Genomic DNA, 53,702 nt, shown 5'->3' with positions numbered 1-53,702 from the left:
CCACGCGTTGTTCATTTGTCAACGATACCTATCTGGGGTTAGGAAGAGCCAACACGCGTGCTTGCGCGCCTGGAATGAAAGTCCTGCTGTGACCGTTCAGATTGTAATTCTTGCCCTCATCGCAGCCTTCCTTGGCCTGCGCCTCTATTCGGTGCTCGGCCGCCGCGCAGAGCACGAGGAAGAAACGATTTCGGGCCGCGTCGATGCCGGGGCCGATTCCAAGGTCGTGCAATTGCCCCTGCCCAAGCCGGGCGACCGGGTGCAGGGTCCGAATGGCCAGTTGCGCGAAATTCCGGGGGTTCTTGCTCCCGCTGAACGCGCGCTGCGCGAAATCGCCGCTGCCGATCGCCGGTTCGACCTGATGACCTTCCTTGCCGGCGCTGAAGGTGCCTATCGCATGGCGCTCGAAGCATTCTGGCGCGGTGACAAGGAAGACCTGTCGCACCTGTGCGATTCCGACGTTTACGAAGGGTTTAGCGGCGCGATTGATGCGCGCCTTGCCGCTGGCGAAGTCCTCGACAACCGCCTCGTCCGGATCGAGGAAGCCGTGGTGGTCGATGCGAGCTATAATGCGCCGATGGCCCGCGTGACCGTGCGCTTCACCTCGGACATTGCCGCCGTCACCCGCGATGCCCAGGGCAATGTCGTTGCCGGTTCGTTGACCGACGCGGTTGAGGCGATCGACATCTGGACCTTCAGCCGCAACCTGAAGTCCACCAGCCCGGACTGGCTGATCGACGAAACCGACGAAGGCTGAGGCCGGTCAAGTGGGGGGCTGGTTCGGGCGCTTTGCCGCCATCGCTGCGATCACCTCGCTCTCTGCCTGCAAGATCATCCCGGACGCGGCCGGGCCGGCGAATTATCCGCCGCCGCCGGTCGTCAATGTCCCCGTAGTTCCGCCGCCAGCCGCCACGGCAGCCCAGCTTGGCGTGCGCGCCGGCCCGGCCATCGACACGCTGAACCTGTCCGGCGGGCGCGCTACGAGCGCGCTGCGGTCGTTCTTCGAAAGCTGCCCGCGCCTCCTGACCCGCACAGACACCAGCGGGCTGACGCGAAGTTCAGATTGGAAAGCGGCTTGCGACGCCGCGAAGACATGGCCCGCGACTGACGCGCCCGGCTTTTTCGCAACCCATTTCGAAGCGGCGAAGATCGGCGAGGGCAGGGCCTTCACCACCGGCTATTACGAGCCCGAGATCGCCGGCACCCGCACGCCGCAGCCGGGCTTTGCCGTTCCGGTCTATCGCCTGCCGCCCGACCTGATCCGCGCATGGCCGGCAGAAACGCCGCCCGAGCAGCGCACCGGCACCCCGCCGCTGGGCCGCTATGACGAGACCGGCAGGTTCGTGCTCTACCACGACCGCGCAGCGATCGAGGACGGGGCCTTGGCGAACAAGGGCCTTGAGATCGCTTACGCCGCCGATCCCATCGAGTTCTTCTTTCTCCAGATACAAGGTTCCGGACGCCTGCTCGCCCCTGACGGCACGGTGATGCGGATCGGCTATGCTGGGCAGAACGGGCGCGATTACGTCGGCATTGGCTCGCTGATGCGCCAGCGCGGGCTGGTCGGCGGGACGGGACAATATCCCACTTCGATGCAAGGGCTGATGGCCTGGCTGCGGGAGAACCCCGAAGGCGGTAAGGCGATCATGCGGGAGAACCTGTCGTACATCTTCTTCCGCGAGATTACCGGCGACGGCCCGCTGGGCGCACTTGGCGTGCCGGTACGCGGGCAATCGAGCGTTGCCGCCGATCCGGCCTTCACCCCGCTGGGCGCACCAGTCTGGCTGTCGGTCGACCGGCCAGAGGCCAGCGGCCTGTGGGTGGCGCAAGATACTGGCGGCGCGATCAAGGGCGCGAACCGCTTCGACACGTTCTGGGGCGCTGGCCCGACCGCGCGGCAGATCGCCGGCGGCATGACCGGGCGGGGCGAAGCGCTGCTGTTCCTCCCAAAGGGCACACTGGCGCGTCTGGGCGCGCAGTAGGATGAAACCTCCGCGCGGCCTGACTGCGGACGAGGCCGCGTTGTGGTCGCGCTTGGCGGCGACGGTGAAACCATTCGCGGGCCGAATTCCTCCCCGGCACGGGGAGGTGGCAGCGCGTAGTGCTGACGGAGGGGGTTCTCCGGCAAGCGCAACCAAGAAGGTGAGCGCCAAGCCGCGCCCCCCCTCCACCAGCTCCGCTGGTCCCCCTCCCCGGAGCGGGGAGGATTTTCGACGACCGACCGGCAACACGCTCGACGCCAGCTGGGATCGCAAGCTGGCGCAAGGCACTGTTGCGCCCGATTTCACTATCGACCTGCACGGCCATACGCTCGACACGGCGTGGAACCGGCTTGAGCATGGGCTCATGCTGGCGGAAAGTCAGGGCGCGCGGGTGATCCTCGTGGTGACGGGCAGACCGCGCCCGGTGGATCGCGGCGCGGCGCATTCGGGCGGCCAGCGCGGCGTGATCCGCGCCAAGCTGCTCGATTGGCTGGCGGCTGGCAGCCATTCCTCGCGGATCGCGGCAGTGCGCGCGGCCCATCCCCGGCATGGCGGGGCGGGCGCGCTTTATCTGGTGCTTAGGCGGACTAGTCGGTCAGCATGAACTGCTCCCAGCGGCCTTTGTCGCCGGGTTCGGCATAAGTGCTCAGGTACATGGTCCGCGATGGCCAGGTAACCTTGTAGACCCGGTTGACGAAACCGCCGCGCAGGCGAGGCGAACGGGTCGGCTCGATCGAAGTCGGTTTGCCCAGCTTCACCAGCGAATCACGGTAATCGGCCAGCGCGGTCGGGGTGAAATAATAGCGCGCGCTTTCGGTGAAGCGCAGCGGATCGAACTTGCCTTCCGCCAGCGCGGCAAGATCGGCGCGGGCATCATCGGTGCGCGCGGCTTCGGGTACGCTGGCCTGGGCATTGGCTGGCAGGATGATCTCGGCCACCGCGTCGTTGATCTTGGTTTGCGCCCCGCCAAAATCGGCATTGGTCAGCACGGTCACCGCCGCCCGCGTGTCAGGCCAGACGCGGTTGAGTGAGAGGAACCCCACCGATGCGCCGCCATGATCGACGAGCGTGCGCCCGTTAGCTGTCACGCGGAACACGCCAAGCCCGTAGTTGCTGTTGATGCCATTCGTCAGGATTTGCGGGCGCTCCATTTCCTCCCAGTCTTCGCGTGGCAGCAGGGTGCGGTTGATCCGGGCAATGTTCCACTTGGACAGCTCCTCGGCCGACATGGCCAACTCGCCCGCCGCCCACAGCCAGCCGGGTGCGGCCGGTTTTACGACGCGCACCGGGCCCAGGGCGAAGCGCTCGTGCCCTTGCGGGTAGGCCGGACCATTGGTGGAATCGAGCGGTACAGGACTGATGCCGAGCGGTTTGAACAGCTTCTGTTCGAACTGCTGCCACAACGGCGCTCCGCCTGCTTTTTCGGCGATCATCCCTGCCACGACATAGCCGGTGTTCGAGTACTGCCAGCGCGTGCCGGGTTCGTAATCGAGTGGCTTCTTCGCCCAACGATCGACGATGCCGCCGGGCGCAGTTGGCTTTTCCATCGCCGCGAAGGAATAGTCTTGCGGCCAGAAGTCCTGCAGTCCCGACGTGTGGCTGAGCAACTGGCGCAGGGTGATCCGGTCCGCCCCGGTCACCTCGGGCATGTATTTGGCGACTTTGTCATCAAGGCTCAGCTTGCCCTCATCCTCAAGCAGCAGCATCAGCGCGCCGAGGAACTGCTTGGAGATCGAGGCGATCTGGAAGCGCATGTCGGCGCGGGCCACCGGCTGGCTGGCCGATGCCTTGCCCCAGGCCTTTGACAAGACGACCTTGCCGTCCCGCACCACGGCAACCTGCGTCGCCGGAACGCCGGTTTCGGCCAGTATGCGGGTGACAGCAATGTCAATCTTCGCCGATTCTTCGGGCGTCAGCGCCTGACCGAGTGCGGGGAGTGGGGCGAGCAGGGCGGCGATGGCCGCGAGCGATGCAATCTTCATGGGGGCGGAGCGTAACCGGGCCAGCGGATTAGTCCACATCGCAGTTTGTCGCGCCTTCCCGCCCGGCGGCTTGCAACGCTTCGCTGCCAATGACGCAGGCAGCGCAATCGTTTCAGGCCGCTGAACCAAAAAAAGGGCCCGGTCCTTGCGGGCCGGGCCTTTGAAAAGTCTTTTTGGGAGAGGATGCCTGAAAGGCCCGTCCCTTATGAGTAGCGAATCGAAATGCTGCAAGTGCGAAAAGAGCGGCAGTAATTGCGTTCTTTGCAACTGAGTGTTCAGTTTCCTGCAATCACGCCGTAAAGGTCGTGCGCATCCGAATCCTCGATCAGCGCCTGAACCACGTCACCGGGGGCGAGAGTCGGCGGCACTTCGCGCAGGTACACCGCGCCGTCGATCTCGGGCGCGTCGGCTTGGCTGCGGCCGGTTGCGCCGATGTCACCGTCTTCGTCAGGCTCGCCCACTTCGTCGATGATCACCGGAATCGTCCGGCCGACCTTGGCGGCCAGCTTGGCGGTGGATATGCGCTCGGTCACTTCCATGATCCGGGCATAGCGCTCTTCCTTGACCACTTCGGGCACGGGATCGGGCAGGTTGTTCGCTGCTGCGCCTTCGACAGGTTCGAAACGGAACGCGCCAACGCGGTCCAGCTGGGCTTCCTCCAGCCATTGCAGCAGATATTCGAAGTCCGCCTCGGTCTCGCCGGGGAAACCCACAACAAAGCTGGAGCGGATCGCGATGTCGGGGCAGATCGCCCGCCAAGCAGCGATACGTTCCAGCACCTTGGCTTCGTTCGCCGGACGCTTCATCGCGCGCAGCACGCTGGGGCTGGCGTGCTGGAACGGAATGTCGAGGTACGGCGTCACCAGCCCCTCGGCCATCAGCGGGATCACTGCATCGACGTGGGGATATGGATAGACATAGTGCAGCCGCACCCACGGCGGGGTGCCATCGGGGCAGCGCAGGTTGCCCAGCTCGCGGGCAAGGTCGGTCATGTGAGTGCGGACCGGGCGGCCCTTCCACTGGCGTTCTTCATGCCGCACGTCGACGCCATAGGCCGAGGTATCCTGACTGATCACCAGCAGTTCGCGCGTTCCCGCCGCGACCAGCTTTTCCGCCTCACGCAGCACGGCATCGATGCGGCGGCTGGCGAGTTTACCGCGTAAGGAAGGGATGATGCAAAACGCGCAGGCGTGATTGCAGCCCTCTGAAATCTTCAGGTAGCTGTAGTGGCGCGGGGTCAGCTTGACGTCGGTTTGCGGGACCAGATCAATGAAGGGTCCCTGCGTCGGCGGCGCAGCTTCGTGGACCGCTTCGACCACGGCTTCGTACTGGTGGGCGCCGGTGACTGCCAGCACGGCAGGGAACTTGGCGCGGATGACGTCCGCTTCGTTGCCCATGCAGCCAGTCACGATCACGCGGCCATTCTCGGCAATCGCCTCGCCAATCGCGGCGAGGCTCTCTTCCTTGGCGCTGTCAAGGAAGCCGCAGGTGTTGACCAGCACGACATCGGCCCCGGCATAGTCGGGGCTCATCGCATAGCCATCAGCGCGCAATTTGGTGAGGATCCGCTCGGAATCGACGAGCGCCTTCGGGCAGCCGAGGCTGACCATGCCGATCTTCTTCTGATCGGGAATCGTGGAGGGGATTAATGAGGACATGGGCGCGGCCCCTACACCCGAATGGCGCGATTGGCCATTGCCAAGCGCGGGCGATGCGGCAAGATCGGCCAATGGAACCCATCAACTGGCTCGCGGTGATCCTTTCGGCCAATCTGGCAGTGGCGATCGGCTTTGTTTGGTACGGCCCGCTGTTTGGCGGTGCGGCGATGTTCGGGCGAATGGCCGGACAGCAGGTGGAGACCCGCGGCAAGGGGCCGGTCAGCGGCATTCTTGGCGCGATCCTGCTTCAGGCGCTCTCGGCCTTGATGCTCGCTCACGCCTTCGCGCGGATCGGCGCGGAAACGCTCGCGGTGAAGCCGTGGCTTTACTGGATGCAGGCAGGCGGCATTGCCCTGGCCTTCATCGGGCCGGCGCTGTTCATTTCCTATGCTCGCCACCGCCTGCCGATGCGCGAGGCGCTGGTCGATGCGGGCTTCTGGCTGGTGGTCTATCTGGCAACCGGCACGGTGTTCTGGGCCTTGACGTAATCCCGTCGTCCCGGACCTGATCCGAGATGACGAACAATCCCTGCTCCCCCGTGCAAGCGGGGGCCACAGGAGGCCACACGGAACCTAGCGTCCAGAGGCCTGAGGCCCCCGCCTTCGCGGGGGAGCGTATTGAGTACGACGTCAATCGCGCTCAGGCAGGAGCAGTTCCGGATCGACCGGCAGGTTATATCGCCGCACTTCGAAATGCAGCTCGATGCGTTTGGTTTCGCCCGTATCGCCCAGCAGGCCTACGCGTTCGCCGGCCTTGGCGCGGTCGCCCTTCGTAACGGTGACCTTCTGCAGCTTGGCATAGGCGGTGTGCCAGCCATTGCCGTGGTCGATCACCACGAGGTTGCCGAACTTCTTGGGTTCATAACCGGCATAGACCACGCGGCCGGCGGCGACGGCGCGCACGGCGCTGCCCATATCACCGGCAAGGTCGATGCCCGTGTGCGGATTGCGCGATCCGGACGGAGTAAAGCCGCGGATCACCGCGCCCGGCGCGGGCCAGCTGAACTTAAGCCCATTCGGCGCGGTTGCCAGCGAGGGTGCTGCCGGGACGCTTCCCGGCCGAGCGACGGGGCCGGGCGGGGGAGGTGGGACATTTGCGATGGTCGGAATGGCCAGCTTTGTGCCGGCCGTGACCCGCTTCCTCGGATCGATAGCATTGGCCGTGGCGATGGCGTCCCACGGCACGCCGTATTGCAGGGCAATGGCAAAGCCGGTTTCGCCCGCCTTCACGGTATGGCTGCGGCGGCGCGGGATGACCAGCTTCTGGCCCGCCTTGAGTGCATAGGGTGCCTTGAGGCCGTTCGCTTCAATGATCAGCACGCGCGGCACCACGGCGCGCTGCGCCACGCCGCCCAGCGTCTCACCGGGCTTGACGACATGGACTGTCTCGTTCGCCGGATCACTGTCCTGCGCCAGCGCGGTCCCACATGGAACCGCGAACATCAGGGCGAGGACAGCAAAGCGTTTCATGCAAAGCGTTCCTTGAGCATGGCGAGCGAGGCATCGTGCGTGAGGTCGAGCTGCAATGGCGTGACCGAAACGTAGCCGTCGGCAATCGCCTCAAGGTCGCTGTCGTGGCCGGGGGTATGCTCGATCCCGTCCAGACCGAACCAGAAATAGCGATAGCCACGCGGGTCCGTGCCCTCGACCACCGATCCGCGCGCATAGTCATGGAAGCCCTGCCGCACTGCGCGAATACCCTTCACCTCGTTCGCGGCCAGCGCCGGGAAGTTGACATTGACCAGAGTACGCGGGGCGAATGGCGCGTCAATAAGGGATTTCAACAGTTTGGGGCCCCATTCCTCGGCGGCAGCGAAGGAAACGTCATCGCCCATGCCTTCCTTGGAATAGACCTGGCTGAAGGCGATCGAGCGCACGCCGGCCAGCGCGCCCTCGATGGCGGCGGATACCGTGCCTGAATAGGTCACATCATCGCCCAGATTGGCGCCGCGATTGACGCCGGACAGGATCAGGTCGGGTGGAGCGGGGAGGACTTTCTTGATGCCCATGGTGAGCGCGTCAGTCGGCGTGCCGCTCACCGAAAAGCGTCGTTCGGCGTGCTTGTACAGCCGCACCGGGCGGGTGAGGGTAAGGCTGTGCCCCGCGCCGGACTGTTCCTCGCTCGGCGCGCAAATCCATACGTCGTCGGAGAACTGCCGCGCAATCCGCTCCAGCACGTTGAGCCCGGGGGCGTTGATGCCGTCGTCGTTGGTCAGCAGAATGCGCATTACGGAACCAGCCGCGTCACGCCGCCCATGTAGGGGATAAGCGCAGCCGGCACGTCGACCGAGCCGTCTTCCTGCTGGTAATTTTCAAGTACGGCCACCAGCGTGCGGCCTACAGCAAGGCCCGAGCCATTGAGCGTATGAACGAACTCGGGCTTGGCCTTGTCGCCGGCAGGGCGGAAGCGCGCATCCATGCGCCGCGCCTGGAAATCGCCGCAGTTGGAGATCGAGCTGATCTCGCGGTAGGCATCCTGTCCCGGCAGCCAGACTTCGAGATCGAAGGTCTTGCGTGCGGTAAAGCCCATGTCACCGGCGCAGAGCAGGACCTTGCGGTAGGGCAGTTCAAGCGATTCGAGGATCGATTCCGCCGCCTTGACCATCCGCTCATGCTCGGCCTCGCTGTCCTCGGGCCGGCAGATCGTGACCAGCTCGACCTTCTCGAACTGGTGCTGACGGATATAGCCGCGCGTATCGCGACCGGCGGCGCCCGCTTCGGACCGGAAGCACGGGGTCAGCGCGGTCATCCGCAGCGGCAAGGAGGCCTCGGGCAGGATCTGCTCGCGCACGGAATTGGTGAGCGACACTTCGGCGGTCGGGATCAGCCAGCGACCATCTGTGGTCTGGAACAGGTCCTCGGAGAACTTGGGCAGCTGGCCGGTGCCGAAAGCGGCCTCGTCTCGCACGAGCAACGGCGTCGCACACTCGATGTAACCGCCTTGCACCGTCTGCTTGTCAAGCATGAACTGCCCCAGCGCGCGCTGGAGCCGCGCCATCTGGCCGCGCAGGAACGTGAACCGCGCGCCGGAAAGCAGCGCCCCGGTCTCGAAATCGAGGCCCAGCGCCGGGCCAAGATCGGCGTGTTCCTTTGGCGTAAAATCAAAGGATCGCGGCGTTCCCCACCGCGAAACCTCAACATTCTGGCTCTCATCCGCGCCATCGGGGACATCGGCGACGGGGATATTGGGATGGCGGGCGAGCGCGTCCTGCAGCTCGGCGGTCAGTTCGCGGTCTTCCTGTTCCCAAGCCGGGAGCGTGTTCTTGAGCTCGGCAACCTCGGCTTTCAGCGCTTCCGCCGTGCCCTTGTCGCCCTTGCCCATGGCCGCGCCGATGGCCTTTGACGCCTCGTTGCGGCGGTTCTGCGCCTCCTGCATCTTGGTCGCCACGGCGCGCCGCGCGGTGTCGAGCGCCAGGATCGGCCCGGACTGCGGCACTACGCCGCGGCGCGCCAGACCGGCGTCAAAAGCTTCGGGATTCTCGCGGATCAGTCGGATATCGTGCATGGCGCTGCGCTATGCCGCGCAGGGCCATGCAGTGCAAGCATGCTCGCTTACTGGCGCGGGCAGGTGCTCATCCCGACGATCGAATAGAGCGGGCAGGTGCTGAGGAACCCGGTGGCGAGCGGGATCAGCCCCAGCCAGCCCCAGTTGCCGATTGGCAGTCCGACGCGGTCTCCGACGAACACGAGCGCGATTAGCACGGCCCCGATCACGATACGCAGGGCGCGGTCGATACCGCCGACATTGGTCTTGAACATGGCAAGTCCTCCTTCCAGGATGCAGCCTGTCTCGGCGCTGACGCCCTGCGGCGCATTGATGCGTATCAATTGCTGGAAGTAGGCGGAAATGGTGGGCGCGGCAGGGATTGAACCTGCGACCCCACCCGTGTGAAGGGTGAAATAGCAGCAAGATCGTTGGATTGCCGCCACTCAAATTGAGAACAGAAGAGGTTTAGGTCAGGAACAAAGCGAAATCTGCTGTCCATATGCTGACCATTCCCGCTGTGGCCTGAGTTAGTTAGCGACCTAAGAAGTGCGATGCGACAGTTGCTTCCGGAAGGCGCAGAAGAGACGGACAGCTTTCCACACGAAATAGCCCTGGCGCATCAGGTCGGGAGCGAAGTCGCCCGTGCCTATCGGCGCGGGGACACCCTTGATCAGCGCCGCGACATGATGGCGGCCTGGGCTATCTACTTGTCAGCTCCGAGCTGAATTCTCCAGAACCTGCAGAACTTTGGAATACCCGGAGAGTGCCTCATTGAGAGCCGAGCGCTTAGACGCTTCGACGCAGGGAAGTGATAGCGCACAAGAAGGGTACCACGCCCTTTCCCCAGTCAACCTGCCGCCTAGACGGGGATCATGGAAATCCACAAATTCTGAATTTCTGCAAATCGGTAACTCGACCGGTGGCGTGGAAATCGAGGGCCTTTCTGATTTCTCAGCACTTCCAGTCCAGGCCAGCCCCAACACCGACCCTACTGCGAGATGCGGATCCGGGCGGTTCAGTGCGACCATTGATGAACACCGCTGAAAGAAGGAACGGCGCTTTTTCAATCGAAACGCACGAGGGCGATCATCTATGAAAAGGGATCTGGCGGTGCTGTCAGTGGTGCTGTCAGTCTAATCGCAACTCGTCTCCGCTTTTTTGCAGCTTGAGCTTTGAGTGCGAGACCTTAGCCCATGAGCGACTGCCACTCGGCCAGTGCGGTCGAGCGGCGAAGCTTGTATCGCCGACAAATATCGGACCGAACCTGTTCCACCATTGTCGCATCGTCTCGTGACAGAGATCGATCCCGCGTTCGAAGAGCAGGTCCTCGACATTGCGCAGGGACAGCGGAAAGCGCACGTACATCATCACCACGGGCCGGATCACATCGGGTGAGGAGTTGAAATATCGAAACAGACTAGCGGGTTTGTGAGGGCGGAGCATGCAGCGCTCCTAGACGTCAACCGCGCCCATCGCCAATTGGTGCATTTGCTCTGACAGTGCCCAATAAATTGATTGTACTCAATTCGCTCCTTTGCGATCATACCCTCACACGGAATGACGACCTACGGAGCCGGCGTACACAAACGCGGATTATAGGGAGATGCGGGAGATGCGAACTTTTCGAGCATTGCACGTTATAGCAGTCACAATCTTTCTATGCGGCGCTCCACTTTTTGCAAAGAGTGCATCCATTTCGCAAATTTCCGGCCCGATCGCGGTGACCGCTGAAAGTGGCGAATCTTATCGCGGATCGAACGAGCAGCCTGTTCCCGGCCCGGGCCTGCCGATGCCGGACCTTGAGCGGGTAGGCTATGTGCAGGAAGAATTCGTCATCTCCGGCACGGTTGCGGGCAAGCCGTACCGCACGTCGCTACTGCTGCGCCGGCCGACGGATCTCAAGCGCTTTTCCGGGCTGGTCGGAGTGGAAACGATCCATGCCGGCGGTGCGATCCCTTTCTGGGGTGTGGGGCGCGAGGTCTGGGCGGTGGGCGGACATGGCTGGGTTGCCGTGGCCTCGCAGCGTGCGGCGCTGGAAAACCGGGTAAAGAAGTTCAATCCCGCGCGCTACGCATCGCTCTACATTCCGGAGGCCCCAGCAGGTCCAAACGGCATGGCGGCCAGCCCGCAGGATGCCATATCGCAGGCGATCATGACGCAGGTCGGCATGCTGCTGAAGAGCAACCGCAAGGCGGGACCTTTTGCGGGAACCAAGGTTCGCTATCTGCTGATGGGCGGATCGTCGCAGACTGGCGGCACGACCTTGCGCTATATCCAGCAATCGCACGCGGCAGCGCGGTTGCCGAATGGCAAGCCGATCTATGATGGCTATATGCCGATGGAGGCTTTTTCCGCCACGCGGATCGATGGCGGCGACGCGGCCGTGATCCATGCGGTTGGCGAAGGGGATTTTGCCCTGTTCCGGGCGGGCAACCCGCAGATCAGGTTCGCCGCCCGCGAAGATGCCGACGCACCAAAGGACCGGTTTCGCGAATATCAGTTCGCCGCAGCCTCGCACGTACCGACGCGTGGCCGGACCTCAACGGATCGGCAGGGGGAATATCCCAGCCAGTTTCCGACCCAGCCGTTCTACAAGATGGCGCTGCTTCACCTGATCGACTGGGTAACGCAGGGCACGATGCCGCCGCGCGGACTCCGGCTTGAACAGTCGGCTGACGGTGTGATGCATCGTGATGAGCACGGCAACGTCAAAGGCGGCATCCGTTCGCCCTGGGTTGATGTGCCGAGCGCCCGCATCATTGCGGCAGCGCCGATTGCGCCCGGAGACCCCAATACGCGCGCGCAGCAGGGTCTGCAGGAGAACTTTTCTCCCGCAAAACTGACTGCGCTTTACGGCACGCGAGATGCTTACCTCGCGCGGTTCTATGCCGGGCTGGACGCGCTTGTCGCCGCGCGCTGGATCACCGCTGCCGATGGCGCACGCTACAAGGCGGAAGAGGCAGCCAAGCCGCCGTTCTGAGGCGGGTTTCGGGAGCGGATAAATGAATGAAGTGATACCTTCGCTGGATCGCCGGACTCTGCTTCGTGGCAGTGCGGCTCTGGGCCTCACTGGCGCCTTGGCATTGCCTGCCTCCGCCGCAGCAACGCTTCCTGGTGCAGTCGAGATCAAGGCCTTGATAGACGAACGCGTGGCAGCGCGGCAGCTTCCCGGGGCGGTCGTCGCACTGGGCGGAAACAATCGGCCGGCCGTATTCATCTCCGGCGGCACGGTCGATTTTGACAGCACGAGCCGGGTCAATGAACACACGCTGTTCCGCATGGCATCGATGACCAAACCGATCGCCGGCATGGCCACCATGTTGCTGATCAGCGAGGGCAAGCTGAAGCTGGACCAGCCGGTGGCAGACTTCATCCCCGCTTTCTCCAACATGCGTGTGGTGACCGACCCGAAGACGACAGAGAGCCGCCCCGCAGAACGGCTGATCACCATCCGCCACCTGATTACCCATACAAGCGGGATCGTGAACGAGCCTCCCGGCACGATCGCGGAAAGCTATCGCCGTCTCGGCCTGACTGGCGGAGCGCCCGCGTTGACCGCGTCCGCGGATGCCCTGCCGCCGCCCCGCAGCCTTGACGATTATGTTGTCCGGCTGGCGCAAGTGCCGCTGACCTGCGATCCCGGAACGAAGTGGCTCTATTCCCCTAACCTCGACATTGCCGCGCGGGTGATCGAGGTGATCTCGGGTATGCCGTTCGACACGTTCCTTGAAAAGCGCATGTTCGCCCCGCTGGGTATGGCGAGCTCCGGTTTCTGGGTCAGGCCCAAGGACAAGGGCCGGCTGATGACGATGTATGCCCGGCAGGGAGGTGCTCTTGTGCCGACCGATGCTGCGGCAACATCGCGCCTACTGGTCAAGCCCGACATTCCCCGCGCTTCGGGCGGGCTCGTCTCGACTCCGCGCGACTATGATCGCTTCCTGTGGATGGTGGTGAACCGGGGTCTGCTGGACGGCAGGCGCGTGTTCCCCGCCGATGCAGTGCAACTCGGTACCTCAAACCTGCTGCCGCCGGGTACGGACATGAGCCAGTACACGTCACGCACCGGTTATGATGGCTTTGGCGCGGGCGGCATGGTCACGGTCGGTGGTCCAAGGCCGGGCACCTATGGCTGGGGCGGATCGAGCGGGACGACCGGATTTGCCAATCCCGCCATGAAGTCGCGCTGGGGAAGCTATACCAATATCGGTGCGAGTGACTTCGGTCGGCGCGCCATGGCGGCTGCTGGCATGTCTTTCAGTCAGGCCATCATGCCCGGCGGTGCCGAGCGGATGGTTCCGGCAAGGAACTGAGCTTCAAGAGCCGGGCCGCACTGCGGCAATCAGTCCGCCATCGACAAGGATATCGGTGCCTGTGATGTACGATGCCTGGTCCGAGGCGAGGAACGCAACGACCCCGGCAATCTCGAGCATAGAGCACTCGCGGCCCAGCGGCGCAGCTTCAAGCAAGGCCATCTTGCCCGCCGAATGCTTGTAGGATTCGGCTCCCTGCGGCGAGGCGATGAGCCCCGGCGACAGTGAAACGATGCGCAGACCGCGCTTCCCCCAGGCAGGGGCAAGTCGGCGGCACATGCGGTTGAGCGCTGCCTTGGACAACGCATAGGCCTGATTTGCATTGGCCTCTGCGCCCAGTTCCGCTGCGAGCGCCGCGATGAAATCCGGCCGCAGAGGATCGTCGAGCAATGGCTGCAGGACGGCGGGAACATCCTGCATGTGCGCTGCCGAGGACGAGATAAAGATGCCCGCGCCGCCGGGTTCCAGTAAATCTAGGAAAGCCTCTGCCACGCTCGCCGCACCAACAAGGTTAACCGCCATGATCGCGGTGAAATCTTTTGCCGCGGGTGACAGGCCGACGACATGGGCGAGTGTCCGCACCTTGCCCCGCGTCGAAGCGGCATCAGCCAATGCGGCAATATCCGGAGGACTGGTGACATCGCAGGCGATGGCGGTGGCATCGTAGCCCTGGCTGCGCAGATCGGCGCAGTGCTGTTCGACAAGCACGGCATCGCGATCCGCAATCAGCAGCCGGTGCGACAGGCCAAGCCGCCGGGCGACAACCATGCCCAATCCGCCTGCGCCAACTACTACGGCCATCGGCCAATCGGGTCGCTCGCTGCTTCCTGCTTTCACCATGTTCCATCCCAAGCCTGTTCGATTGCCGCAATGCAGCCGGAACATAGATGCAAGCAAGTCCTAAATTGAGTATGTTCATTATGCGATCGGACGTCCCTATTACAGCCATACGCGGCAAAAATTGTCGCATATTGTATGTTCTGGCCTAAATGAGGTTGCTCAATGTTGACGGTCAGCCAGCGTTGGCATAGATTCAAGCATAACAGGCAAGCCAGTGTCCGGAGTCGTCGCTGCCCGAAAAGGGCAGGACGCGCTGGATCGCCGGAGAGGAAGCAAAAGGACCACAATGAGATTGCCAGCCATCCTGCCTCCCAGTCGGAAGACGCGGCCCCCCTTCGCTGCGGTTACGGCATTCGGCGCGCTCACTGCGGTGGTTGTCTCGTCCGGCGGCGCGGCGCAAAACCCTGGCTTTGCTGAGCCGCGATCGCCCGGCGGTCCAACCACCTTTCGCCGTCTGGACGAGGCGCAGTACAAGCGCTCGATCGCGCAGATCTTCGGCGCCGACATCAAGGTGCCGGGCCGGTTCGAGCCGCCCGTCCGTGATGAGGGCCTGCTGGCCATCGGCAGTTCGAAGGTCATCGTCACCCCGTCGGGGATCGAGCAGAGCGCAGTTCGCGCGCGCGAAATTTCGGCAGAAGTGCTCAGCGAGGCCAAGCGCAACCGCTATGTCTCGTGCCAGTTGACCGCTTCGTTCGACAGCCCCTGTGCCTCGCAGTTTCTGGACAAGTATGGCCGCCTGCTGTTCCGCCGCCCGCTCTCGGCGCAGGAGCGCTCCGCGGCATTGGCTCTCAGCCGAAATATCACCCAGACCTCAGGCAGCTTTGCCAAGGGGCTGGCGGCGGGCCTGTCGTCGCTGCTGGTTTCTCCCGCCTTCATCTTCCGCGTCGAGCAAGCCGAACCGGACCCTGTGGACAAGGGGCGGGAGCGGCTCGATTCATGGTCGCTCGCCAGCCGGATCAGCTTCCTGTTGTGGAACGCCCCGCCCGATGCGGAACTGCTCGATGCAGCCGCCAATGGCTCACTTCACTCGCAGGCCGGTCTGGAAAAGCAGGTCGACCGCCTCCTTGCCTCGCCGAAGCTTGAAGACGGCGTACGGGCATTTTTCAGCGACATGCTGGGTTTCGATCAGTTCGACGGACTGTCCAAGGATTCGGCGATCTTTCCGATCTTCAATCCGCGACTGCGCGACGATGCCAAGGAGCAGTCGCTGCGGACGATTACTCACCATCTTCTGACGAACAATGCCGATTACCGGGAGCTGTTCACGACGCGCGAGACTTTCCTCAGCCGCTCGCTCGGCGCACTTTATGGTGTTCCAGTGAAGGCCAGGGCGATCAATGGCTGGATGCCCTACACCTTCCCGGAGGGCAGTCCGCACGCCGGTCTGCTGACTTTCCCTGGCTTCCTGCTGCTCGACCCTTCACATGAAGGCCGCTCTTCACCGACCATCCGCGGTAAGACCGTGCGCGAGAAATTCCTCTGCCAGACGGTTCCCAATCCGCCGGCCAACGTCAACTTCCGCATCGTGCAGGATACGGCCAACCCGCAGTTCAAGACTGCGCGTGAACGGCTGAGCGCGCACAATGAAAGCCCGGCCTGCGCGGGTTGTCACCGCATCACCGATCCCATCGGTCTTGCGCTTGAAAACTACGACGCCGTCGGGACGTACCGTACCCATGAAAACGGTGCGTTGATTGACCCGAGCGGCAAGTTCGACGGCAAGCCTTACAGCAATGCAATGGAACTGACGCGCCTGCTGCATGACAGTCCCAGCGTGCCGTCCTGCGTGGTCCAGCGCACGTTTGAATATGGCACCGGCCGTCAGTCCGTTCCGGGCGAAGGGCCTTGGCTCGAGGCGCTGAGCCAGCGGTTCACCGCCGATGGCTATCGCTACAAGGCCCTGCTGCGCCGCGTCGCCACCAGTCCGGCTTTCCAGGCCGTTGCCCTGCCTGCACCGATTGCGCCCAAGCGCGTCGCCTTGCTCAACCGCCAGCCTTGAGGAGAATGTCGATGTCCCTATCCAAGTGGAACCGGCGCAGCGTGATGAGCGGAATGCTGCGCGGCGCATCCGTCGCGGTCGCTCTGCCCTGTCTCGACCTGTTTCTGGATGGCAATGGCGAAGCCATGGCGGCAACCGGATCGCCAATCCCCACCCGGTTCGGAACGTGGTTCTGGGGCTGCGGCGTAAATGAAAAGCGCTTTTTTCCCGATGCGGTTGGCCGAGACTTCGCCTTCAAGGAAGAGTCCATTGCGCTCGCCCCGCTGAAGGACAAGATCACCATGTTTTCGGGCTTCAACGCCTATCTTGATGGCCAGCCGAACCTGACCCACTGGTCTGGCATCATGACGACGCTTGGCGGTACTGTGCCGACCAAGGGTGGCAACGGTCAGGGCGCCGCGCCCGCCACGACGCTCGATTGCCTTGTCGCCGATCACCTTGGTAACGGAACGCGTTTCAAACAGCTCGGTATTGCCTGCACCGGGCAATCGAATGTCAGCTTCTCAATGCGGGCTGGCACCACCGTGAACCCGGCCGAAGTTGATCCGCTGGCGCTTTATACCCGGCTGTTCGGCACCGGCTTTCAGGATCCCAATTCGGGCACCTTCAAACCCGATCCGAACGTGATGATCGAACAGAGCGTGCTATCCTCAGTCAAGGGCCAGCGGGAGGCGCTTAACCGGGCTGTCGGCAGCGCTGACCGCCACCGGCTCGACCAGTATTACACCTCGGTTCGCGAGCTTGAGAACCAGCTTGCCGTGCAGCTCCAGCCACCGCCGCGCGCCGACGCCTGCGTGGTGCCAAAGGCGCCCGCCGGGATGGAACCGGGCACGACCTGGGAAGATGCCACCGCAATGCATGATCGGCTGACCGACCTGCTGGTAATGGCACTGGCGTGCAACCAGACTCATGTCTTCCACGTTGCGCTGTCTCAGGCGACGTCGAACCTGCGCAAGGCGGGGCAATCGATCGCGCTGCATGAACTGACGCACGAAGAGCCTATCGATCCCAAGCTGGGCTATCAGATTGAGGCGACCTTCTTCCTCGAACGGGTCATGGGCCTCTACGCCAACCTGTTGACCAAGCTCGACAAGGTGAAGGAGGGCAACGGCACGCTGCTCGATCACTCGCTGATCCTGGCAACTTCGGAAGCAAATCTGGCCAAGTTGCACACGCTGGAATCGCTGCCGATTGTTGTTGGCGGGAGCGCTGGCGGACGCTGGAAGGCGGGGCAGCATATCGCCGGGAAGGGCGACTCCGTTACCCGAGTGGGCCTCACCATCCAGCAAGCGCTCGGCATGCCGGTGGGAACCTGGGGGACTGGCGGCAACGAAACTTCGAAAACTATAGGCGAGGTCATGGCGTGATCGAGCTCACCAATACCCATCGCCTGCGGACAAGGACGAGCATAATGAAATCCATCGTAATCCTCGCGGCAGCTTCGCTTGTGGCCGCCAGCATCGGCACGCCCGCGCTGGCCGCAGACGCGGCTCCAGCCGCTACTGCGGCGAAGTACAGCTCCAAAACCACACCGATGTCCGTACTGCTCGGTGATCCGGCAGCAAAAGCGGTGCTGGTCAAGCATGTGCCACAACTGGTCGGTAACCCTGACATTGCGGAACGTGCGGGCGGCATGACGCTCAGCGAGATCGGCGATGCCATCAAGGCCTATTCGCCTGACGTGCTTTCCGAAGCGGTTCTTGTGAAGATCGATGCCGACCTGGCAGCTTTGCCGGCGCGCTGAAACGTCGCGGATCGATTGAAGACAAAAAATGAGAGGACAGGATCGCGTGCGGAACGAAGGAAAGCTTGGTCTGATTGCACTCAGTGCGATGGCGCTTGGCTGGAGCGAAACGGCCTCGGCATACATCGGCGACAGCTTCCTTTCGATCCCCGATCAAAAGGGCCACTGGCAGGGTACCGAACACAAGGACTGGATCCGCGCGGAGGCGAGTGAGTGGCAGGGCCGCCTGACCAAGCTCAATAGCGGTGCCACCGATCCGCTGGCGGGCAACAAGCTGTTCTTCGGTGGTCCCAACGTGCCCAAGCCCGGCAATGGCGGTGGCAAGATCGCGCTGTCGTTCAGCAAGACCAATGCCGATCTTCCGGCACTCATGGCGCTTTGTGCCAAGAAGACGCCGATCGCGCAGCTGACCTATGCCGAAAGTTCCGACCGCGCTCGTCCCGTGCTTGAACTGGGGGCACGCCCGGCTGAGTTCCCGGCGTTCTGGGAATACCGTTTGAAGGACGTGGTGGTAGATGACTGCCCGGTGTTGAAGGGCGCCGCTGACCAGATCATCATGATCTCGTTCCGCGACATTCAATGGCTGAACTATGATCCGGCGCGGCCCAACGCCAATCCCATTCCGGTCGCACCTGAGAAAATCAGGGCAGTCCGGCCAGCAGCGCCGAAACCTGGTCAGAAAGCCCGTGCCTACCTGATCACCTGGATCGCGCCGGCTACCCTGCCTCCGCAGGCCGAGGCTTGCCCGGTGCTGGAAACCAAGCCCAGCGAGGCGGACGTCTATCGCTATCTGACGGAAGGCGAAGTGGCCGTACTCAAGAAGCGCTGGTCAATGAAGGGCGTCTCTTATGGCCCGGACAGCGAACGGCGCGGGCCGCACCGGATGAGCGTTGCCAGCTTCCCCGGTTCCGTGCCTGACCCGGTCATGCCCGAGCCGAAGGCGACCATCGCTGATGGCCTTGACCTGGATGGTGAGCAGTCCGGCACGCGCACACCCAATGGCATCCGCAAACATGCCAATTTCACTGCACCCGATGGCCGCAAAGGCATCGATAACCAGCTCCTGCGCGTCTATGGCTGCGTCCCCGGACTGCGCGGCAAGCAGGGCTATGGCAACCAGACGCCAAATGCCCGCCGCGCCGATGGCAACGTCGTCACTCTCATTGAAGTCAGCGGGATCGACGACGACAAGAACGACGGCGAAGTCGAGGTCGCATTGATCTATTCAGGCGATCGGCCGGTGCGGGACAGCCTGGGCAAAACTTTCATCCCGAACTACACGTTCTCCCCCAGCCGCGATCCCAACTTTGCCATCTACAATGCGCGGGTGAAGGGGCGAATCGTCGACGGCGTGGTCATGTCTGACCCGATTCCGCTGCTCAAGATGAACCCCGGCCAAGGCCCGGAAGCCAGCCTGCATCAGGCCCGCTTCCGCATTGCACCGCAGGCGGACGGATCGGCAAAGGTGTTGCTTGGCGGTTATCAGGAATGGAAGAAGCTGGCCGTCAGCAGCGGCTATTCGGAAGGCCTGTTCAACTACAAGATCCCGGGGCTTTATTACGGCTTCCGCCGCCACGCTGATGGGCTCTACGATCCGGTCTCGGGTGAATACAACGGCATCTCGATGGCATACGAGATTGATACGGTCCCGGCGTTCCTTGTGGACGAATAGCGCGTTCACCGCGCCTCTCCGGCCCACCGACTGGACAGCGGCACACGGCGCGGGCAAGTAACCCGTGTGAGCAAGGACAAGCCCGTCAGCCCGATCGACGTTGCGGCATCACGCCTGCGTGACGTTGCCCTGACCGCAGAAGAGGGCACCCTACTAGGCAGCGAGGATGCGCTGGTCGAGATGGCCGGCGTTTCGCGTGTTACCGTGCGGCAGGCGGCGCGGCTGCTGGAACGGGAAGGCCTGCTCAAGGTCAAGCGCGGGATCAACGGCGGCTATTTCGCCTCGCGGCCCGATGCCGATCTGGTTGTTGCCACGGTGTGCAACTATCTAGATTCGCTGGGATTTCAGGCTAACCGGACCGGCAATGTCAGTACGGCCCTGTGGGTCGAGACGCTGCGTCAGGCTGCTTGTGCTGACCGTGACCGGGTGCGCAAGGTCGCCCGCGAACTGGTGGCAATGTACGAAGCCGTGCCCGATGAGGCCCCCGCCATCGTCATCTCGCAAGCCGAACGTGATGGCCGCAAGCGGATCTTCGAACTGATCGACGGGGCCTATATCGACCTGATTTTCCAGATCAACGTCACCTTCGCCCGCAGCAAATATGCCACCTTAGTGTCAGGATCGCCGGGCGTGGTGAACAGCCGTTTTGCCCGGCGCTGGCGGCAGGCCAAGCTCGCCGAGCTTGATGCCATCGTTCAGGGCGACGAACTGCTCGCCATGATGGCGGCCCTTCACACCCGCCGCCTGTGGGAGGGCCGCGCGGTCGATTGGAGCCAGGACGACGACAGCGGGCAATGACCCCGCTCGGCGCGCCCGGCACGCTTGACGAAAGGCCGCAGCCGACTCCCGGCCTCGGGCTTGGTGTCCAGTTGCTCTATGGCCTGGGAGCTCTGGCAAGTGCCGCGAAAACAGTGCCGATCAGCCTGTTCCTGATGCTCTACTGGAACCAGATCGTCGGCCTGTCGGCTTTCATGGTTTCGGCGATAGTCATGGTTTCGCTGGTTTTCGACGCGGTGTTCGATCCTTTGGTCGGGGCTTGGTCGGACCGGCTGCGCAGCCGGCTGGGGAGGCGATTGCCGCTGATGTACGCGGCCATCGTGCCGATGTCGGTGCTGTTCATCATGCTGTGGACCCCACCGCGCTTCACCCCCTTCGGCATCGAGATCTACCTGGCGGTGATCCTGCTGGCGCTGCGTCTGTTCGATACCCTGTTCGAATTGCCTCACCTCGCGCTCGTGCCCGAACTGACGCGCGACTATGACGAGCGGACCCGCCTGCTCACCATCCGCTCGCTGTTCGAAGCGATCGGCGGGATCGGCATTTCCGCGCTCGCCTACAACTATTTTCTGCGTGAGCATCCAGATGGCAGCGGCGGCGTACTCTCGGGCGACGGCTATCCTTCGTTCGGGTTGTTCACCGGCGCGGTGATCGTGATCTGCCTGCTGATAAGCACGGTCGGGTTGCATCGCCGGATTTCAGGCCTGAAGACGATCACACCGCAGCCGAAACCCGCCAGCCTATTCGGACACATGCGCCGCAGTTTCGGATCGCCCGGCTTCAAGCGGCTGGCGCTGGCCGCGATGCTGATTGCGCTTGGTTCAGGCATGGGCAGCGCGCTGGGTCTTTACTGGCTGCTATACTTCTACCGGTTCACCCAAGCCGAAATCTCGCTTCTGTTTGTGCCGGCGATGATCGGCCTCGCGGCGACGGCACTGACGCCGGTGATCGTGCGCCGCATCGGCAAGCGCCGCGCGGCGGTAGCCATGCTGTGGTTCTATCTCGCAATCACATCGCTGCCCTTGCTGGCGCGGCTTACCGAGATGGTTCCCGAACGAGGGACCCTCCTTTTCCTGCTGGTCGGCCTGCAAAGCGCGGTGGGCGCCGGGACCATGGCGATGGTGCTCATCGCCTTGTCGTCAATGAACGCCGACCTGGTCGAAGAGGCGGAACTGCGCACCGGATACCGCTCCGAAGGACTGATGGTTTCGGCGAACACCTTCGTGCGGAAGGCCTCGCAGGGACTTGGCACACTCGCCGCCGGGCTGGTCCTGACATTCGCCGAGTTTCCCACCGGCGCGGACAGGAGCGAGGTGCCGGGTGATGTCCTGACCCGCATGGGCTGGCTTTATCTGGCGGTCACCTTCGGGCTGGCTCTTGGCTCCACACTGATCCTGCGCGGCGGCAGCTTCGAGCGCGTGGACCATCTTCGCCGTCTGGAAAGGCTCAACTAAAGCCAGCCGTGAACGCCAAGCGCCCATTGGTGCGCGTGACCCTGACGGCATAGGGCGCTGGCGTATGCGCGGCGACAAGACTGGCACCCAGGTCGACCGCAAGATCGACGAGCATCCGGCGGGTCGCCACCAGTTGGTCAATGTCCTCCCCGCCCGCGAAATGGACATGCGGTTCCGCCAACTGGATTGGGTGGTGGAAACAGTCCCCGGTGAAAAACAGGTGCCGTCCGCCGGAATCAAGGTGGACCATCTGGTGCCCCAGCGTGTGACCTGGCGCGGGTTTGACCGTGACCTGCGGGCACACGCCGTGGTTGCCCTCCGCCAGGTCCATCAGGCCGGCACGCATCACGGGCGCGACGCTGTGTTCAAACACCCCGGTATTGTACTCGGGCACTTCCAGCCCCGTCTTCCCGCTGCGAAACCGCTCATATTCCATGCGCTGCACGATGTAGCGCGCCTTGGGAAAGGTCGGCACCCAGCGTCCGTCGCGCAGGTGGGTGTTCCAGCCGCAATGGTCGTGGTGAAGGTGCGTGCAGACCACGAAGTCTATGTCTTGCGGCCGGTAGCCGAGACTTCCCATAGCTTCGATATAGGGCGTGTCGAGCAGGTTGAAGAATGGCACGACATGCGGCCTGCCATTGCCGGTGCACGGATCGATGAGCACGATCCGGCCCCCGACTTCCACGATCCAGCTTTGGAAGACCAGATCGAACATGCCATTGGCATCGAGGAAGTGCGGTTCAAGCCAATGGCGGTTCGCCGCGATCAGCGCCTCGTCCTGCGTGAAATAGGTAATCCTGTTCGGTATCCGGACCTCTTCGATCCAGTTCAGCCGGGCATCGCCGAAGGTGATCGCGGTCATGTCAGGTCATCCCGTCCAATGTGACACGCAGTTCAGGCGACCGAGGCTTTTGCCTCGCTCGCCATCACCGCGTGACGCTGCTTGATGCGATCGATCCAAACCTTGCGGCTGTGCTGCGCAGCAACTCCGGCCAGGTTCTCGTTTCCGCTGGCCATGGCGTTCATTTCCATGAGCTTCGCCTCGCGCCAGGAATTGACGAAGGCGGCATGGGCGGGGCCGGAGTCATTCTCAGCTGGCATGCTGAAATGCCGGCGTGAGAACGTGACGTTCACGTCGAAGATCAGCTTGATGTAGGGGCTATGCGCCAAGGAGAAAATTTCGTTCTGGATTATCAGATCAAGCTCGCGGACCTTGGCGAAGCTGGCGTTCTCGTCGAGCGACTTGAGCTTGCGGGATACGCGATCGACAACGCTGCGGATTTGCGAGGGATCGGCATTGCTCGCCGCGCGGACGGCAACCACCCATAGCGCGGTTGCCATTGTCGTCGTGTCATTCCCGTCGACATTGAGCGCTTCGAGATGCGCGCCAAGCGTGCTCTCGATCGTCTCGGCCGTGGGGCGGGTACCGAAATAGCCACCATTGATGCCACGGCGGACTTTGAGCAGCCCTTCGCGCTCAAGCAGGCGGGCGGTCTGGCGGACAGTGCTGCGCGAACATTCGAGGCGTGTGACGAGCGAATCCTCGCTGCCGATCAGGGTGCCCTCTGGGGCGTCGAGAACGATCGCCCGCAGCCGGTCTGCTGCCTGCTGCGTCGCGGTGCGACGCTTGGTCTTGGCCATCTGTGCACACTCCCCAATCGGACCATTTGTCCGCATTTGCCTCAATTTGCGTAAAAGTCGCCCCCGCGCAACCCGCAAATGCCGATATTCCGGCTATAGATTATCCTCAATGGCCGCAGACACTTCTGCACATAGAACCCTCTCTTTAGGCCTCATTCGCACCGGCGATTGCCGAAAATGAGCTAAAAGAGGAAGAAAATGCCATTGCCAGCGCTTATCAAAGAATATACTGAAGGCGCTCAGATAACAAGATTGCTAAAGCGAAACGCAGCCAAACTGGCTTAAACATGGCCCTCAAAAGCATGTGCGCTTCGTAAAAGAGACAAGGATAACCGGCACGAACCGGTCATATCCGCACTTTGGAGAGGGGGATTGCACATGAAGTTCCGTACATTCATTCTGCTGGCCAGCACTTGCCTGGCCCCGGTCGTGTTCACAGGCCAGGCCTATGCCCAGTCTTCCGCGCCCGCCTCTTCCGATGAGGAAAATGTCGACAAGGACGAGATCGTCGTCACCGGCTCGAACATCCGTGGCATCACGCCCGCCGGTGGCAATTCCACAGCCGTTTCCAAGCAAGAGATCGAAGCGCGCGGCGCGACCAGCGTGACCGAACTGCTCGATACCATCCCGCAGGTTTCGGGCGGTGCATCGAACCAGGGCTTCGGCACGGGCATTCCGCAGGTCAGCGCTGGCCAGGTCGGCGCTTCGTTCGGCAGTGGCACCAGCGTTATCAAGCCCGGCCTGCGTCAGAACCCCGGCGATTCGGAAACCGGTACGTCTACCTTGCTGCTGGTCAACGGCCTCCGCACTTCGGGCACCGGCATCACGCAAAACGTCGCCGATCCGAACACCATTCCTGTCTCGATCATCGAGCGCGTCGACGTTAGCCTTGATGGAGGTTCGGCGATCTATGGTTCGGATGCGATCGGCGGCGTCATGAACTTCGTCACGCGGCGTTCCTTCGAAGGCGCTGAAGTTTCCGGCAAGTACGGTTTCGCCGAGGGCGGCTACCGCAACTGGGACGTCAACGCGACCGTGGGCAAGAAGTGGGACAATTTCTCGGCCTTCATTTCCTACAACTACGCCGGTTCGAAGCCGCTGCAGAACAACAAGGTGGACTGGTTCCAGCCGCTCGATTTCTCGACCGGTTACGAGCGCGACCTGCGCTGCAATACGCCAAATGTCCAGTTCGGCTCGAGCAGCGTCGTCGCCGGAACGCACTATTATCCGTCGACTGCCACCGGGATCGGAACTGCCCCGTTCACCACGACCGGTACGTTAATCGGCACGCCGAATGTCTGCTCGCTTGGCGCGCTGGGATACAAGTCTCCGGAAACCGAGCGTCACAACGTCTACGGCGTTGTCGCAGTCGATCTGTCCGACAGCATCGAGTTCACTCTGCGCGGCCGCTATGCGCAGAGCCGGGTCGCAGCCATCAACGGCTATATCGATAACCCCGGCACTGCCGGCTACACGACGACGATCACCAGCCGCAATCCGTGGTACCGTCCGGTTCCCGCCGGCGAGACTGCCAACGGCAATTACACCGTGCTCGGCAATTTCAGCTCGTTCATTCCGCTTGAAGACCGTGAGGCATCGACCTTCTTCAAGCAATGGGGCGCAGTGGGCGAAGTGCTCGCACGGCTGGGCGGTGACTGGCAGGGCAAGTTCACCTTCAACTATGACGAAAGCCGCAGCAACGCGACGGCTCCGTCGACCGATACCGCTGCCTTCAACCAGATGCTGATGACGTCGAACACCTCGACGACCAGCTGCGCGGTGGCGGCGAACCTCAACTTTACTTCACCTTCGGCTGGCAACCTCGCCGCAGCGCAGGCAGCTTGCTTCAACGTGTTCAATCCGGGGGCGACCAATCCGGCGCTGCTCACCAAGATCACCGGGGGCCATCTCGACAGCTTTGCCCGCGACCGGATCTTCCAGACGCGCGCCGTGTTTGACGGAACCGTCGTTACACTGCCGGGCGGTCCGCTGAAGGCAGCTATCGGGGCTGAATACTTCGTCGATTCGACGACCAACGGGTTCTCGCAGATCCTGCCTTCGACGACCACCAACTTCCGTCCGCCTTCGGTAACGCAGAAGGTCTGGTCGGTATTCAGCGAAGCCAACATACCGCTGGTCAGTGAGGAAAATGCCACGCCGTTCATCCGTGAACTGCGGCTTTCCGCCTCGGGCCGCTATGACAAGTTCAACCGCTATGGCGGCACGTTCAACCCGCACTTCGGCGTGGTATGGCGTCCGATCGACATCCTCGCCCTGCGCGGTGCCTGGGGCAAGTCGTTTCGTGCTCCGACGACGATGGACGTGATCGCCAGCAGCCCCGCCGGATCGCAGGTCAACTTCCGCACCGTCAATCAGGTGTTCCCGTTCAGCCAGGCACTGATCAATCCCAGCGTGCCCTGCGTCATCAATGCCAACTCAACGGCAACCTGCGCCGGTGGCCAGTTGACCACACTAGCAACGATCCAAGGGACCAGCCCCGACCTCAAGCCGCAGAACGGCAAGAGCTGGTCGATCGGTGGTGACTTCACCCCGGTTGCAGGCCTTCGGGCGAGTCTGACCTATTACGTCACGACTTACGAAAATGCCTTCGCCAACCCGTCGCTCAATCCGGCCTATTCGACGTTGGGCCTCGGCATCTATAACAACTCTGCCGGTACCGCGATCACCCAGTCGATGATCGATGCTTTCATCGCTCAGGGATCGGTTGTCATCGGCCAGACGGGCACTTCGCCGCCAACCACGCCAAGCAACATCTACCTGCTGGCTGACATCCGCACAGTGAACATGAAGTTCAGCCGCGTTTCGGGTCTCGATTACTCGCTGCGCTATGACTTCAGCACTGGCTTTGGCAAGATGTGGGCCAGCATCAACGGCACTCACAACCTGTCCAACAAGTCGGTACCCTATCCGGGTTCGCCAACGGTCAACAACCTGATCGTCTCGCAGGGTGCGACGGCAGGCAGCGAAACCGGTCCGCTCGGTCGCTTCACCGCGCAGCTTGGCCTGTCATCGGGTGGTTTCCGCACGCAGCTGACCCTGACCCATCTCGACGGGTTCCAGGTCCTGCCAACGGCGACGTTGTTCCAGAGCTCGGTGGATTCGTGGAACCAGTTCGGTCTCTACACTTCGTATGAGTTCTCGGAAGAAAGCCGGATCCTCAGCGGAACGCAGATCTCGGTGACGGTGAACAACCTGTTCAACACCCCGCCGCCGCTGGTCAAGTCGGTCGCCAACATCGCCGGTTCGGTGAACGGGCACTTCGGCGATACGGTTGGCCGGGTCATCCAGTTCGGTCTGCGCAAGCGCTTCTGACCGGATCGCTACACTTTCGCGGCCCGGTTTGCCTCCCAAGGGCCGGGCCGCGTTCCTCTCAACGGATTTTTCAATGACCTCTCTGGACGCCAGGCCGCAATCCTATCGCGCGTCGATCTTTCGCGGCCCAGGCAAGGTCGATGTGGTCGATCTGCCCTATCCGGCTTGCGGCGATGATGAGGTGATCGTGCGCAATGTCATGACTGGCGTCTGCGGGTCTGACATCTTCGCCTGGCAGAAACACGGCCCCACCAGCCGCATCTGGATCGACGAAGAATTTGGCCACGAATCCGTCAGCGAAGTGGTGGAGCTGGGCAGGAACGTTCAGGGCCTCAAGATTGGAGACCGGGTCTTCGTCAACACGGACAAAGCGTTCCGCGACAAGCGCCGTGTCTCGGCAGCGGGCGGCTTCTCGTCCTACCTGCGTATTCCTCAATGCGAGGTGGGTTACAGCCTGCTGCCGCTGGGTAACGACCTACCACTGCGCTCATCGGTGCTGTTCGAGCCCTTCGTGATCGCCACGCGCGGCGTGAAGCAGTTGGCCCCGCAACCCGGCGACCATGCCGTGGTCTTCGGCGCCGGCATCATCGGCATGGCTTCGGCGATCATGCTCAAATGGTATGGCTGCGAGAAGGTCATGGTGGTCGACCTGTCCGACTTCCGGCTTGAAAATGCTGCGGGGCTCGGCTTTGCAACTTGCAATCCCGCAAGGGAGAACCTGCGCGACAAGGCCAAGAACATCTTCGGCGGTAGCCCCGGCTATCCGGCCGAGAAGTGCGGTGCGCGGCTCTATGTCGATGCCGTCGGCGTGGCATCGGTGATCGATGATTTCGCCGCGCTGGCGCCGCGCGACGGCAGCCTGACGCTCGTTGGCGTACACAAGCAGCCGGTGGCGCTCGACCTCGCCCAGGTAGCCTTCAACAACTGGCACATTCATGGCTGTGGCAGCCATTCGACCGAAGAGATGTGGCCCGAGATTCTCGACATGATGCGCTCGGGCCGCTTCGATCTCGCTTCGCTCATCACGCATGAATATCCGCTCGAGCAAATCGAAGATGCGCTCGAACAGGCAGGACGGGCCGACGAAGCCCAGAAGGTCTGCATTACCTTACCGGCCTGATCGGCCTGCCCAAGGACACGTTCATGGCTCAGACGCAAATGACCGCAGGCCAGGAATGGAGGCGTTACTGGACGCTGGTTCTCGCCTCGTCGATTGGCGTCTCCTTCTTCTCGTTCATGTCGCCGGCGCTGGGCCTGTTCATGGAATCGCTGACCCGGGAGTTCGGATGGAGCCGCACCCAGATCAGCCTGGGCATGTCGCTCGGTGCCATCATCACAGTGATCGGTTCTCCCTTTGCAGGGATGCTGATTGATCGCTGGGGTTCGCGCCGCTTGGCACTACCGGGGTTGGTTCTGACAGCCGCGTCGATTGCTGCTTTTGGCTTGTCCACGGGATCGGTCGCCCTGTGGATCGGCGTGTGGCTGATCTTCGGCTTCATCTCGATGACGGTGAAGACAACAGTATGGTCGACCGCGGTTGCCGGTGTGTTCGACACCAGCCGCGGCTTGGCGCTGGGCGTCACTCTCTCGGGGACCGCTGCGGCACAAGTCATTGTCGCGCCGCTGGGCAATTGGTTGATTGCAACGCAGGGCTGGCGCGCGGCCTTCATGTGGCTGGGCCTTGGCTGGGGCGCCGTCGCGCTGTTGTTCAGCCTGCTGTTTCTCTACGACATTCACGATCACCGTCGCGCCGCGATCAAGAACGGCGGAGAAGCGGTGACAGCCCGCGACGATCTTCCCGGCCTCACCGTGGCGCGGGCTTGGCGTAACAGCGCCTTGTGGCGCGTCGCCATCGCAACGCTCCTCATTCTGGCCGTGACTATTGCGGTCAATGTCCACCAGTTCCCGATCCTTGTCGACGCCGGACTGACCCGCGCGGATGCCGGCTGGATCGGTAGCGCAGTCGGGATTGCCGGGATCGTCGGAAAGCTTGTCACCGGCTGGCTGCTCGACCGTTTCCACGCGCGCTGGATCGGCGGCATTACGCTCGCCTCGACGGCAATTGCCTTCCCGCTGCTGATCAAGGGCGTGTCGGGTACGCCGGTCATCGTCGCGGCCATGATGGTCAGCGGTTATGCCGCCGGCACCAAGATCCAGATCTGCAACTACCTGACCGCGCGCTACGCCGGCATCCGCAATTACGGCACGATCTTCGGCTTCATGGCGAGCATGATTGCGCTGGCCGGAGCAATCGGACCGCTGCTGGGCGGCATCGCCTATGACATGTCGGGAAGCTACGCTCCCCTGCTGTGGGGCGGGGCCGTGGTTTCGCTGATCAGCGGCGCGCTGATTTTCAGTCTCGGCCGCTATCCGGATTGGACCACCAATCCCGATTCTACGCCCCACCGATAACCTATAAAGTGCCCTTTATAGCCTTTGATTTGCTAAAGTCATGGCTATAACCGGGTAATAAGTGCAATTCAGGATGCGTTGGAGAGAGTGATGTCGAAGCTGCCTTGGGACATGAGTGGTAAGGTCGTGCTGATTACCGGCGGCAATGCCGGTATCGGACTCGGCTTTGCCAAGGGCATCTGCAAGGCAGGCGGCGATGTCGTGATCTGGGGCCGCCGGGCCGAGGCCAATGCCAAGGCAAAGGATGAACTGGCAGAGTTCGGCACGCGGGTGCTGACCCAGGAAGTCGACGTTGCTGATGAGGCCCGCGTGATCGCTGCCTTTGCCGAAGCCGTTGTGGAAATGGGCCGCGTGGATGGCGTCATCGCCAATGCGGGTCTGATGCTCAACCAGGGCTGCTTCACCAACATGACGAGCGAAGCATGGCATGGCCTGCTCTCGGTCAACCAGCACGGCGCGTTCTATGTTGCGCGCGAAGGTGCCCGCCACATGCGCGCCCGGGCCGAAGCCGGCGATCCGGGCGGCTCGATCCTGTTTTGCGCCAGCTTGTCCGCGCTCACCGGTTCGATCGGCATGCAGCACTACAACGCCGCCAAGGGCGCCATGGCTTCGCTGGCGCGCGGAATTGCGGTGGACATGGGCAAGTTCGGCGTCCGCGCGAACACCGTCTGCCCGGGCTATACGGTCAGCGAAACCGTGATCGACGGCGGGCCGGACTCACCGCTCGGCTCGCAGGTGCGCGAACGCTGCCCGATGGGCCGTTTTGGCACGGCGGATGATTTCGAGGGCATCGGCGTCTATTTCATGTCCGATGCCTCGCGCTATCACACCGGAGACCTCGTCAAGATCGACGGCGGCTGGATGGCCAATGCCGGCAAGCTCAACACCTCGGCGGAGCGCCGGGCATGAGCGAGGTTCAAACGAAGGTCTTCCGGGTCGAGCAGTTCCGCAACCCCGAGATCGCGCCGGAACGCCGCGCCGAGCTTGAAGCGGCAGAAGCCGAGCCGGTTGATCTTTCGACCGAGAAGATCCTTGCCGAAGCCAAGGCGCAGACCGGTCTTGCCGATTTCGGTTCGATGGATTTCGTCGAACGGCTTCAAGCCATCGCTGGCGAAGTTGCGCGCAACACGAACCTGTGGCGCCATTCCAAGGCGCGGATGCGCGGCTCGCTGGTCAAGGCGGCGGCGAACCGGCTGAAGAACAAGGCCTATCTCGATGCCCACCCCGAGGTGGCGAATGAAAAGATCGATCGCCCGATTATCATCGTCGGACTGCCGCGTTCGGGCACCACTCACCTAGAAAACCTGATCGCAGCCGATCGCCGCCTGCGTCACTTGCCGGTGTACCTCGGTTCCGAAGCGGTGCCGACACCGGGTGAAGAACCCGGCCCGGATGGCCGCGACCCCCGCTGGGTGCGTTCTGCTGCGCATTGGGACCGGATGAGCGGCAACCCGATCATGGCGGCCATGCACGAACATTCGCCCGACCATGCCTGCGGTGAAAACGAGCTGCAGATGCCCGATTTCACTACCTATCAGTGGGAGTGGATGGCGGAAGTCCCCGGCTGGCGTGACTATTACCTCGGCCATAATCAGACCCCGCATTATGCCTATGGCAAGCGGATGCTCCAGGCCATCGCGCACCAGTTCCCGAGCGATCGGCGCTGGATCCTCAAGGGCAACCAGCACAGCGAGCAGGTGCCCGCGCTGATGGCAAATTATCCGGACGCCTATATCGTCCAGATCCACCGCGACCCGCTGGCGATCCTGCAATCGGTGCTGACCATGCGCGGCCTGTCGATCCTGTCCGACCAGAAGGAGCCCGACATCAAGGCTCACGTCGATTACTGGGTCGACCGGATCGAACGGATGCTGCGCGCCTATCTGCGCGACATGGACAACGTGCCCGCCGGCCAGCGGCTCGACATTCTGTTTGGTGATGTCATCGCTGACGATGTCGGCACGGCGCAGCGCGTGCTCGAGTTCGCGGGGCTGCCCTCGACTGACGAAAGCATCGCCGACATGCGCGACTACATGGACAGCCACCCGCGCGGCAAGGACGGCCGGGTGGTCTATGACCTGTCGGGCGACTTTAACCTCGACGTCGCGGCCCTGCGCGAACGCTTCGCCTTCTACCGCGAAGCATTCCCCTACAAGGAAGAGGTCAAGGCCGGATGAGCCAGCCGACACGCGACACGAACCAGCCGCTCAATGCCCAGATCATCAACGATGGTCTCGGCAGGCAGGATGCTGTCGATCTGGGGGGCGGCATCTACATGTCGAAGGACGTGTCGAACCTCTACCTTGTCCGCACCGACGATGGCAGCGTGCTGATCAACACTGGCATCATCTATTCGGCGGCCGAGAACAAACGCCGCTTTGATGCGGCGACGAGCGATCCGATCCGCAAGATCGTCTTCACCCAGAGCCATGAGGACCACATCGGCGGCTGGCCGACGTTCAACGCGCCGGGTGTCGAGACGATTGCCCAGGCTAACCAGCCGTTCGTGCGCATCCAGTACCGCGAATTGGGTCAGGCCATGGCCCGCCGCAGCCGCGCGCTGTGGAGCCGTGACCAGAAGCAGGAATTGACCGAGCGCCCCGAGCCGGCGCTGACAACGACGTTCCGCGACTCCCATGCCTTCGAACTTGGCGGGCGCCGGTTCGAGCTTTACTCGGTGCCCGGCGGCGAGACGATCTGTTCGCTGGTGGTCTGGCTGCCGCAGGACCGCATTGTCTTCACCGGCAACATGACCGGGCCGATCTTCGGCCATGTGCCCAACCTCTACACGGTGCGCGGCGAACGCTATCGCTACGTCCAGTGGTATCTGGATTCGGTCCAGCGTGTGATCGACCTTGCCCCTGAAGTGCTGATCACCGGCCACGGCGAACCCCTGCGCGGCGCGGACACCATTCGCGCCAGCCTGACGAAAATGCGCGACTGCGTGCAGTCGCTGCGCGATCAGGTCTTTGCCGGAATGAACGCCGGGGTGGACCTTTGGACGCTGATGCGGACGGTTAAAATGCCGCCCAAACTCGCCATCCCGCAAGGGCATGGCAAAGTGCCGTGGATCGTGCGCTCGATCTGGGAAGAGCACATGGGCTGGTTCCGCTTCGAAAGCTCGACCGAGCTTTACGACGTGCCCCCGCAGGCCGTGTTCCCCGACCTGATCGAACTCGCCGGCGGCATCGAGCCGGTGCTCGGCAGGGCGCAGGCGCTGTTCGATGCGGGCAAGCCGCTTGAGGCCATGCATCTGGCTGAAGCCATATTGGCGCAAGAGGCAGGAAACCGCGCCGCGCTCGGCATCAAGCTCGCCGCAACCGAGGCCATCCTTGAGCGCGAAGGCCGCGAGAACTTCAGCGAAGTGCGCTGGCTCGAAGCCCAGATCGCCAAGCTTCGCACCGAAATGGAGAGCTGAACCATGGCCGTCAATCCGCGCCTTTCCGTTGACGCGATGTGCTCGTTCCGCTGGCCGTTCGAACAGGACCTGGCCCTGTGGACCAGCCTTGGCGTCCGCCACGCCGGTCTGCTGATCTCGAAGATCTCCGATGCCCCAGCGCAGCGGATGCGGCAGTTGCAGGACGCCGGCATAGGCTGCTCGACGCTGATCGTCGGCAGCTATGATCTCTCTTCGCCAAGTTCGTGGGAAGCTACCCGCGCCAGCCACCGTGAAACAATCGATCTGGTCGCCGGCATCGGTGGTCATTCGATCTACTTCACCCCCGGGCGCACCGTACGCCTCGACTGGGACGAGGACGCAAGTCTGCTGGCTGAAGCGGTCAAACCGACAATCGCTTATGGCTTGGAGAAGGGCGTGAAGGTCGCAATCGAGCCGACGCAGCGCACCAGCGTATCCTTCATCACTAACCTCACCGATGCTGTCGACATGGCGGAGTTGAGCGGCCTGACCATCGTTGCCGACTTCGCCAATATCTGGACCCAGCGCGATCTGGGGCAGGTGTTCAAGCGGGCCATGCCGCACGTCGCTCTGATTCAGATCAACGATGTCGTCATTGGCTCTTCGGGTAAGCCGGCACCGGGCGGACGGGCGCATATCGGCAAGGGCGAATTGCCCGTGCAGCGCTTCATGCAGGACGTGATCGACGCTGGTTACACCGGCGTATTCGATCTCGAAGTGGTGCCAGCGGACTTTTCCGCCGCCACCGATGAAACAGAACTGCGGGAAGGCATTCTGGCAGCATCAGCGCTGCTTGATGCCATGGGGATTTCTTGAGCATGACCAACCGCCTGGGCATCGAAAATCTGACCCTGATGGGCATGCCGCCCATCCAGTACGTCGAACTAGCAGCCGAACTTGGCTGCGTGGGCGTATCGCTCGGCCTGATGTCGATGCCCTTCGAGCGGTTCGGCTTCAAAGACGTGAATCTCTATCCCGAATGGTCGCTGGTTGATGACCTGGCACTGCGCCGTGAGTTCAAAGCAGCGCTTGCCGACACCAGAATTGCCATTTCGCTCGGTGAAGGTTTCCGCGCCGACCCGTCTCTCGACGTGAGTGAGAAAGCGGAATGGCTGGACATTCTCGCCGACCTTGGCGGGCAACGGATCAACGCCGTCAGCATAGAAAGCAACCGTAGCCGAACGATCGACCAGTTGGGCAAACTCGCGGACATGACCATCGCGCGCGGCATGCAATTTACCGTCGAGTTCGCGCCGCCGAATGCCATCAACTCGCTTACAGACGCGATCTCGGTCGCCGCGGCTATTGGCGGCGGCAAGGCCAAGGTCCTGATCGACTCGATGCATTTTTACCGCTCTGGCAGCAGGACCGAGGAACTTGCGGCTATTGACCCCGCGCTGATCGGCTATGCACAGCTCTGTGACGCTCCTTGGGAGCCAGTCGATGGCAAGCCTTACCTGATGGAGTCAACGTTCGGTCGATCGGTGCCAGGCGAAGGCGAATTTCCCTTGCATGACTGGGTCGCAGCCCTTCCAGCGGACCTGCACATCGGCATCGAAGCACCTGCGCTGGCCGACTTAATGGAAGGCCTTTCGCCCCGTGAGCATGCGGCACGGGTAGTCTCTGCAGCAAGGGCGCTGGGAGCCTGACGCCCACACTGGTCAGAGCTTCATCTACAAATGGTCGATTACTGGAATCCTGCCAGCCGCATCAGGGTGAATGACGAAGGCGCGTTCGATGTAGCTACCGGAGGCGATTCAACAGCACCATTTTCAGGAAGATTCGAGGTTACGAAGCAGGATTGCCTGGCTCGGCCATTTCGCTTCGAAATGTGCCGCCGGCGAGAACCTGTTTGCGCCTGTGCGGGTAGTTCCATGCAGGCATAAGAACCGGCGGCGATCAGTCGCTGACATAGGGCTTCAAGTTCCAGTCGGCCGCGCCCGAAGCGCTCCATGCCGGAATACTGTTAGGCGCAATGCCGTCCTCTACCCATTGCATGAGCGGATCGAGGAAATTGACGGCCGTCGGCCCCGGTGCAATCGGCGTGCAATGCGCCATACCCGGGACCAGATAGAACCGGAGAAATTCGTTGGCCTTCGCTACACCCATCCGCTTGCGCACGGCCTCAATATAAGCGCTCGAACTGCCCGGTGGGATCGATGAATCGGCCGAACCGTGCCACACGAGCAGTTTGCCACCGCCTGAATTGAACGCGCCAAGATCCGGATCTAGCGCGTTCAATTCTCTGGCATTGAAGTTGTATCGCTTGAGGTCTGCCGGGGTATAGCCAAGTTTCCACACGTCCCTTGCCTCGGGCCTGACTGCGCCGGTCATGAAGCTGGTAAAATTGAATGCGAATTCCGCTGAACCGCGCACCTGCCGGCCCCAGCTGTATTCCGACCCCGGCGGCACGCCGTGATAGAGCAGACGACCCTTGGCATCGCTTGGTCCGGCATAGAGCGCCTGGACCAGACCAATCTGTTGCGGGGTCAGGCAAACAAGCTGACTGGTGGCCGGACAGGACAGCCGTTCGAGATTGGGGTGGCATTTGCCGGGATTGCCGATGACCTGATCAACGCGGCCATCGAGTCCATCGCACTGCCTTATTGCCTCCGCCTGGACGGCCAGCAGCTGGCTGTCATCGACCAGCTGCTGGCGATCCGGCGAAAGCAGATGCTGCACGAGCCAGCCGTGGTAGATGCTGTTGTTCATAGTCATGTTAGCGGCCGGCGCTCCGGCCACAATTCCGTCGAAATCGCGCGGGTAGCGTTGCGCCGACATCAACGCCTCCCGCCCACCATCGGAACACCCGCTGAAGTAGCTGTACTTCGGAGGCTGGCGATAAAAGGAATCAATGAGGTTGCGGGCAGCGAGTTGCACGACATGAACGCCGCGACTTCCGAAATCACGAATGCCTTGAGGGTTACCGCTCGCCCATACAGCGTCAGAATTGACTGCTGTATGGCCAAGGTCGCTGTAAACGACGGCAAATTCGCCGCGCTCGTAGGGCTGGCAGTTGGCCATGGCCCAAGCCCGGGTGCCCACCCCCCCGCAGAATCCACCACAACCTAGGAACAACATGCGCTGGCGCCAGGTCTTCAGCGGCAGCTTGATCGCGAAGCGGACTTGTGGTGCGACATAACCGGTTACCTCGCAGAACGGCGACGCAGAATTATCCCCGTTGACCTTGGCCGCAGTGATGCGAACTGGATCAGTGCCAACGGCGAAGGTCGAGCCCGACAATCCCTCACACCTGGTCACGGGCTCGACAACAGCAAGGTCCTTGGCCAGCCCTTCGGCAGGCAACCCATAGGCAAAAACCAACGCCATAATAGTTGGGTGCGCGATTTTCCGGAAAAGCCCGGCATTTGGCAGCTCTGCTTCGCTGTTCATTGTTAAAATTCCCGCACGCCCGGTTCGTTCTTCTCAATAGATTTTGGCTACCAGTTTTCAAGCTGTGCCAAGGGTAATGTCAAAGCAAATGCACCGCCATTCTCCAAATTGGTTAGCCGAGTTTCCGGCAGCCTTTCGATCTCACTTCGGGCACACCTTATTTTCCGCTTCTATCGGAAAAATTCCCGCACAAATTCAGAATTTTGACTAAGATCTCTCGGCTGCAAACCGAATGCCGGGGAGTTTGACAGCTCCCAAGGAGCAGGTCTTGTCGCGGCAGCAGGAAGTCAGTGACGAAATCCCGAGTCGTCTCGAACTCATCGCTACCGAAATGGCTGACCTTGTCTCGATAAGGCAACAACAAGTTTTTGCACGTCAGGCACTGATCGCAAACGGAGCGGCTTTGCCCGTTGATGGTGGGTTTACGGCCGGCTAAACTGGGTGAGGGATCCGGACGGCAGACCTCAGGTTGCTCGCGCCCCCATTTCCCCTGTGAATCTACGCAGGCGGCGGCGCTCGTTGCGAGCGTTCTTGGCATCTGGCTGACGACGCTCTTGGCGATATGCTCCCTACCTGAAATCCGCGGAAGCATATGTCAACTAAGAGCATGCGACGTTTGCAGCCTCAGGTCGAATTTTGATCTGTCGGTGGGTTTGTCAGACAATGCTGAACCAACCCACCGACAAACTAGCAGCTACCCGATGTGTTCCTCGCAGGGCTTCGCTGACTTTTTCTGCTCTTTAGTGCGGATTGCGTGACACGGTTTGCAGAGGCACCTGACGTTGTCGTCATCATCCGACCTGCCTTGCGCGAAAGGAATAATGTGGTCGACCTCCACGGATGGTCGAGAGATGCCTTCTTCTCGGCAGTCTCGGCACTCAGGTTCTGCGAGGATGCGTGCCTTGCGGTCAGTGACCGCCTTCCGGCCTCGTGCGCGCTTGGCAAGGCCGCGCTGAAGACGGTGGCAATCAGACGATGCTTCTAGGGCCTTACGACCCGGTTCGTCACAATTCAGCCAAGCGTCAATATCAATACGGAGATAGCGAACCGAACCTCGCATTTTCAGATAGGCAGGGCCCTGACCTTTTAAACGCCAAGCGGCGAGTGTGTTGCGGCTGAAGCGGAGCAAGGCCGCCGCCTCTTCCGGTTTGAAGAGTGTCTGGACCTCAGTCATTTGCGGTCGCCTTGTTATCTGGCGTGAGGGGATCAACACTGAAGGGCACCTGATGGTCGACCCCTTCGATCCCACCGGACAGACGATTTCCCGCCCAATCACGAACGCGACAGGGCGCGAGGCTGATGGGAGAGCGAACGTTAATCCGCCGGCTCTGGAGGAGAAGTTTATTCATGGCTGTGTTCCTATCGTTGAAGGTTCACACGCCATAAGCCTTGAACGAAACGCAGCCAGCACTAGATGAATTTTTACTCAGTAAACTTTCTCGAATTTTTGTAAGCCCCACCTCGGAAATTTAACTTATCACTACTATACCTTAGTTTTTGCCTAATTACCTAGTATCGAGCCGTTATATATATCGACACATTTATAAAGGGTCCGGGTGTGAATCGGGCGATCTCGCTGAGAACCGCTTCAACCTGCGTCCACCCGGGTCACCAGCCGAGGCGCACTTTCAAGACTTTTTCAACTTGATTGCTCCCAGTCGCCCAAGAGTAGTGCGCTCCGCTGATCTCCGTGAATTAGAGCAAAAACTCTCGCTGGGCGGAGACCAAGTTCGCCAACATAGCCGCCGTTCCTGAGGCTGAAACCAGTCTCCGAAACCGGCCATACGCTCACCTGCGTTGCGCGGCGGTTGAACGGCAGGAATTGAAGCGGGCGATCTGCGGTCTGACCGGCTCCTCTGCTGGGCTATTATTGTGCCGTTTGTCGCTTATCCCCGCGACGGTTGAGGGAAGCGCTGCGAGGCCTATCGGTTGGTTCACATTGTACCACATGTCGCGCGGCCGATATCGTGATCTTCAGCCTGCGCACCAGCGTGCTTCAGTTAAAGCGGAGCCCGAATAACCCGCGGGTTTCAGTTGCGTCTGTCAGCTTGATATCGAGCACATAAGCACCAACATCAAAGCCGTCGCGAAAGCCGTCGGTCGGCAAAGCATCCGAGTTCATGGTTAAGATGTATTGAAATCCGACCGCGGCGGCATGGTCAGCGCCTAGCTGTAGAGCCTTGGCTACCTGACGCTCATCAACGCCATCAAACAAATGGCTGTCGTGGACGAGGAAACCCGGCCCCATACCCCGGCGGGCAGTCAGTTCGGCCAGCATGAGGTCGAAGCAGAATATCTGCATGTTAGTGATGCCCTTGCTGCGCTGGGCATCGATACGAATATCGACCTGGGGACCGTTGGGCGTTGCGCTGACCGTCAGGCTCCCGGCCTTCTCGTAGAGTGCGTTGGACAGATCCTCGAATACGAGGATTGCTTCCTCGATGATGCTCTCGCGCTCATGATGATCGTCCTGAAGCGTCTTCAGGAGCCGGGCGCGTTCAATGTCGAGTTCCGCTTTCGTGCTTTCGATCTGTTCCGCTGTCGTGAGACGCTGCCTCAGCCCCTCGGCGTCCGCCTCTGCGCGACCGGCTTCCTGCTGGAGCGCCGCATAATGCTCCAGCGCGCCGCCAGATTGCAAGATACCCATGAGCTGTCGGCGGCGGCCATCAAGATTTTCGCGAGAACGGTCGCGCGTCCGGATACGATCCTCCGCTGCCTGAACCTCAGACGTCAGATGCGAGCGACGGTTCTGCACGATCGCGTGGTGGAACTCTTCCACTTCCTCGAAGCGGCGACCGACCGATCCCGGCAGCACGACACCGGCTTCTCGATAGAGGCGGTCCAGGCTGGTCGTGGCCGGCGGAAGCTCGCTGTCGATCGCCGCGCGCAGTTGCAGGATCAGTTCTAGATCAGAGGTATTGTCATCGCTGAGCATCGAAATCTCGCGCGTGATCTGCGAAGCTTCCTGCTCCATCCCGGAATATTCGGGGACGACATTGAAGGTGTCGAGCTGCTCGCGCATCCGTCTGGCGCGGGCTTCGGCGATGGTCATGCGGGTTCGGAGATCGGCCGCCGTCCCGAAATATCGGCCGAGACTGCCGTCCTTTGCCGCCTTGCGCAACTCCGCCATCGCGCGCTCGCGGGTGCGGACCTCCTGAAACTGTTGCGGCACACTCGCGTCGAGGCCCAGGAGATAGCTGATCGCTACCTGCTGATCCCAAGCCTGCTGCATCGAGGATTGCTGTGTGGGTGACACGAAACCGCCACTATTCTGCCGCCTCACGAAATAGGAAAATAGAGAGCGAAAGGTCGGCCGAAAGCGGCCGTTCGCATCGTCATCCACATCCGGGTTCAGACGGAAGAGCAGCGCGCCCAATGCCGCGCGCCAATTTTCGTTGCTGATGACCAGATCGCCGGACTTGGCTTCGAGAGACGGGGCGATCGGCCAATCGGACGTGTCGCCCTGCAATCGGATGCGGGACGGCTTGGTGCCGGAGCGAGCGACATCGACGATCGTCGATCCGATATCGACGCGGGCCTCGAAGCTGAAGCCTGCAAGCGCATCGGCACGAAAAATGCTGTCTTTGTCGGCGTTGGCGCCGAACAGGAAATGGATCAGTTCGACGAGGCTCGTTTTGCCGGCGCCGTTGCGGGACTGGCGATCGGTCGCCCCATCACTCTTGTCGGCCAGCAGAATATTCAGCCCGGGCCGGAAGACCAGACTCTTGAAGCTCGGAAGGTCGCTGGAAAGGAAGTGGATCATGACGCGGACTTCTGAACCAGGCCACGATCGAACTGCACGGCCTTCACAATGAACAACAGGTCAAGCGCGAGCACGAACCAGTCATAGTTGATCGGTGCCGACACCGCCCGATCGCTGCGTGAGGTGCGAATCTCATCCCAGAGACGCGATACGGTCATCGGCTCGCGTAGGCAGCCGAGCACGTCGGCGCCAACCGCCAAGAGCGCCCGATCGGGCCGGATATGTTTGGTCGGTAGAATCATATCAGGTCGATTCGAATCGCGTCCTCAAAGATGTCACAACGCTCAAAAAAGTAAGAAAGCACAGCGAGCACCGCGCCTTGGCGCGCTGGTTCTCCGGTCATACCTCCCGCGAACGCTTGAAGCTCGCCGAAGATATCATCCGGTGATAGCCCGACCGCCTTCAGCGCCTGATAGCGCACCCGGAACGCTTGCGCGATCTCCTCGCCGAGGTCGGGATCAGGCCAGCCGGCAAAAAAGGCTTCGACCAGTTGCTCGCGGCGGCGACCCTGGCGGAGCAGGCCGGCGGCATCCGGGGAGAGGGCATTGCGTTCTAGCTTTGCCGCTGAAGGTGCCACCAGCGATGGTTCCGCTTCCGGCTCTTGTCGCTGAATCGCTAGCAACACCGGCCGCAACGCCACGAAATCGAGCTTCTCAAGCACACGCCCCGATGGCACGGCGCCAAAGAGATCCTCGAGCTGGTGAAGTGCGAGCGACATGGCGATCAGCCGCAATTCCGCTTCGCCGCAGACCGCCAAAGCAACGTTCGGATTCGCCAAGTTAAGTTCGGCAAGTTTTTTGACCGCCTCGGCCGGGAGCCCGCGACTGTCGTTATGGACAAACATCCACCGGAGCATTTTTGTCGTCCAGTGTAGGAGCGCACCCGCGAAATCCTCATCGACCTTGGCGAGGAGTGGTTCAAGCTTCATGGCGTCGGGTGCGTAGCATTGGAACACAGTGCCATCGCTGGCCCGGAAACCATCGCATTTGAGGTCGCCCTTTGGCCCATAAGGGCGAACAGGCTGAAAATCGCCTGGAAAGGCATGCGCCATGATACGGGCGAACAGTCACAGGACAGCGTGGCGCATTATGCGACGTACTCTCGATCTTTCCTCAGACGTCTATCCGAAAACAATTCGGCATACCGTGGCAACGCTGCTGTATGCTGACGAGTCCGTTCCCGAACGCGAGATCGTCGAATTGCTCGGCCACGAAGGTCAGCTAGCCCGCACGACGCGAATTTATGCGAAATACGACCCTACTCGATTACGCAATGCCTCACGGGTACTGACCAAGCTCTGGTGCCAGGTTCACCGTTCAGCACGGAGCTATGGGGCTGACCACTTGCTGACCACGGCGGGGCAGGGCGGCAAGCTCATCGTTGTCGAAATCGGTCAACAAGGGCAGATTATCAACGCTGGAAATGGTGGGCGCGGCAGGGATTGAACCTGCGACCCCACCCGTGTGAAGGGTGTGCTCTACCACTGAGCTACGCGCCCATTTCCGCGAGGAGCAGGGCCCTTAGAGCGAGCGGCGCGAATTGACAAGACGGCTTATCGCTCTAGAGGCGCGGAGCATGAGCGAAGAAACCACTTCGGGGCCTGATGTGCCCCCCGATCACCTCGCGATCAACCCGCGCAGCCCCTTCTTCGATGCGGACAAGCTGCAGCGCGGCGTCGGCATCCGCTTCAAGGGCGTCGTGCGCACCAATGTCGAGGAATACTGCATTTCCGAAGGTTGGGTGCGGGTGCAGGCCGGCAAGACGATGGACCGCAAGGGTCAGCCGCTGACGCTGAAGCTCACCGGTCCGGTCGAGGCATGGTACGAAGATCTGGGCGAAGGCGCGCCGGTCAACAAGGTCGGCTGAGCCGCCCTACTTCATTGCCGCCGAAATGATCGCTCCGATCGGATCGGCGGCATATCGCGCGTCGATTTTCGAGGCCTTGATCCCCTTTACCGGGCCGGGCGAGACCTTTGCCATGGCGCCATCGGTCTTGCGCGGGGCGGACTGCTTTTCCGGCTTGAGCAGCATGCTGCGGCTGCCCGGCTTCTCGTTGTAGATGAAGCCTTGGACCGGCCAGGCGGTGCCGCCGATCCCCTGGATCGGGGCGAACCAGACGCGGACCTTGCTCCAGTCGTTGCCTTCCGAAACGTCGACCGCGCGCACGTCATTCTCGATCTGCCCGCGTGCGCCATTGATCAGCGACCAGTTGGCGTGGCGCAGCAGGACGGTGCGCGAATCGATGATCTGGCTGACCGCGGCGACGTGGCCTAGTTCCATGCGGCCATAGGGCTTGAACGCCATGACGGCGCCCACCTTGGGCCGGTCCCCGCGGGCATATTTGCCCGCTGCCTGACCCCACCACGTATGGGCATCGCCGTAAATCTGGATGCCCGACACCGTGCGCGCATAGGGAACGCATTGCAGCGACATGAGTTGTAAGGCCGAGATGCCGGCGGTCCCGGCGACCGCTGCTTCACCCTGCGCCTGGCTGAAAACCGGTGAGGGCAGCGCGGCAAGCGTGGCTAGTAAGAAGGGGGCAAGGCGGCGCTTCATGGCAGCGCTTTTGCGCGTGTCCGGTTAAATCAGGGCATCTACATATGGTAAACAAGCCGGTAATATTTTGCCGGGTAGAGGCACGCATTTGCCGCCACGCTTGCCTATTGGCGCACAAAAGGCCACTTGGCGCGTCATGGCGAAAGCGCAAATAATCATTATCGGACGTCCCAATGTCGGCAAATCGACGTTGTTCAACCGGCTCGTGGGCAAGAAGCTCGCGCTGGTCGATGACCAGCCGGGGGTGACGCGTGACCGCAGGTTTGGCGATGCCAACCTGCTCGGGCTTGAATTCACCATCGTTGATACGGCGGGCTGGGAGGACGAGGATCCTGACACCTTGCCCGGCCGGATGCGCGCCCAGACCGAGGTTTCGCTCCACGGTGCCGACGCGGCGATGTTCGTGTTCGACACCCGCGCAGGCCTGACCCCGCTAGATGAGGAAATCGCCCGGTGGCTCCGGCAATCGACCATTCCCGTGATTCTGGTGGGCAACAAGGCTGAGGGCCGCGCTTCCGAATCGGGCCTTCTGGAAAGCTATTCGCTGGGCTTTGGTGAGCCTGTTGCGGTGTCGGCCGAACATGGTGAAGGTTTCGCCGATTTGTTCCAGGCGCTGCTGCCCCACGTCGAAGGCAAGGAAGTTCAGGACGACGAGGACGAGGAGGGCACTGCTGGTCCGCTCAAACTCGCCATTGTCGGCCGCCCGAACGCCGGCAAGTCTACCCTGATCAACGCAATGCTGCGCGAAGACCGGTTGCTGACCGGGCCTGAGGCCGGGATCACGCGCGATTCGATCGCGGTGGACTGGGTCTGGACCGATCCCAAGACGGACGAAGTGCGCCCGGTGCGGCTGATCGATACCGCCGGCATGCGCAAAAAGGCGCGGGTGGTCGAAAAGCTCGAAAAGATGGCCGTCGCCGATGCGCGCCATGCGGTCGATTTTGCCGAGGTGGTCGTGCTACTGCTCGATGCCACCAAGGGGCTTGAACATCAGGACCTCAAGATCGCGGCCATGGCGCTTGAGGAAGGCCGCGCGCTGATCGTTGCGATCAACAAGTGGGACGTGGCGGAAGGCCCATCGGGCCTGTTCAACGGCATCCGTGCCGCGCTGGAAGAAGGTCTGAGCCAGGTTCGCGGTGTGCCGCTGCTCGCCGTTTCGGCGCGCACGGGTAAGGGGCTCGACGAGCTGATTGCCGCTGCCTTCGATCTGCGCGAAGCATGGTCGAAGCGCGTGCCGACATCGCTGCTCAACCGCTGGTTTGACGATGTTCTGGAAAAGAATCCGCCCCCCGCACCCGGCGGCAAGCGGATCAAGCTACGCTACATCACCCAGGCCAAGACGCGCCCGCCCGGCTTCGTGCTGTTCGGCACGCGGCTTGATGATCTGCCAATGAGCTATCAGCGCTACCTGATCAACGGCATCCGCCGCGATCTGGGCTTTGATGCTGTGCCGGTCCGCCTGACGCTGCGCAGCCCGAAGAACCCTTTCGCAAAAAGTTAAGACAATGCGCTGGACCATCAGGCTGAGGCGCCGATGATTATGCGTTCGTCGAGCTCATAGCTGAAGACGTTTTCGAGAATGTCTTGTTCAGCTGCGTGCCGAGGCCGCCGACTGTCGACATGATAGCAACAGCAATCAGGGCGGCGATAAGGCCGTATTCGATTGCGGTCGCACCTTCGCTTTCGCGAAGGATTTTCCCCATGAGATTCATTTCCCAGTCTCCAAAGTCAAAATTCCAGGTGTCGCCTTGCCCTCAAAGCGATGGCTGACAATACCGTTATTCGGATAGCTGATGGTAAATGGCCCAGCCGGACCAAATTAACCAATTTCAGGTTTAAGATTAGTAATTAAAGGCATAATGAAACTCACCAAGTCCACGGACGAGTTAGTTGCCGGTTTTGGCCAGATTTCGCCACAAGCGCTCGACCGGGCCTTGGCCTAACCGCGCCTGCCACCATTGGCTCCAAGTGAGCATGGCAATCCAGCCGGTGAGGACAAAGATGAAGTGCCAGCGCGTCGGTACCTGCCCGATCATGTCCATTCCCCAGCCATAGAATACCCCGGTGAACACTAGCGAGCAGCCGAGGTAATTGCTCAGAGCCATGCGGCCCACGGCTTCGATGCGCCGGGCGAGGCGGCCGCCCGACAGCCGCCTCGCAACTGCTGTCAGCAGCGCCGCATAGCCGAGGGTCATCGCCAAGTGGGGGACCGCCGCCCAGTAGACGATGATCGCGCTCATGGTCGCGGGGGCATAGGAGGAAGCCTGGGCCATTGCGGCGAGGGCGAGTGTGCCGGCCAGCCCGAAGATCAGCGTTCCGCCCGCAAGCAGCATGGTGCGCCGCCGGGGCCAGCCTCCGGTGAAGAAACCGTTGCGATACAGCACCATGCCGATCAACATCATCGGTAGTGTTTCGCCCATGCCCATCAGGGCTCCGACTATGGGAAACCGGGTCTGCTCGGTGAGTTTGTAGGCGGCCAGTTCGCTCCAGCTGCCTTTCTCGCGGCGCAGTTCGGTGTCGGCGCTGATCTGCACAGCCTTGCGTTCCTGCGCGATGCGGCTGGCCTCGGACGGCGGGGAAGCGCCCGCTGAATATCGCAGGTCGGCAAGCACGGCGTTGGTACTGCCGGCCATGCCCCCGCCGTGCCAGATGGCAAAGGCGAACAGGGCCAGCGGCAGCATGATTTTGACCGGCAGATGCCGCAACAGCAGCGCGAAAAACCCGGCAAAGGCATAGGCGAAGAGGATATCGCCCCACCACAGCACGACGAAATGCAGGTAGCCGATCACGGCCAGCCAGATCAGCCGCCTGAGCTGGGCGATATCACCGCTGCGCCCGCGCGCTTCGGCGCTTTCGACCAGCAGCACCATGCTGGCGCCGAACAGCAGGCTGAGCAGGCCGCGCATCTTGCCTTCGAACACGATGAATGTGGCCAGGAAGCTGGTCTCGTCGGCCGGGCTGGGCGCTCCGTTCCATGCCGGCGATACCGTTGCGTCCATCGGTCCGGCGAAACCGGCGATATTGACCGCAAGGATGCCGAGGATCGCAATGCCGCGGATCAGGTCGAGCGAAGCGATACGCCCGTCAGGGGCGCGGGTTGGCGGCACGTCTCCGGTCAGTTCCTCACCGGCGCGCAAGCAAGCCCGGCAGCGCTCAACGAGCGGCAGGCGGCGCGGGCGCCGTCTTCACTGTAGCCGCCGGCCTGAAGCTTGATCACCGCGCCTGCCGGCACGTTGATCCGGGCATGACCGGCCAGTTCAGGCCGTCCGCGAACCTTGACCCACAGCGCATCGGCATTGCTGCTGACACCGAATGCGCCGAGCTGGATGCGCCAGCCGCCTGCTGCTGGCGGCGGGGTTGGCTTTGCTGTGATCACGGCGGGCTTGGACGCGGCTACAGACGGTGTCGCGGCTGGACGGGGCGGAATGGTGATCGGGCGCGGTGTTGCCATGGCGACGGTGGGACGCGGTGCCAGGGGAGGGGGCGTGGCTGCAACGGGCCGGGCATAGTCGGCCCCGGCAGTTCGCGGGGTGGCACTCCCCGTCACGCGCTCGGCCTCGGCAACGGCTTCTTCGGCCGTGGGCTGGCGGCGCACCGGCGCGGCGGCGGCCACTGGCGGCGGGGAGGTCACGACACCGGCGGGATTTTTCACGCCCAGATCGTCGGCGGCGAATTGGCGATTTCGCGTGGCCTCGGCTTCAGTTGCCAATTGCTGTGCGAGACCGACCGCCTGCTGGCGCTGGGTCAGCGGGATATGGCTGTCCATCTGCTCAAGCCCGGCCTTCGCCTGCGGCAGCCCGGACTGCTGGGCGAGCGTCATCAGGGCATAGGCGCGAACCCAGTCGCGGCTGACCATGTCCCCGTTGAAATACATGATTGCCAGCAGGTACTGCGCGCGCGGATCGCCGCGTCCGCCAGCGGCCTTGACATAGGGCAGGGCTTGTCCGCGCTCACCGCGATCGAACAGCAACAAGCCATAGTTATCAGAGGCTTCGATGTGTCCCTGTGCAGCAGCTTTACCGAAATAGAACTCGGACTTCTTAAGGTCTTGCTTGACCCCTTTGCCCCACTTATAGGCCTGACCAAGGTTGAACTGCGCATCGGCATCGCCGCGCGCTGCCGGGCCTTCCCATTCCTTGACCGCAGTGGTGAAATCGCCGCGCGCCCAGGCATCGACGCCGGTCTTCACTTCGGCCATCGCCGGGCCGGCTCCGGCCAGCGTGGCGGCAAGCAATCCTGACAGCACAACTCGCAGATTCATTCGCTTACCCCGTCCACCCGTGGCCCCCGCCGGACCTAAGTCTTGCTTGTGACACAGGAAAACCCGGCTTGAAAGCCCCTGAGATGGCCGGGCGTGCCAAAGCCGCTGCGAACAATTCCATCGCCGCCATTAACTCAAAATTAGGGAGCATCTGGTTTTTTAGGGACCAATCGAATGGTCCAACGCATTCGGGGGGAATTTACTTTGCGCGTACTGGCACTGGCATCACAGAAGGGTGGATCTGGCAAGACAACCTTGTCCGGGCATCTCGCCGTGCAGGCGCAGCGCGCCGGCGCGGGTCCTGTCGTTCTGATCGACATCGATCCGCAAGGATCACTCGCCGACTGGTGGAACGAACGCGAGGCGGAATTCCCGGCCTTTGCCCAGACCACGGTTTCGCGCCTTGCCGCAGACCTTCAGGTGCTGCGCTCGCAGGGCTTCAAGCTGGCCGTCATCGATACGCCGCCGGCGATTACCATGGCGATCCAGTCGGTAATCTCGGTTGCCGAACTGATCGTCGTGCCGACTCGCCCAAGCCCGCATGACCTTCGCGCCGTGGGTGCCACGGTCGACCTGTGCGAACGCGCCGGCAAGCCGCTGCTTTTCGTGGTCAACGGCGCTACCCCCAAGGCCAAGATCACGTCGGAAGCCGCTGTTGCCTTGTCGCAGCATGGCACCGTTGCCCCGATCACCCTGCATCACCGCACCGACTATGCTGCCTCGATGATCGATGGCCGCACGGTGATGGAAGTCGATCCGATGGGCCGCTCGTCGATGGAAATCGCCGCGCTGTGGAACTATGTCTACGACCGGCTGGAAAAGAACTTTCGCCGCACGGTATTCGCTGCTCCGGCAGCTGCTCCGGGTGCGCCGATTGCTGCAGGCTATGCCCGCCCAGTTGGTGGCTTCGGTCGCCGCGTCGCAGGATCGTGACAGGACCATGGCGGTAGACACTCACAAGCCGCTGGCCTCTCTCAGCCCGACCTTGCTTGCTCGCAAGGGCGGGGCAAAGCCGGCCATGCGCCAGCATTCTGCAGCAGTGTCCATGCCCGGCGAATTCGAAGACGCTGCAATAGATCACGAGCTCGGCTGGAACGACATGGGCGAAACCATGCCGCAAGCTGAAGTCGTGCCCATCACGCGCACCGCCGATGCTCGCCGCCAGCAGCAGCGCCTGACCCGCGAATTTGCGCGCGCGGAACGCGAGCGCCAGTCGGCTTTTGCGCGCGGCCGCAAGGCTGCCTTCACGCTGCGGCTCGACGAGGAACGTCACCTGCGCCTGCGTCTGGCCTGCACCGCGCAGAACCTCAGCGCCCAGGCGGTGGTCACGCAGGCGCTCGACAAGTTTCTCGCCGACAATCCCGAATTCGACGCCATTGCCGGCCAGCTGCGCGCCAAGCGCAAATAATTTCCTAGGGGTAACTGTCATGTCTTCCCGCACTTCCAAGGCTCGTTTTACCAAGGTTGCCGGTGCCGTGCTCGCGATTGGCCTGCTCGCTGGTTGTGCTGCGCAGGGCATGACCGTGCGCAAGAATTCGGCGGATGCGGCGCGGCTTGCGCTGATGAAGGGCAATGGCGAAAAGGCCGTGACCAACGCCGAGGCTGCAGTCGCTGCCAGCCCGCGCGATGTCGCGCTGCGCGTCCTGCTTGCCCAGTCCTATTTCAAGACGGGCCGCTTCCAGTCGGCCGCGACCACCTTTGACGACGCGATGAAGCTGGGTGACAATTCCGCCCGCACCGCGCTCAGCCTGGCGCTGGCGCAGATTGGCGCTGGCCATCAGGACGCGGCGCTTGCCGTGCTCGATGATTGGCGTGGTGAGATCCCGGCAAGCGACCTTGGCCTTGCCCTCGCACTTGCCGGTGAGCCGGAACGCGGCGTCTCGGTGCTTGCCGATGCTCTGCGTGGCGGTGAGAATACGCCGAAGGTCCGCCAGAACCTTGCCTATGCCTATGCACTTGCCGGCCGCTGGAAAGAAGCACGCGTCATGGCATCGCAGGATGTCCAGGCTGACAAGCTTGATAACCGTCTGACCGACTGGGCCTCATCGGTAGCACCCGAACAGTACCAGCGCCGGGTTGCCGTGCTGCTCGGCACGCCGATGCGGAGTGATTCGGGCCAACCGGCTATGTTGGCACTGGCCAACAACCCTGCGATGGAACAGCTCGCTGCTGAAGCTACGGCCAATCCGGCGGCGCCTGTCGCTGTTGCGGTGATGATGCCGTCAGCGCCGGCAAATGCTGAACTTGCTCCGGTTGACGAAACACCGGTCGCTTCAGCGCCGCTGGCCGTAGCCGATGCTCCCGCAGCGCCGATGGAAGTCGCCGCTGGCCCGGCGCCAGTTGCACTGTCTGAAGGCACCCAGTTTATCTCGCAACCGGTGATTCAGGTCGCCGCTGCCGCGCCGCAGCCGGCACCGCGCCAACTCCGCGCAAGTATCCAGCGCGCCGTGCCTGTCACCGCCAACGGTACGCACATGGTCCAGCTTGGTTCATTCTCCAGCCACCAGGGTGCCCGCCGCGCCTGGGGTATCTATACCGCCCGCAATGCCTCGCTGTCCGGCTATCGCATGAACATCACGCCCGCCGTGGTGCATGGCAAGAACGTCTGGCGCGTTGCTGCTGCCGGCATTTCCGGCGCGGGTACGGCCAATGGCCTGTGCTCCAGCGTCAAGAAGCGTGGAGGTGCCTGCTTCGCTTATGCCGCCCCGTCGCGCGGCAAGGCCCCGGCAGCGCCGGGCCGCGAAGTCAGCGGCCCGATGATGGCTCGCAAGCGCTGATCAGCAGATTTTAACCGTCTGCGTTAAGCAGATGGAATGATCTTTCCCTTATCCAAGGGACATCGACCAACCGGAGCCCTCGCCAGTCACCTGGCGGGGGCTCTTGGTTTTTGGGTCTGGCGGAGTACGCTCAACCCGGCCCCCGCTTGCCGATAAGCTGGCTGAGCGGATTGGCTCCGCGCATTCTGGCCTGATCGGGGTTCATCACTTCATAAACCACGGCGTTTTCCAAGACCCGCTGCACGTAGTTGCGCGTCTCCGAAAGGCCGATCTTCTCGATCCAGTCGATCCATTCGATCTCACCATTGCGCGGGTCGCCATTGGCTTTCAGCCACTTGTTCACGTTGCCTGGGCCGGCATTGTAAGCGGCGATGGCCATGGGATAACTGCCGTTGAAATAGCTTACCATCCGCTGGAAGTATCCATCGCCCAGTCGCAGGTTGTAGCCGGCATCACTCATCAGCGACTGCGGGTTGTAGGGCAGCCCCATCTTGCCCGCCTGCTCGCGCGCCGTACCAGGCATCAGTTGCATCAGCCCGCGGGCGCCCGCGTGGCTGACGGCGTTCATGGCGAACTGGCTTTCCTGCCGGCTGATCGCGTGGATCATGGTCCAGTTGGACCCTTCCGGCACCGGGATTAGCGGAAAACTGGTCTTGCGGTAGATTCCGTGGCCATCGACATGGGCCGCCTGGCCAAGGATCACGCCAAGATCACGCCGGCCAATTTCGCGGGCCAGATCGGCCACTAGCACGTGATCGAGCTCGCTTTCCGCCTGATCGGCGATCTCGCGGAAAAAGCGCACGGCGGTGGGCCAGTCAGTCTCGATGGCCACTTCGCGCACCGCCTGGGTAATCGGGCGATCGTTGAAGGCATCACGCTGGGCGCGCGAGGGGACGGCGGAGGGGTTGCTCATCAGGCCTTGGATCTGCTTGCCCAACCGCTCGAGCGCCAGCATCCCGTAAAATTGGTCGGGATAGGCCCCGGCCGCCTCGAAATAGCGCTTGGCCCCGTCGCGGTCACCGGCTTGCGACAGCGACCGTCCGGCCCAGTAGAAGCCTTTGGAGCGGGTCTGCGGAGTGCGTGCAGCGGCGCCGTAACGCCAGAACAACAGCGCTGCACTGCGCGGATCGCTGAGCGTGTAGAGCGCCTTCTGTCCGCCAAGCCACATGAGCGACGTATAATCGTCGCGCAGGTCGAAAGAGAGCAGGCTGATATCGGCCTGCGGGGCAAAACCGTCGTCGATCTTTGATGCAATCCGCACGGCAGTCGCCGCATCGGCATCGCGCGCGGCGGCGAGTTGCAGTTCGACCCACTTTTCGGGATCATAGGGCAAGCGCGTCAGCGGTGCGCGGTTGGCCAGCAGCGTGGCAGCTCCCAGCCGCTCGTTCAGCCGGCGCATCTGGCGCGCGCGGTTGTAGAGCCAGCCCGGATCACTTTGCGCGCCCATAGGCGTTATCATACCAAGGCGGTCGGGATCGTTGCCTTGCAGCACGGCAAGACGGGCGGCGAACAGGTCGCGCGTGCCGGTGGAGACGAGCATCAACTGGCGTGATGCCGCATCGGTCGCGCCGGCCCAGAGCAGCGCGTCCATTCGCGCGTCTTGATCGTCGATCTTTATCTTGCCGCCAAGAACGGCAGCGATGCCGCTCTCCGCCGAGGGGCTCATCGACCCGCCGCGCCACGCGGCCAAGGCCTGCGACTGCGCCTGCGACACGCGGCCCGCAGAGGCGAGGGCGAGGGCATAGAGCGCCCGCGCCGAATTTGTCAGCGGCGGCATCCGGTCAAAATAGGCGATAACGCGCCCGGGATCGGCACCTTCGCGTTCCAGTGCCTTTTCCGCGCTGCGCCGGATCTTGCTTTCCAGCGGCAGGCCCGGATAGGCTAGCAGGAAACCCGAATAGTCGGAAAAACTGTAATTGTCGTTCTGGCTCAGCGACTTCCAACGCGCGATTGCCGCCGCCATCTGGGGCGAGCCATTGTCCCGGTGGACCGAGCGCGCGGTATCCCATTCGCCGCCTTCACCCACCATCGGCACGGCCATCGGTGCGGCCATTGGAGCCGAGGGACGTGCGGGCGCGGTCTGATCCTCGCCGCCGGGTACGTAGCCTTCGGGCAGCTTCTGCACCACCGGCACCGAAACGGATTGGGCAAATGCAGTCTGGGCCAGCGCAGGAAGGGCAAGAAGCGAGCCGATCAGCAGGGCGAGAGAGCGATGTTTCAAATTACGTGTCGTCACCATGCTGGACATTTTCGCTGTAAGCTCCTTATCAGGCCCTGAACACAAACCAGCCGCGAGGGGCTGCTTCGGGATCGGCCCGTCGCTTCCTTGGGGCAACTGACAGGAAGATGTCCATGTTTTCCGGCTCCATTCCGGCCCTGGTGACTCCTTTTCGCGATGGAGCGTTCGATGAGCGCGCCTTCCGGCAACTCGTTGAGTGGCAGATCGAGAATGGCTCGTCCGGGCTCGTCCCCTGCGGCACCACGGGTGAAGCTTCGACCCTGTCGAACGCCGAACATCACCGCGTGATCGAGGTGTGCATCGAGCAGGCCGCTGGCCGGGTGCCGATCATCGCCGGCTGCGGCAGCAACGATACGATGAACGCGCGCCTGCACCTGAATTTTTCAAAGAAGAGCGGCGCGGTGGCGGGCCTCTGCGTCGCGCCCTATTACAACCGCCCGAGCCAGGCCGGCCTGATCGCGCATTACAGCTTCCTGGCGGAAAACACCGATTTGCCGATCGTGCTCTATAACGTGCCGGGGCGCACCGTGTCCGATCTCAAGCCGGAAACGGTGATCGAACTGGTCAACCGCTATCCCAAGACCTTCGTCGGCATCAAGGACGCCAGCGGCGACCTCAGCCGCGTCACCGACCACCGCATGGGCATCCACCACGCCTTCGCGCAGCTTTCAGGCGACGACGAATTGTGGCTGCCGCACTCGGCCGCCGGCGGCAAGGGCTGCATTTCGGTGACCGCCAACGTCGCGCCAAAGCTCTGCTCCGATTTCCAGGCCGCGATTGCGGCGAATGACCTGACGCTGGCCCGCGAACTCAACGACAAGCTCTACCCGCTGCACTACGCGATGTTCGCCGATGCCAGCCCCGCGCCGTGCAAGTACGCACTCAGCCGCGTCCACGACTGGATGACCGACGACCTGCGCCTGCCGCTGGTCAAGGTGGGCGATGCGGTGAAGAAACAGGTGGATGAAGCGCTGGAGAATGCCGGGCTGGTTTGAGGGTGCTCCTCCACCACGCCTGCGGCGCGGTCCCCCTCCCCATCACTTCGCGACAGGGAGGATTGGGAGCGCTTAAAATCCTCCCTGTCGCGAAGCGATGGGGAGGTGGCATTCGCAAAGCGAATGACGGAGGGGTGAATTGCCCGTACACGACTACGTCAAGGCCCGAAGCCTGCGCGCCACAATGTCGCTCCCGGAAGTCCTGCTTTGGAATCTGTTGCGAAAGAAGCCGGGTGGCGTGAAATTTCGCCGTCAGCATCCAGTTGGCCCCTATGTGATCGATTTCTACTGCCCATCGGCAAAGCTGGGTTTCGAGATCGATGGGAGCGCCCACGACATGGGCGATCGGCCTGAAAAGGACGCCGAGCGCGATACATGGCTGGCCGGGCAGGGGATCGAGATTGTGCGCATCCCGGCAAGTGCAGTGCTGAAATCAGATGTCGAAGTTGCAGCTGCGATCTTGCGGCGGTGCGGGGGCCTAGGCTGACCCCTCCGTCAGGCGCTTTGCGCCTGCCACCTCCCCATTCGCTGCGCGAACAGGGAGGATTTATTCGATCAGGCGTTTCCTTTTGGTCCGGTCGTCCCTACATCGCCCCTACCATGGCTCGCCCGACTCCCGCCCAGTTCGACAAGAAGAAGGTCGTCGCCGAAAACCGGCGCGCGCGTTTTGAATATTTCATCGATGAAGTGTTCGAGGCGGGCATTGCCCTGACCGGCACCGAAGTAAAAAGCCTGCGCTTCGGCGAAGGCTCGATCGCTGAATCCTATGCCGAAGTGAAAAAGGGCGAGGTTTGGCTGGTCAATTCCAACGTCCCCGAATTCAGCCACGGTAACCGCCACAACCATGAACCGAAGCGACTGCGCAAACTGCTGCTGAAAGAGCGCGAAATCGCCAAGTTCACCGGTGCGGTTGAGCGCAAGGGCATGACGCTGGTCCCGCTGTCGATCTATTTCAATGGCCGCGGGCGGGCGAAAGTCGAACTGGCGCTCGCCAAGGGCAAGAACAACGC

At 62.3% G+C, this 53,702-nt stretch carries 50 protein-coding genes and 1 tRNA gene; 30 read left to right on the top strand and 21 right to left on the bottom strand.

The genetic code is table 11. The features are described from left to right. The first annotated feature begins 88 nt into the window (after positions 1–88). The 3 genes from RMO89_RS08545 to RMO89_RS08535 all read left to right on the top strand — a co-directional run bounded on the left by RMO89_RS08545 (position 89) and on the right by RMO89_RS08535 (position 2,586). The gene (locus RMO89_RS08545) at positions 89–757 is read left to right on the top strand and encodes a Tim44/TimA family putative adaptor protein (protein WP_310532502.1); all 669 of its coding nucleotides are present in this window, start codon (positions 89–91) and stop codon (positions 755–757) included. A gap of 10 nt (positions 758–767) precedes the next feature. Next, a complete protein-coding gene (locus RMO89_RS08540; protein ID WP_310532501.1) occupies positions 768–1,982 on the top strand; it encodes a murein transglycosylase A in 1,215 nt (404 codons plus the stop codon). A 160-nt stretch (positions 1,983–2,142) separates the two neighbouring features. After that, a complete protein-coding gene (locus tag RMO89_RS08535; protein WP_310532500.1) occupies positions 2,143–2,586 on the top strand; it encodes a Smr/MutS family protein in 444 nt (147 codons plus the stop codon). Here the strand turns inward: RMO89_RS08535 and RMO89_RS08530 are convergent. Continuing rightward, positions 2,570–3,964, bottom strand: a complete 1,395-nt coding sequence (locus RMO89_RS08530; RefSeq protein WP_310532498.1) for a serine hydrolase domain-containing protein — start codon at positions 3,962–3,964, stop codon at positions 2,570–2,572. The two genes, RMO89_RS08535 and RMO89_RS08530, sit on opposite strands and share 17 nt — an antisense overlap. Positions 3,965–4,239: 275 nt before the next feature. Continuing rightward, positions 4,240–5,622 (bottom strand): 30S ribosomal protein S12 methylthiotransferase RimO, encoded by a 1,383-nt coding sequence (gene rimO, locus RMO89_RS08525; protein ID WP_310532497.1) that lies wholly within the window; start codon positions 5,620–5,622, stop codon positions 4,240–4,242. Positions 5,623–5,693: 71 nt separating this feature from the next. On the opposite strand from rimO, the gene RMO89_RS08520 reads away from it, so the two are divergent. Then, a complete protein-coding gene (locus RMO89_RS08520; RefSeq protein WP_310532496.1) occupies positions 5,694–6,110 on the top strand; it encodes a DUF1761 domain-containing protein in 417 nt (138 codons plus the stop codon). A gap of 141 nt (positions 6,111–6,251) precedes the next feature. Here RMO89_RS08520 and RMO89_RS08515 read toward each other — a convergent pair whose 3' ends face one another. From RMO89_RS08515 to RMO89_RS20470, 5 genes are all read right to left on the bottom strand, one after another. Continuing rightward, entirely contained in the window at positions 6,252–7,091 is an 840-nt protein-coding gene (locus RMO89_RS08515; RefSeq protein ID WP_310532494.1) for a M23 family metallopeptidase, read from the bottom strand. Continuing rightward, positions 7,088–7,849 (bottom strand): 5'/3'-nucleotidase SurE, encoded by a 762-nt coding sequence (gene surE, locus RMO89_RS08510; protein ID WP_310532493.1) that lies wholly within the window; start codon positions 7,847–7,849, stop codon positions 7,088–7,090. Before surE ends, RMO89_RS08515 begins: the two co-directional genes overlap by 4 nt. Then, positions 7,849–9,126 (bottom strand): serine--tRNA ligase, encoded by a 1,278-nt coding sequence (gene serS, locus RMO89_RS08505; protein WP_310532492.1) that lies wholly within the window; start codon positions 9,124–9,126, stop codon positions 7,849–7,851. Before serS ends, surE begins: the two co-directional genes overlap by 1 nt. Positions 9,127–9,173: 47 nt before the next feature. Further along, positions 9,174–9,380 (bottom strand): DUF2892 domain-containing protein, encoded by a 207-nt coding sequence (locus tag RMO89_RS08500; protein WP_310532491.1) that lies wholly within the window; start codon positions 9,378–9,380, stop codon positions 9,174–9,176. A gap of 856 nt (positions 9,381–10,236) precedes the next feature. Then, the gene (locus RMO89_RS20470) at positions 10,237–10,551 is read right to left on the bottom strand and encodes a hypothetical protein (RefSeq protein WP_409035527.1); all 315 of its coding nucleotides are present in this window, start codon (positions 10,549–10,551) and stop codon (positions 10,237–10,239) included. 160 nt (positions 10,552–10,711) lie between these two features. On the opposite strand from RMO89_RS20470, the gene RMO89_RS08490 reads away from it, so the two are divergent. Together RMO89_RS08490 and RMO89_RS08485 are read left to right on the top strand one after the other, a co-directional pair. After that, positions 10,712–12,088, top strand: a complete 1,377-nt coding sequence (locus RMO89_RS08490; protein ID WP_409035526.1) for an alpha/beta hydrolase domain-containing protein — start codon at positions 10,712–10,714, stop codon at positions 12,086–12,088. A gap of 22 nt (positions 12,089–12,110) precedes the next feature. Then, positions 12,111–13,418: a serine hydrolase domain-containing protein gene (locus tag RMO89_RS08485; protein WP_310532488.1), complete on the top strand. Its 1,308-nt coding sequence runs from the start codon at positions 12,111–12,113 to the stop codon at positions 13,416–13,418. A gap of 3 nt (positions 13,419–13,421) precedes the next feature. Here RMO89_RS08485 and RMO89_RS08480 read toward each other — a convergent pair whose 3' ends face one another. Beyond that, entirely contained in the window at positions 13,422–14,219 is a 798-nt protein-coding gene (locus RMO89_RS08480; protein ID WP_310532487.1) for an SDR family oxidoreductase, read from the bottom strand. Between the two features lie 325 nt (positions 14,220–14,544). On the opposite strand from RMO89_RS08480, the gene RMO89_RS08475 reads away from it, so the two are divergent. From RMO89_RS08475 to RMO89_RS08450, 6 genes are all read left to right on the top strand, one after another. Continuing rightward, entirely contained in the window at positions 14,545–16,257 is a 1,713-nt protein-coding gene (locus tag RMO89_RS08475; protein WP_310532486.1) for a DUF1592 domain-containing protein, read from the top strand. An 11-nt stretch (positions 16,258–16,268) separates the two neighbouring features. Continuing rightward, entirely contained in the window at positions 16,269–17,624 is a 1,356-nt protein-coding gene (locus RMO89_RS08470; protein ID WP_310532485.1) for a DUF1552 domain-containing protein, read from the top strand. Between the two features lie 44 nt (positions 17,625–17,668). Continuing rightward, positions 17,669–18,001, top strand: a complete 333-nt coding sequence (locus tag RMO89_RS08465) for a hypothetical protein (RefSeq protein ID WP_310532484.1) — start codon at positions 17,669–17,671, stop codon at positions 17,999–18,001. A gap of 46 nt (positions 18,002–18,047) precedes the next feature. Beyond that, on the top strand, positions 18,048–19,673 hold the full coding sequence (locus RMO89_RS08460; RefSeq protein ID WP_310532483.1) for a hypothetical protein: 1,626 nt from the start codon (positions 18,048–18,050) through the stop codon (positions 19,671–19,673). A 66-nt stretch (positions 19,674–19,739) separates the two neighbouring features. After that, the gene (locus tag RMO89_RS08455; protein WP_310532482.1) at positions 19,740–20,471 is read left to right on the top strand and encodes a GntR family transcriptional regulator; all 732 of its coding nucleotides are present in this window, start codon (positions 19,740–19,742) and stop codon (positions 20,469–20,471) included. Further along, positions 20,468–21,904, top strand: coding sequence for an MFS transporter (locus tag RMO89_RS08450; protein WP_310532481.1), 1,437 nt, complete (start codon positions 20,468–20,470; stop codon positions 21,902–21,904). Before RMO89_RS08455 ends, RMO89_RS08450 begins: the two co-directional genes overlap by 4 nt. On the opposite strand, the gene RMO89_RS08445 is transcribed toward RMO89_RS08450, so the two are convergent. Next, complete coding sequence (locus RMO89_RS08445) at positions 21,897–22,766, bottom strand: MBL fold metallo-hydrolase (RefSeq protein WP_310532480.1); 870 nt, start codon at positions 22,764–22,766, stop codon at positions 21,897–21,899. The two genes, RMO89_RS08450 and RMO89_RS08445, sit on opposite strands and share 8 nt — an antisense overlap. Positions 22,767–22,798: 32 nt before the next feature. After that, positions 22,799–23,545: a hypothetical protein gene (locus RMO89_RS08440; RefSeq protein ID WP_310532479.1), complete on the bottom strand. Its 747-nt coding sequence runs from the start codon at positions 23,543–23,545 to the stop codon at positions 22,799–22,801. Between the two features lie 378 nt (positions 23,546–23,923). Here RMO89_RS08440 and RMO89_RS08435 point away from each other — a divergent pair, with 378 nt between their 5' ends. From RMO89_RS08435 to RMO89_RS08400, 8 genes are all read left to right on the top strand, one after another. Beyond that, positions 23,924–26,878, top strand: a complete 2,955-nt coding sequence (locus RMO89_RS08435; protein ID WP_310532478.1) for a TonB-dependent receptor domain-containing protein — start codon at positions 23,924–23,926, stop codon at positions 26,876–26,878. 73 nt (positions 26,879–26,951) lie between these two features. Continuing rightward, positions 26,952–27,998 (top strand): zinc-binding dehydrogenase, encoded by a 1,047-nt coding sequence (locus tag RMO89_RS08430; RefSeq protein WP_310532477.1) that lies wholly within the window; start codon positions 26,952–26,954, stop codon positions 27,996–27,998. 23 nt (positions 27,999–28,021) lie between these two features. Next, the gene (locus RMO89_RS08425; RefSeq protein ID WP_310532476.1) at positions 28,022–29,290 is read left to right on the top strand and encodes an MFS transporter; all 1,269 of its coding nucleotides are present in this window, start codon (positions 28,022–28,024) and stop codon (positions 29,288–29,290) included. Between the two features lie 90 nt (positions 29,291–29,380). Then, complete coding sequence (locus RMO89_RS08420; protein WP_310532475.1) at positions 29,381–30,199, top strand: SDR family oxidoreductase; 819 nt, start codon at positions 29,381–29,383, stop codon at positions 30,197–30,199. Next, the gene (locus tag RMO89_RS08415) at positions 30,196–31,467 is read left to right on the top strand and encodes a sulfotransferase (protein ID WP_310532473.1); all 1,272 of its coding nucleotides are present in this window, start codon (positions 30,196–30,198) and stop codon (positions 31,465–31,467) included. The genes RMO89_RS08420 and RMO89_RS08415 overlap by 4 nt, the downstream gene beginning before the upstream one ends. Further along, positions 31,464–32,708 carry an alkyl sulfatase dimerization domain-containing protein gene (locus tag RMO89_RS08410; protein ID WP_310532472.1) on the top strand — a complete coding sequence of 415 codons (1,245 nt, stop codon included), beginning with the start codon at positions 31,464–31,466 and terminating at the stop codon, positions 32,706–32,708. Before RMO89_RS08415 ends, RMO89_RS08410 begins: the two co-directional genes overlap by 4 nt. A 3-nt stretch (positions 32,709–32,711) precedes the next feature. Next, complete coding sequence (locus RMO89_RS08405; protein WP_310532471.1) at positions 32,712–33,524, top strand: sugar phosphate isomerase/epimerase; 813 nt, start codon at positions 32,712–32,714, stop codon at positions 33,522–33,524. A 2-nt stretch (positions 33,525–33,526) separates the two neighbouring features. Beyond that, complete coding sequence (locus tag RMO89_RS08400) at positions 33,527–34,357, top strand: TIM barrel protein (protein WP_310532470.1); 831 nt, start codon at positions 33,527–33,529, stop codon at positions 34,355–34,357. Between the two features lie 250 nt (positions 34,358–34,607). On the opposite strand, the gene RMO89_RS08395 is transcribed toward RMO89_RS08400, so the two are convergent. Further along, positions 34,608–36,038, bottom strand: coding sequence for a tannase/feruloyl esterase family alpha/beta hydrolase (locus RMO89_RS08395; RefSeq protein ID WP_310532469.1), 1,431 nt, complete (start codon positions 36,036–36,038; stop codon positions 34,608–34,610). Positions 36,039–36,369: 331 nt separating this feature from the next. Between RMO89_RS08395 and RMO89_RS08390 the strand changes: the two genes are divergently transcribed. Continuing rightward, the gene (locus RMO89_RS08390) at positions 36,370–36,537 is read left to right on the top strand and encodes a hypothetical protein (protein WP_310532468.1); all 168 of its coding nucleotides are present in this window, start codon (positions 36,370–36,372) and stop codon (positions 36,535–36,537) included. A gap of 258 nt (positions 36,538–36,795) precedes the next feature. Here the strand turns inward: RMO89_RS08390 and RMO89_RS08385 are convergent, their stop codons facing one another. The 4 genes from RMO89_RS08385 to RMO89_RS08370 form a co-directional block, all read right to left on the bottom strand. Then, entirely contained in the window at positions 36,796–37,275 is a 480-nt protein-coding gene (locus tag RMO89_RS08385) for an HNH endonuclease (protein ID WP_310532467.1), read from the bottom strand. 822 nt (positions 37,276–38,097) lie between these two features. After that, the gene (locus RMO89_RS08380; RefSeq protein WP_310532465.1) at positions 38,098–39,864 is read right to left on the bottom strand and encodes an ABC-three component system protein; all 1,767 of its coding nucleotides are present in this window, start codon (positions 39,862–39,864) and stop codon (positions 38,098–38,100) included. Next, positions 39,861–40,106 (bottom strand): ABC-three component system middle component 6, encoded by a 246-nt coding sequence (locus tag RMO89_RS08375; RefSeq protein WP_310532464.1) that lies wholly within the window; start codon positions 40,104–40,106, stop codon positions 39,861–39,863. The genes RMO89_RS08380 and RMO89_RS08375 overlap by 4 nt, the downstream gene beginning before the upstream one ends. Then, the gene (locus tag RMO89_RS08370) at positions 40,103–40,792 is read right to left on the bottom strand and encodes an ABC-three component system protein (RefSeq protein ID WP_310532463.1); all 690 of its coding nucleotides are present in this window, start codon (positions 40,790–40,792) and stop codon (positions 40,103–40,105) included. The genes RMO89_RS08375 and RMO89_RS08370 overlap by 4 nt, the downstream gene beginning before the upstream one ends. Positions 40,793–41,009: 217 nt before the next feature. Between RMO89_RS08370 and RMO89_RS08365 the strand changes: the two genes are divergently transcribed. Beyond that, on the top strand, positions 41,010–41,309 hold the full coding sequence (locus tag RMO89_RS08365) for a hypothetical protein (protein ID WP_310532462.1): 300 nt from the start codon (positions 41,010–41,012) through the stop codon (positions 41,307–41,309). On the opposite strand, the gene RMO89_RS08360 is transcribed toward RMO89_RS08365, so the two are convergent. Beyond that, positions 41,288–41,362: transfer RNA gene (locus tag RMO89_RS08360), tRNA-Val, on the bottom strand. The genes RMO89_RS08365 and RMO89_RS08360 overlap by 22 nt on opposite strands. A gap of 77 nt (positions 41,363–41,439) precedes the next feature. Here RMO89_RS08360 and RMO89_RS08355 point away from each other — a divergent pair. Beyond that, positions 41,440–41,730, top strand: coding sequence for a DUF3297 family protein (locus tag RMO89_RS08355; RefSeq protein ID WP_310532461.1), 291 nt, complete (start codon positions 41,440–41,442; stop codon positions 41,728–41,730). 6 nt (positions 41,731–41,736) lie between these two features. Here the strand turns inward: RMO89_RS08355 and RMO89_RS08350 are convergent, their stop codons facing one another. Further along, positions 41,737–42,420, bottom strand: coding sequence for a CHAP domain-containing protein (locus RMO89_RS08350; protein WP_409035525.1), 684 nt, complete (start codon positions 42,418–42,420; stop codon positions 41,737–41,739). A 136-nt stretch (positions 42,421–42,556) separates the two neighbouring features. On the opposite strand from RMO89_RS08350, the gene der reads away from it, so the two are divergent. Then, positions 42,557–43,921: a ribosome biogenesis GTPase Der gene (der, locus tag RMO89_RS08345; RefSeq protein WP_310532459.1), complete on the top strand. Its 1,365-nt coding sequence runs from the start codon at positions 42,557–42,559 to the stop codon at positions 43,919–43,921. Between the two features lie 37 nt (positions 43,922–43,958). Here der and RMO89_RS08340 read toward each other — a convergent pair whose 3' ends face one another. The 3 genes from RMO89_RS08340 to RMO89_RS08330 all read right to left on the bottom strand — a co-directional run bounded on the left by RMO89_RS08340 (position 43,959) and on the right by RMO89_RS08330 (position 46,681). Beyond that, positions 43,959–44,132 (bottom strand): Flp family type IVb pilin, encoded by a 174-nt coding sequence (locus RMO89_RS08340; protein WP_310532458.1) that lies wholly within the window; start codon positions 44,130–44,132, stop codon positions 43,959–43,961. 174 nt (positions 44,133–44,306) lie between these two features. Continuing rightward, positions 44,307–45,557, bottom strand: coding sequence for a DUF418 domain-containing protein (locus tag RMO89_RS08335; RefSeq protein WP_310532456.1), 1,251 nt, complete (start codon positions 45,555–45,557; stop codon positions 44,307–44,309). Further along, the gene (locus RMO89_RS08330) at positions 45,536–46,681 is read right to left on the bottom strand and encodes an SPOR domain-containing protein (protein WP_310532455.1); all 1,146 of its coding nucleotides are present in this window, start codon (positions 46,679–46,681) and stop codon (positions 45,536–45,538) included. The genes RMO89_RS08335 and RMO89_RS08330 overlap by 22 nt, the downstream gene beginning before the upstream one ends. Positions 46,682–46,885: 204 nt before the next feature. Between RMO89_RS08330 and RMO89_RS08325 the strand changes: the two genes are divergently transcribed. The 3 genes from RMO89_RS08325 to RMO89_RS08315 are packed head-to-tail and all read left to right on the top strand — an operon-like array spanning position 46,886 to position 49,458. Then, positions 46,886–47,614, top strand: coding sequence for a ParA family protein (locus tag RMO89_RS08325; protein WP_310532504.1), 729 nt, complete (start codon positions 46,886–46,888; stop codon positions 47,612–47,614). A 7-nt stretch (positions 47,615–47,621) separates the two neighbouring features. After that, entirely contained in the window at positions 47,622–48,089 is a 468-nt protein-coding gene (locus RMO89_RS08320; protein WP_310532453.1) for a plasmid partition protein ParG, read from the top strand. A gap of 19 nt (positions 48,090–48,108) precedes the next feature. Continuing rightward, the gene (locus RMO89_RS08315) at positions 48,109–49,458 is read left to right on the top strand and encodes a tetratricopeptide repeat protein (RefSeq protein ID WP_310532452.1); all 1,350 of its coding nucleotides are present in this window, start codon (positions 48,109–48,111) and stop codon (positions 49,456–49,458) included. 130 nt (positions 49,459–49,588) lie between these two features. Here the strand turns inward: RMO89_RS08315 and RMO89_RS08310 are convergent, their stop codons facing one another. Next, entirely contained in the window at positions 49,589–51,697 is a 2,109-nt protein-coding gene (locus RMO89_RS08310; protein WP_409035528.1) for a transglycosylase SLT domain-containing protein, read from the bottom strand. Positions 51,698–51,810: 113 nt separating this feature from the next. On the opposite strand from RMO89_RS08310, the gene dapA reads away from it, so the two are divergent. The 3 genes from dapA to smpB form a co-directional block, all read left to right on the top strand. Next, complete coding sequence (gene dapA / locus RMO89_RS08305; protein ID WP_310532448.1) at positions 51,811–52,692, top strand: 4-hydroxy-tetrahydrodipicolinate synthase; 882 nt, start codon at positions 51,811–51,813, stop codon at positions 52,690–52,692. A 184-nt stretch (positions 52,693–52,876) separates the two neighbouring features. Continuing rightward, entirely contained in the window at positions 52,877–53,179 is a 303-nt protein-coding gene (locus RMO89_RS08300) for an endonuclease domain-containing protein (protein WP_310532503.1), read from the top strand. 113 nt (positions 53,180–53,292) lie between these two features. After that, positions 53,293–53,702: SsrA-binding protein SmpB (smpB, locus tag RMO89_RS08295; RefSeq protein ID WP_310532447.1), on the top strand; the 410-nt coding region annotated here is incomplete at its 3' end.

Source organism: Novosphingobium sp., from assembly GCF_031424035.1.
Lineage (GTDB): Bacteria > Pseudomonadota > Alphaproteobacteria > Sphingomonadales > Sphingomonadaceae > Novosphingobium.
The sequence above is the reverse complement of the archived record's forward strand: the minus strand, read 5'-3'. Positions and strand labels throughout refer to the sequence as shown.

Bases quoted from the DNA above. Each gene is read 5' to 3' on its own strand.
- RMO89_RS08355 (WP_310532461.1), top strand. From the start codon at position 41,440: ATGAGCGAAGAAACCACTTCGGGGCCTGATGTGCCCCCCGATCACCTC.
- RMO89_RS08410 (WP_310532472.1), top strand. From the start codon at position 31,464: ATGAGCCAGCCGACACGCGACACGAACCAGCCGCTCAATGCCCAGATC.
- RMO89_RS08315 (WP_310532452.1), top strand. From the start codon at position 48,109: ATGTCTTCCCGCACTTCCAAGGCTCGTTTTACCAAGGTTGCCGGTGCC.
- RMO89_RS08400 (WP_310532470.1), top strand. From the start codon at position 33,527: ATGACCAACCGCCTGGGCATCGAAAATCTGACCCTGATGGGCATGCCG.
- RMO89_RS08300 (WP_310532503.1), top strand. From the start codon at position 52,877: ATGTCGCTCCCGGAAGTCCTGCTTTGGAATCTGTTGCGAAAGAAGCCG.
- RMO89_RS08440 (WP_310532479.1), bottom strand. From the start codon at position 23,545: ATGGCCAAGACCAAGCGTCGCACCGCGACGCAGCAGGCAGCAGACCGG.
- RMO89_RS08520 (WP_310532496.1), top strand. From the start codon at position 5,694: ATGGAACCCATCAACTGGCTCGCGGTGATCCTTTCGGCCAATCTGGCA.
- der (WP_310532459.1), top strand. From the start codon at position 42,557: ATGGCGAAAGCGCAAATAATCATTATCGGACGTCCCAATGTCGGCAAA.
- RMO89_RS08465 (WP_310532484.1), top strand. From the start codon at position 17,669: ATGAAATCCATCGTAATCCTCGCGGCAGCTTCGCTTGTGGCCGCCAGC.
- RMO89_RS08370 (WP_310532463.1), bottom strand. From the start codon at position 40,792: ATGAAGCTTGAACCACTCCTCGCCAAGGTCGATGAGGATTTCGCGGGT.
- RMO89_RS08310 (WP_409035528.1), bottom strand. From the start codon at position 51,697: ATGGTGACGACACGTAATTTGAAACATCGCTCTCTCGCCCTGCTGATC.
- RMO89_RS08485 (WP_310532488.1), top strand. From the start codon at position 12,111: ATGAATGAAGTGATACCTTCGCTGGATCGCCGGACTCTGCTTCGTGGC.
- RMO89_RS08490 (WP_409035526.1), top strand. From the start codon at position 10,712: ATGCGGGAGATGCGAACTTTTCGAGCATTGCACGTTATAGCAGTCACA.
- RMO89_RS08350 (WP_409035525.1), bottom strand. From the start codon at position 42,420: ATGAAGCGCCGCCTTGCCCCCTTCTTACTAGCCACGCTTGCCGCGCTG.
- RMO89_RS08450 (WP_310532481.1), top strand. From the start codon at position 20,468: ATGACCCCGCTCGGCGCGCCCGGCACGCTTGACGAAAGGCCGCAGCCG.
- RMO89_RS08375 (WP_310532464.1), bottom strand. From the start codon at position 40,106: ATGATTCTACCGACCAAACATATCCGGCCCGATCGGGCGCTCTTGGCG.
- RMO89_RS08420 (WP_310532475.1), top strand. From the start codon at position 29,381: ATGTCGAAGCTGCCTTGGGACATGAGTGGTAAGGTCGTGCTGATTACC.
- RMO89_RS08475 (WP_310532486.1), top strand. From the start codon at position 14,545: ATGAGATTGCCAGCCATCCTGCCTCCCAGTCGGAAGACGCGGCCCCCC.
- RMO89_RS08480 (WP_310532487.1), bottom strand. From the start codon at position 14,219: ATGGCCGTAGTAGTTGGCGCAGGCGGATTGGGCATGGTTGTCGCCCGG.
- RMO89_RS08415 (WP_310532473.1), top strand. From the start codon at position 30,196: ATGAGCGAGGTTCAAACGAAGGTCTTCCGGGTCGAGCAGTTCCGCAAC.
- RMO89_RS08530 (WP_310532498.1), bottom strand. From the start codon at position 3,964: ATGAAGATTGCATCGCTCGCGGCCATCGCCGCCCTGCTCGCCCCACTC.
- RMO89_RS08330 (WP_310532455.1), bottom strand. From the start codon at position 46,681: ATGAATCTGCGAGTTGTGCTGTCAGGATTGCTTGCCGCCACGCTGGCC.
- RMO89_RS08380 (WP_310532465.1), bottom strand. From the start codon at position 39,864: ATGATCCACTTCCTTTCCAGCGACCTTCCGAGCTTCAAGAGTCTGGTC.
- RMO89_RS08430 (WP_310532477.1), top strand. From the start codon at position 26,952: ATGACCTCTCTGGACGCCAGGCCGCAATCCTATCGCGCGTCGATCTTT.
- rimO (WP_310532497.1), bottom strand. From the start codon at position 5,622: ATGTCCTCATTAATCCCCTCCACGATTCCCGATCAGAAGAAGATCGGC.
- RMO89_RS20470 (WP_409035527.1), bottom strand. From the start codon at position 10,551: ATGCTCCGCCCTCACAAACCCGCTAGTCTGTTTCGATATTTCAACTCC.
- RMO89_RS08340 (WP_310532458.1), bottom strand. From the start codon at position 44,132: ATGAATCTCATGGGGAAAATCCTTCGCGAAAGCGAAGGTGCGACCGCA.
- RMO89_RS08445 (WP_310532480.1), bottom strand. From the start codon at position 22,766: ATGACCGCGATCACCTTCGGCGATGCCCGGCTGAACTGGATCGAAGAG.
- RMO89_RS08500 (WP_310532491.1), bottom strand. From the start codon at position 9,380: ATGTTCAAGACCAATGTCGGCGGTATCGACCGCGCCCTGCGTATCGTG.
- RMO89_RS08515 (WP_310532494.1), bottom strand. From the start codon at position 7,091: ATGAAACGCTTTGCTGTCCTCGCCCTGATGTTCGCGGTTCCATGTGGG.
- RMO89_RS08385 (WP_310532467.1), bottom strand. From the start codon at position 37,275: ATGACTGAGGTCCAGACACTCTTCAAACCGGAAGAGGCGGCGGCCTTG.
- surE (WP_310532493.1), bottom strand. From the start codon at position 7,849: ATGCGCATTCTGCTGACCAACGACGACGGCATCAACGCCCCCGGGCTC.
- serS (WP_310532492.1), bottom strand. From the start codon at position 9,126: ATGCACGATATCCGACTGATCCGCGAGAATCCCGAAGCTTTTGACGCC.
- dapA (WP_310532448.1), top strand. From the start codon at position 51,811: ATGTTTTCCGGCTCCATTCCGGCCCTGGTGACTCCTTTTCGCGATGGA.
- RMO89_RS08405 (WP_310532471.1), top strand. From the start codon at position 32,712: ATGGCCGTCAATCCGCGCCTTTCCGTTGACGCGATGTGCTCGTTCCGC.
- RMO89_RS08320 (WP_310532453.1), top strand. From the start codon at position 47,622: ATGGCGGTAGACACTCACAAGCCGCTGGCCTCTCTCAGCCCGACCTTG.
- RMO89_RS08470 (WP_310532485.1), top strand. From the start codon at position 16,269: ATGTCCCTATCCAAGTGGAACCGGCGCAGCGTGATGAGCGGAATGCTG.
- RMO89_RS08425 (WP_310532476.1), top strand. From the start codon at position 28,022: ATGGCTCAGACGCAAATGACCGCAGGCCAGGAATGGAGGCGTTACTGG.
- RMO89_RS08395 (WP_310532469.1), bottom strand. From the start codon at position 36,038: ATGGCGTTGGTTTTTGCCTATGGGTTGCCTGCCGAAGGGCTGGCCAAG.
- RMO89_RS08435 (WP_310532478.1), top strand. From the start codon at position 23,924: ATGAAGTTCCGTACATTCATTCTGCTGGCCAGCACTTGCCTGGCCCCG.